At 63.4% G+C, this 57,671-nt stretch carries 48 protein-coding genes (1 of these 48 running past the window's edge); 11 read left to right on the top strand and 37 right to left on the bottom strand.

The window, feature by feature from the left end:
• Positions 1-14: the start of a 1-deoxy-D-xylulose-5-phosphate synthase gene (gene dxs, locus L0G76_RS00630; RefSeq protein ID WP_304355500.1), read on the bottom strand. Its footprint begins 1,927 nt before the window's first position; only the first 14 of its 1,941 coding nucleotides appear in the window; its start codon is at positions 12-14; the stop codon falls past the left edge of the window.
• Between the two features lie 498 nt (positions 15-512).
• Positions 513-3,197, bottom strand: coding sequence for an aconitate hydratase AcnA (acnA, locus tag L0G76_RS00625; protein ID WP_304355499.1), 2,685 nt, complete (start codon positions 3,195-3,197; stop codon positions 513-515).
• Between the two features lie 275 nt (positions 3,198-3,472).
• Here acnA and L0G76_RS00620 point away from each other — a divergent pair, with 275 nt between their 5' ends.
• Positions 3,473-3,664, top strand: coding sequence for a hypothetical protein (locus L0G76_RS00620; protein WP_304355498.1), 192 nt, complete (start codon positions 3,473-3,475; stop codon positions 3,662-3,664).
• Positions 3,665-3,686: 22 nt separating this feature from the next.
• On the opposite strand, the gene L0G76_RS00615 is transcribed toward L0G76_RS00620, so the two are convergent.
• Positions 3,687-5,000 carry a class I SAM-dependent RNA methyltransferase gene (locus L0G76_RS00615; protein WP_304355497.1) on the bottom strand — a complete coding sequence of 438 codons (1,314 nt, stop codon included), beginning with the start codon at positions 4,998-5,000 and terminating at the stop codon, positions 3,687-3,689.
• Between the two features lie 6 nt (positions 5,001-5,006).
• A complete protein-coding gene (locus L0G76_RS00610) occupies positions 5,007-6,917 on the bottom strand; it encodes an APC family permease (protein WP_304355511.1) in 1,911 nt (636 codons plus the stop codon).
• A 136-nt stretch (positions 6,918-7,053) separates the two neighbouring features.
• On the opposite strand from L0G76_RS00610, the gene L0G76_RS00605 reads away from it, so the two are divergent.
• Together L0G76_RS00605 and L0G76_RS00600 are read left to right on the top strand one after the other, a co-directional pair.
• Entirely contained in the window at positions 7,054-7,725 is a 672-nt protein-coding gene (locus tag L0G76_RS00605) for a potassium channel family protein (RefSeq protein WP_304355496.1), read from the top strand.
• Positions 7,722-8,387 (top strand): potassium channel family protein, encoded by a 666-nt coding sequence (locus L0G76_RS00600; RefSeq protein WP_304355495.1) that lies wholly within the window; start codon positions 7,722-7,724, stop codon positions 8,385-8,387. The genes L0G76_RS00605 and L0G76_RS00600 overlap by 4 nt, the downstream gene beginning before the upstream one ends.
• Positions 8,388-8,423: 36 nt before the next feature.
• Here L0G76_RS00600 and L0G76_RS00595 read toward each other — a convergent pair whose 3' ends face one another.
• The 3 genes from L0G76_RS00595 to dut are packed head-to-tail and all read right to left on the bottom strand — an operon-like array spanning position 8,424 to position 10,199.
• Entirely contained in the window at positions 8,424-8,798 is a 375-nt protein-coding gene (locus tag L0G76_RS00595) for an OB-fold nucleic acid binding domain-containing protein (protein WP_304355494.1), read from the bottom strand.
• 6 nt (positions 8,799-8,804) lie between these two features.
• Positions 8,805-9,719, bottom strand: a complete 915-nt coding sequence (locus tag L0G76_RS00590) for a DUF3710 domain-containing protein (RefSeq protein WP_304355493.1) — start codon at positions 9,717-9,719, stop codon at positions 8,805-8,807.
• A 6-nt stretch (positions 9,720-9,725) separates the two neighbouring features.
• Complete coding sequence (gene dut / locus L0G76_RS00585) at positions 9,726-10,199, bottom strand: dUTP diphosphatase (protein ID WP_304355492.1); 474 nt, start codon at positions 10,197-10,199, stop codon at positions 9,726-9,728.
• Positions 10,200-10,263: 64 nt separating this feature from the next.
• Between dut and L0G76_RS00580 the strand changes: the two genes are divergently transcribed.
• Entirely contained in the window at positions 10,264-10,719 is a 456-nt protein-coding gene (locus tag L0G76_RS00580) for a DUF3093 domain-containing protein (RefSeq protein ID WP_304355491.1), read from the top strand.
• Between the two features lie 121 nt (positions 10,720-10,840).
• Here the strand turns inward: L0G76_RS00580 and L0G76_RS00575 are convergent, their stop codons facing one another.
• Positions 10,841-11,140, bottom strand: coding sequence for a DUF4193 domain-containing protein (locus L0G76_RS00575; protein ID WP_092107696.1), 300 nt, complete (start codon positions 11,138-11,140; stop codon positions 10,841-10,843).
• Positions 11,141-11,426: 286 nt separating this feature from the next.
• Between L0G76_RS00575 and L0G76_RS00570 the strand changes: the two genes are divergently transcribed.
• Positions 11,427-11,654 (top strand): hypothetical protein, encoded by a 228-nt coding sequence (locus tag L0G76_RS00570; protein ID WP_304355490.1) that lies wholly within the window; start codon positions 11,427-11,429, stop codon positions 11,652-11,654.
• Positions 11,655-11,746: 92 nt separating this feature from the next.
• Here the strand turns inward: L0G76_RS00570 and L0G76_RS00565 are convergent, their stop codons facing one another.
• On the bottom strand, positions 11,747-12,853 hold the full coding sequence (locus L0G76_RS00565) for a ferrochelatase (RefSeq protein WP_304355489.1): 1,107 nt from the start codon (positions 12,851-12,853) through the stop codon (positions 11,747-11,749).
• A 168-nt stretch (positions 12,854-13,021) separates the two neighbouring features.
• Between L0G76_RS00565 and sepH the strand changes: the two genes are divergently transcribed.
• The gene (sepH, locus tag L0G76_RS00560; protein ID WP_304355488.1) at positions 13,022-14,119 is read left to right on the top strand and encodes a septation protein SepH; all 1,098 of its coding nucleotides are present in this window, start codon (positions 13,022-13,024) and stop codon (positions 14,117-14,119) included.
• Here sepH and cydC read toward each other — a convergent pair.
• From cydC to L0G76_RS00545, 3 genes are read right to left on the bottom strand one after another with little or no spacing between them, the layout of a single operon-like run.
• Positions 14,094-17,567 (bottom strand): thiol reductant ABC exporter subunit CydC, encoded by a 3,474-nt coding sequence (gene cydC, locus L0G76_RS00555; RefSeq protein ID WP_304355487.1) that lies wholly within the window; start codon positions 17,565-17,567, stop codon positions 14,094-14,096. The two genes, sepH and cydC, sit on opposite strands and share 26 nt — an antisense overlap.
• Complete coding sequence (gene cydB, locus L0G76_RS00550; protein WP_304355486.1) at positions 17,564-18,586, bottom strand: cytochrome d ubiquinol oxidase subunit II; 1,023 nt, start codon at positions 18,584-18,586, stop codon at positions 17,564-17,566. Before cydB ends, cydC begins: the two co-directional genes overlap by 4 nt.
• A 12-nt stretch (positions 18,587-18,598) precedes the next feature.
• Positions 18,599-20,164 (bottom strand): cytochrome ubiquinol oxidase subunit I, encoded by a 1,566-nt coding sequence (locus L0G76_RS00545; protein WP_304355510.1) that lies wholly within the window; start codon positions 20,162-20,164, stop codon positions 18,599-18,601.
• Positions 20,165-20,490: 326 nt separating this feature from the next.
• Here L0G76_RS00545 and L0G76_RS00540 point away from each other — a divergent pair, with 326 nt between their 5' ends.
• A complete protein-coding gene (locus L0G76_RS00540; protein WP_304355485.1) occupies positions 20,491-20,853 on the top strand; it encodes a BlaI/MecI/CopY family transcriptional regulator in 363 nt (120 codons plus the stop codon).
• An 18-nt stretch (positions 20,854-20,871) separates the two neighbouring features.
• Positions 20,872-21,765 (top strand): M56 family metallopeptidase, encoded by an 894-nt coding sequence (locus tag L0G76_RS00535; RefSeq protein ID WP_304355484.1) that lies wholly within the window; start codon positions 20,872-20,874, stop codon positions 21,763-21,765.
• Positions 21,766-21,822: 57 nt separating this feature from the next.
• Here the strand turns inward: L0G76_RS00535 and L0G76_RS00530 are convergent, their stop codons facing one another.
• Complete coding sequence (locus L0G76_RS00530) at positions 21,823-23,934, bottom strand: DNA gyrase/topoisomerase IV subunit B (RefSeq protein ID WP_304355483.1); 2,112 nt, start codon at positions 23,932-23,934, stop codon at positions 21,823-21,825.
• A gap of 128 nt (positions 23,935-24,062) precedes the next feature.
• On the opposite strand from L0G76_RS00530, the gene L0G76_RS00525 reads away from it, so the two are divergent.
• Positions 24,063-24,887, top strand: a complete 825-nt coding sequence (locus L0G76_RS00525) for an N-acetylmuramoyl-L-alanine amidase (RefSeq protein ID WP_304355482.1) — start codon at positions 24,063-24,065, stop codon at positions 24,885-24,887.
• Between the two features lie 186 nt (positions 24,888-25,073).
• Here L0G76_RS00525 and L0G76_RS00520 read toward each other — a convergent pair whose 3' ends face one another.
• Both L0G76_RS00520 and L0G76_RS00515 read right to left on the bottom strand, forming a co-directional pair.
• Entirely contained in the window at positions 25,074-26,480 is a 1,407-nt protein-coding gene (locus tag L0G76_RS00520) for an RNA polymerase sigma factor (RefSeq protein WP_304355481.1), read from the bottom strand.
• A gap of 225 nt (positions 26,481-26,705) precedes the next feature.
• The gene (locus L0G76_RS00515) at positions 26,706-27,902 is read right to left on the bottom strand and encodes a DUF4192 family protein (protein ID WP_304355480.1); all 1,197 of its coding nucleotides are present in this window, start codon (positions 27,900-27,902) and stop codon (positions 26,706-26,708) included.
• A gap of 164 nt (positions 27,903-28,066) precedes the next feature.
• Here L0G76_RS00515 and L0G76_RS00510 point away from each other — a divergent pair, with 164 nt between their 5' ends.
• Both L0G76_RS00510 and L0G76_RS00505 read left to right on the top strand, forming a co-directional pair.
• Positions 28,067-28,858, top strand: a complete 792-nt coding sequence (locus L0G76_RS00510; protein WP_304355479.1) for a spermidine synthase — start codon at positions 28,067-28,069, stop codon at positions 28,856-28,858.
• Between the two features lie 86 nt (positions 28,859-28,944).
• Positions 28,945-31,155: a HelD family protein gene (locus L0G76_RS00505; RefSeq protein ID WP_304355478.1), complete on the top strand. Its 2,211-nt coding sequence runs from the start codon at positions 28,945-28,947 to the stop codon at positions 31,153-31,155.
• A 299-nt stretch (positions 31,156-31,454) separates the two neighbouring features.
• Here L0G76_RS00505 and nrdR read toward each other — a convergent pair whose 3' ends face one another.
• The 22 genes from nrdR to mraZ form a co-directional block, all read right to left on the bottom strand.
• Entirely contained in the window at positions 31,455-31,952 is a 498-nt protein-coding gene (gene nrdR, locus L0G76_RS00500) for a transcriptional regulator NrdR (protein ID WP_304355477.1), read from the bottom strand.
• Between the two features lie 2 nt (positions 31,953-31,954).
• Complete coding sequence (hisD, locus tag L0G76_RS00495) at positions 31,955-33,265, bottom strand: histidinol dehydrogenase (RefSeq protein WP_304355476.1); 1,311 nt, start codon at positions 33,263-33,265, stop codon at positions 31,955-31,957.
• A gap of 60 nt (positions 33,266-33,325) precedes the next feature.
• Positions 33,326-36,835: a DNA polymerase III subunit alpha gene (gene dnaE, locus L0G76_RS00490; protein ID WP_487246972.1), complete on the bottom strand. Its 3,510-nt coding sequence runs from the start codon at positions 36,833-36,835 to the stop codon at positions 33,326-33,328.
• 203 nt (positions 36,836-37,038) lie between these two features.
• Positions 37,039-37,962, bottom strand: coding sequence for an RluA family pseudouridine synthase (locus tag L0G76_RS00485; RefSeq protein ID WP_304355475.1), 924 nt, complete (start codon positions 37,960-37,962; stop codon positions 37,039-37,041).
• The gene (locus L0G76_RS00480) at positions 37,955-38,500 is read right to left on the bottom strand and encodes a signal peptidase II (protein ID WP_304355474.1); all 546 of its coding nucleotides are present in this window, start codon (positions 38,498-38,500) and stop codon (positions 37,955-37,957) included. Before L0G76_RS00480 ends, L0G76_RS00485 begins: the two co-directional genes overlap by 8 nt.
• Positions 38,501-38,632: 132 nt before the next feature.
• A complete protein-coding gene (locus L0G76_RS00475) occupies positions 38,633-39,484 on the bottom strand; it encodes a DivIVA domain-containing protein (protein WP_304355473.1) in 852 nt (283 codons plus the stop codon).
• 291 nt (positions 39,485-39,775) lie between these two features.
• On the bottom strand, positions 39,776-40,075 hold the full coding sequence (locus L0G76_RS00470) for a YggT family protein (RefSeq protein ID WP_092107659.1): 300 nt from the start codon (positions 40,073-40,075) through the stop codon (positions 39,776-39,778).
• Positions 40,076-40,177: 102 nt separating this feature from the next.
• The gene (locus L0G76_RS00465; protein ID WP_304355472.1) at positions 40,178-40,669 is read right to left on the bottom strand and encodes a cell division protein SepF; all 492 of its coding nucleotides are present in this window, start codon (positions 40,667-40,669) and stop codon (positions 40,178-40,180) included.
• A gap of 76 nt (positions 40,670-40,745) precedes the next feature.
• Positions 40,746-41,459 carry a peptidoglycan editing factor PgeF gene (gene pgeF / locus L0G76_RS00460; protein WP_304355471.1) on the bottom strand — a complete coding sequence of 238 codons (714 nt, stop codon included), beginning with the start codon at positions 41,457-41,459 and terminating at the stop codon, positions 40,746-40,748.
• 46 nt (positions 41,460-41,505) lie between these two features.
• The gene (ftsZ, locus tag L0G76_RS00455) at positions 41,506-42,675 is read right to left on the bottom strand and encodes a cell division protein FtsZ (protein ID WP_304355470.1); all 1,170 of its coding nucleotides are present in this window, start codon (positions 42,673-42,675) and stop codon (positions 41,506-41,508) included.
• Positions 42,676-42,865: 190 nt separating this feature from the next.
• The gene (locus tag L0G76_RS00450; protein ID WP_304355469.1) at positions 42,866-43,621 is read right to left on the bottom strand and encodes a cell division protein FtsQ/DivIB; all 756 of its coding nucleotides are present in this window, start codon (positions 43,619-43,621) and stop codon (positions 42,866-42,868) included.
• 5 nt (positions 43,622-43,626) lie between these two features.
• Complete coding sequence (murC, locus tag L0G76_RS00445; RefSeq protein WP_304355468.1) at positions 43,627-45,027, bottom strand: UDP-N-acetylmuramate--L-alanine ligase; 1,401 nt, start codon at positions 45,025-45,027, stop codon at positions 43,627-43,629.
• 2 nt (positions 45,028-45,029) lie between these two features.
• Positions 45,030-46,130, bottom strand: coding sequence for a UDP-N-acetylglucosamine--N-acetylmuramyl-(pentapeptide) pyrophosphoryl-undecaprenol N-acetylglucosamine transferase (locus L0G76_RS00440; protein ID WP_304355467.1), 1,101 nt, complete (start codon positions 46,128-46,130; stop codon positions 45,030-45,032).
• Between the two features lies 1 nt (position 46,131).
• Entirely contained in the window at positions 46,132-47,709 is a 1,578-nt protein-coding gene (gene ftsW / locus L0G76_RS00435) for a putative lipid II flippase FtsW (RefSeq protein WP_304355466.1), read from the bottom strand.
• 1 nt (position 47,710) lies between these two features.
• On the bottom strand, positions 47,711-49,246 hold the full coding sequence (murD, locus tag L0G76_RS00430) for a UDP-N-acetylmuramoyl-L-alanine--D-glutamate ligase (protein ID WP_304355465.1): 1,536 nt from the start codon (positions 49,244-49,246) through the stop codon (positions 47,711-47,713).
• Positions 49,239-50,327, bottom strand: coding sequence for a phospho-N-acetylmuramoyl-pentapeptide-transferase (mraY, locus tag L0G76_RS00425; RefSeq protein ID WP_304355464.1), 1,089 nt, complete (start codon positions 50,325-50,327; stop codon positions 49,239-49,241). Before mraY ends, murD begins: the two co-directional genes overlap by 8 nt.
• Positions 50,324-51,790, bottom strand: coding sequence for a UDP-N-acetylmuramoyl-tripeptide--D-alanyl-D-alanine ligase (locus tag L0G76_RS00420; RefSeq protein ID WP_304355463.1), 1,467 nt, complete (start codon positions 51,788-51,790; stop codon positions 50,324-50,326). The genes mraY and L0G76_RS00420 overlap by 4 nt, the downstream gene beginning before the upstream one ends.
• A 1-nt stretch (position 51,791) precedes the next feature.
• Complete coding sequence (locus L0G76_RS00415; protein ID WP_304355462.1) at positions 51,792-53,354, bottom strand: UDP-N-acetylmuramoyl-L-alanyl-D-glutamate--2,6-diaminopimelate ligase; 1,563 nt, start codon at positions 53,352-53,354, stop codon at positions 51,792-51,794.
• Positions 53,354-55,135: a peptidoglycan D,D-transpeptidase FtsI family protein gene (locus L0G76_RS00410; RefSeq protein WP_304355461.1), complete on the bottom strand. Its 1,782-nt coding sequence runs from the start codon at positions 55,133-55,135 to the stop codon at positions 53,354-53,356. The genes L0G76_RS00415 and L0G76_RS00410 overlap by 1 nt, the downstream gene beginning before the upstream one ends.
• Positions 55,136-55,183: 48 nt before the next feature.
• Complete coding sequence (gene ftsL, locus L0G76_RS00405; RefSeq protein WP_304355460.1) at positions 55,184-55,750, bottom strand: cell division protein FtsL; 567 nt, start codon at positions 55,748-55,750, stop codon at positions 55,184-55,186.
• On the bottom strand, positions 55,747-56,709 hold the full coding sequence (gene rsmH / locus L0G76_RS00400; protein ID WP_304355459.1) for a 16S rRNA (cytosine(1402)-N(4))-methyltransferase RsmH: 963 nt from the start codon (positions 56,707-56,709) through the stop codon (positions 55,747-55,749). The genes ftsL and rsmH overlap by 4 nt, the downstream gene beginning before the upstream one ends.
• Positions 56,710-56,877: 168 nt before the next feature.
• Positions 56,878-57,309 (bottom strand): division/cell wall cluster transcriptional repressor MraZ, encoded by a 432-nt coding sequence (gene mraZ, locus L0G76_RS00395; protein WP_009883133.1) that lies wholly within the window; start codon positions 57,307-57,309, stop codon positions 56,878-56,880.
• Between the last annotated feature and the right edge of the window lie 362 nt (positions 57,310-57,671).

Raw genomic sequence — 57,671 nt, 5'->3', positions numbered from 1 at the left:
TCGAGGAATGTCATTCGGCCTCGCTCCTGAATGCAAAATAGATGGTCCTGTACTGCAATTTCCGCTCGCATCATCCTAACGCTTCATGGCGCAGAGTTCGCCCTCCCCCGAGTTCAGCGAACACCGAGTGTGTCTGGATCCACAGGAGTGAGGTGGCTGGCGTCTCTCATCTCCGCCACGAGCACTCCCCGGCGGCACCTGGCACCGTTGCTCGCAACAACAACCCCTGCAGAGGTTGTTTGAGGCACCAACGGCGAACATTGCATAGCCAAAGGTCTGAGTTGGGGGCAATGGTGAACATCAGCCGCGAAGGGAGGACGTGGCGCTTGCCGTATGCCCTGGACGCACACGCACCAAGGCTGAGAACATCCGGGGATGACGAAGGCCGGCGGGACGAACCCACCGGCCTTCGTCGATCAGTGCTGACAGCGATGGATCGGATATCGATCAGACACGCGGTCGATCAGCAAGTCGCCGATCAAAGGCGTCGTCGCTGAGACGACGGATCCGGATCAAGCGGTTGCAAGCTGCCGCAGCACGTACTGCAGGATGCCGCCGTTGCGGTAATAATCGGCTTCACCCGGGGTGTCGATGCGCACAACTGCGTCGAAGTCGACGGTGGTTCCGTCCTCCTTCGCCGCCGAGACCTTGACGGTCTTCGGAGTGGTGCCTTCATTGAGCTCCGTGATTCCGGAGATCGCGAAGGTCTCTGTGCCATCGAGGCCCAGCGACTCAGCAGATTCACCAGCGGGGAACTGCAGCGGCATAACGCCCATGCCGATGAGGTTCGAGCGGTGGATGCGCTCGAAGCTCTCCGTGATGACGGCTTCGACGCCGAGCAGTTTCGTGCCCTTGGCAGCCCAGTCGCGCGAGGATCCCGACCCGTATTCCTTGCCGCCGAGGATGACCAGCGGAGTCTCGGCTTCCGCGTAGTTCACGGAAGCGTCGAAGATCGAGGTCTGCGGACCGCCCTCCTGAGTGAAGTCGCGGGTGAAACCACCCTGGACTCCGTCGAGGAGCTGGTTCTGCAGGCGGATGTTCGCGAACGTGCCGCGGATCATCACCTCGTGGTTGCCGCGACGCGAGCCGAAGGAGTTGAAATCCTTGCGCTCGACGCCGTGCTCGATGAGGTACTTGCCGGCCGGGGTGTCGGCCTTGAAGGAACCAGCAGGCGAGATGTGGTCTGTTGTGACCGAATCGCCGAGCTTCGCGAGCACGCGTGCACCCTTGATGTCGGAAACGGGCTCTGCTTCCAGGCCCATTCCGTCGAAGAAGGTGGGTTTACGCACGTAGGTCGACTGATCGTCCCACTCGAAGATCGCACCTTCCGGTGTCTGCAGCGCCTTCCAGCGGTCGTCACCTTCGAAGATGCGGCCGTATTCCTCGTCGAACATATCGGTCGAGATCGAGGACGAGATGACCGACTCGACCTCTTCCGGCGATGGCCACAGGTCCTTGAGGTAGACATCGACGCCTTCCGAGTCCTGGCCCAGGGGCTGGTTCTCGAAGTCGAAGTCCATGGTTCCCGCCAGAGCATAGGCGATGACCAGCGGAGGCGAGGCGAGGTAGTTCATCTTCACATCGGGGCTGATGCGGCCCTCGAAGTTGCGGTTGCCGGACAGGACTGCGCTGACGGCGAGATCGTTGTCCTGGATGCTCTGAGAGATATCAGAGTCAAGCGGTCCGGAGTTGCCGATGCAGGTGGTGCAGCCGTAGCCGACGACGAAGAAGTTGAGAGCCTCGAGATCCTCGATGAGGTTCGCCTTCTTGTAGTACTCGGTGACGACCTTCGACCCCGGAGCGATGGAGGTCTTGACCCAGGGCTTGGAGTTGAGTCCGCGCTGCCGGGCGTTGCGAGCCAGGAGGCCTGCTGCCAGCATCACCGAGGGGTTCGAGGTGTTGGTGCACGATGTGATCGAGGCGATCGCCACGGCACCGTTGGCCAGTTCGAAATTGGCGCCGTCGCCGGTGGTGACGGAAGCCGACTTGTTCTCTTCGCCGGGCTGAGAGTAGTTGTGGATGTCCTTGGCGAACTGGTTCTTCGCGTCGGAGAGTTCGATGCGGTCCTGCGGGCGCTTCGGTCCTGAGATCGAAGGCACGACGCTGGAGAGATCGAGCTCGAGGTACTCCGAGTACTCGACTTCGTTGCTGGGATCGTGCCACAGACCCTGCGCCTTGGCGTAGTCCTCAACCAACTGGATCTGCTCGGCCGAACGGCCGGTGAGCTTCATATAGTCGATGGTGACCTCGTCGATCGGGAAGATCGCGGCGGTCGAACCGAATTCGGGGCTCATGTTGCCGATCGTGGCGCGGTTGGCCAACGGCACCGAGGCCACGCCCTCGCCGTAGAACTCGACGAACTTTCCGACTGCTCCGTGCTGGCGGAGCATATCGGTGATCGTGAGCACGACGTCGGTCGCGGTCACGCCGGACGGGATCTCGCCGGTCAGCTTGAAGCCGACGACGCGAGGGATGAGCATCGAGACGGGCTGGCCGAGCATGGCTGCCTCGGCCTCGATGCCGCCGACGCCCCACCCGAGCACACCGAGGCCGTTGACCATGGTGGTGTGGGAATCGGTGCCGACCAGAGTGTCCGGGTAGGCGCGGAGCACACCGTCGACCTCACGCGGCATGACGACGCGCGCGAGGTGTTCGATGTTGACCTGGTGGACGATGCCCATGCCTGGAGGAACGACCTTGAAGTCGTCGAAGGCGGTCTGTCCCCAGCGCAGGAACTGGTAGCGCTCACCGTTGCGCTTGTACTCCATGTCCATGTTGAGTTCGATGGCTTCGGCGGTGCCGAAGTTGTCGATCTGGACCGAGTGGTCGATGACCAGCTCCGCCGGAGCCAGCGGGTTGACCTGGTCCGGCGTGCCACCGAGCTCGACGACCTTCTCGCGCATTGTCGCGAGGTCGACGATGCAGGGCACGCCGGTGAAGTCCTGCATGACCACGCGGGCGGGGGTGAACTGAATTTCCGTAGCCGGTTCGGCACTGGGGTCCCAGCTGCCGAGGGCTTCGATATGCTCCGAAGTGATATTCGCACCGTCTTCAGTGCGCAGCAGATTCTCCATCAGCACCTTGAGGCTGAATGGAAGCTTCTGCGACCCTGGGACCTGATCCAGGCGATAGATCTCATAATCCGTTTCGCCTACGGTCAGGGTGCTCTTCGATTTGAACGTATCGACGTTGCTCATCGTGATTCTCCTGTCTCATCCGACACTCATCCAAGAAACCGGGCAAGCCCGTGAGCCGCGCACCGATTTACGCGACACAATTGTTTCCAAAAGTATCTTGACGTCAAGATAAATTCTATCTCATTTGCCTGCCCTTGACCACCTTCGGAGGCTGGCCTGTCGGTGAACGGAGAATCAGGTTTTCCCTACGTGAGAGTCCGGACAACTCCAGCGCGAATCAGCATTCGACGTCCCTAATCTGGAGTCACATCAGCAGCTGCGAACAAGGAGCTTTCATGGACCCGTTCACCCTCGGCGCTGGATTCGGGTTCGGCGCACTCCTCGTCGGCATCATCTTCGCCGTCATCTGTCGCTCCCTGGCAAGCGAGAAGGGCCGCTCCTCAGGATGGTGGGGACTGTGGGGATTCCTCACCACCTTCATCGCCCTTATCGTCCTCATTCTGCTCCCGCAGAGGGTGCGCGCCTGAGGGCCCCGACGTTGCGACCCGATCACCTCCTGAGGACGGTGACCGTTTCCAGGTGAGCGGTGAGCGGGAACAGGTCGAAGCCGGACAGGCTCTCGATCGCGAACCCTCCGCCGACCAGTACCGCGAGGTCCCGTGCCAGGGTTGCGGCGTCGCAGGAGACGTAGACGATCGTCGTCGCGCTCGATTCGAGCAGCGCTCGCGTGACCGCTTTGCCGGCACCGGAACGCGGCGGGTCGAGGATGATGACGTCCGACTTCGGAATCCTCGCGCGATCTGCCCGGGAGGAGTCGAAGTTCGCGTTGAGGCCCTTGGCGTTCACCTTGGCGTTCTCGATCGCTGATTTCGCGCCCTCGACCCCGTAGAGACCCGCGCCGGTGGCGGAAGCGGCGCTGATCCCCAACAGCCCCACACCGCAGTAGAGGTCCGTGATCACCCGTGTCTGATCATCGAGCGCGGAGTTGACCTGCGCGCTCAGCAGCTGTGGAGCCTGTTCATGGACCTGCCAGAACCCATCGGCAGCGACCCGGTAGTTGCGCCCGGAGACCTCTTCGATCAGTTGGTCCTCTCCCCTGACCACGGCCAGCTTCGTGTGTCCGCCCGTGGCTCCAGCGCCCTTGCGGCCGGTGCCGTTTCGCGTATCCGCGAGGACTGACCACTGCGAGGGCAGAGTCTGCGCGAGGTCTGTGAGCGCGGCCGGATCGCATCTGCCGCGCACGATCACGGCTCCGTGATCCCCGGCCCAGGCGAACTCAAGTCGATCGGCACCGGGCAGGCGCAGCGAGGACAGGGCCACCTCGGCGATGGCAGACGTTGCCAGCGGAGCCGAGGCCAGCGGCACGACATCGTGAGAGCGCGGTGCCAGCATGCCCAGTCGACCCGTGCCGTCGACGGCCATCTGCACCCGGGTCCGCCAATTCAGCCCGGTGCTCTCCCCTGGTGCGGCCGCGACGTCGACGCCGCGGTCGATGTGGCCGATGCGTAAGAGCTGATCGCGCAGGACTTCGGCCTTGAGGTCACGACTGTGGGCGAGGTCGACGTGGGCGAACTCCATCCCGCCGAAGAGCTGCCGGTCACCGGCATCGTCGGCGAGGAACCGTGAACGACGGTCGGGAACACGGAACTCTGAGGCCTCAAGCACCTCGGTGACGTCGGCGCGCAGGAATTTTGCCGCCGTCCCCGCTTCGGTGCGGGCGCGGACGGTCTCCCCCGGAATCGCCCCGGTGACGAAGACAACCTGCCCCTCGTGGCGGGCGATGCTGCTGCCGCCGGCGGCCGGGCTCTCGACGTGCAGGGTCAGATCCATGGCCGGGATCTCTTCGGCAGAAGGTGCGCTCATCGGTGTTCAAGCCTGTCTGTACAGTGGATTGTCGTTCTCGGGGCCATCGCCGCCGTACTGCCGGGAGAAGGAACGCAGTCGCCACGGCACTGAGACCACGACGACATTGGGGACCAGCAGCAGACGAGTGCGCAGCTTCAAGGCTACTTGGTTGTGGAGGATGTGTTCCCACCAGCGTCCCACGATGTACTGGGGTATGTAGACGATGACGAGGTCGCGCGGGGATCTGCGGCGGATCGCGAGAACATGAGCCAGCAGGGGCCGGACCAACTCCCGGTAGGGCGAGTCGAGGACCGTCAGCGGCACGGGCAGCGACATATCGTTCCACTGCCGTTGCAGCGCGCTCGCAGAGTCCTCGTCGACGGCCACGGTGATGGCTTCGAGCTGGCTGGAGCGGGTCACCCGGGCATAGGACAGGGCTCGCAGAGTCGGCTTGTTGATCTCATTGACGACGACGATCGCGTGGGTGTTCGACGGGATCGTGCGCGATCCCCCGTCGGCCTCCGGGGCGAGTTCCCGGGCGACGCGGGAGTAGTGGCGATGGATGGCGCCCATCACCAGGTAGAGTCCTGCCATCGCCGCGACCGCGAGCCAGGCGCCGGCAAGGAACTTGGAGACGATGACGACGAGCAGCACGCCCGAGGCGATGATGCAGCCGGCCCCGTTGACGAGGCGATTGATGTGCATCCGCACGCGCGCCTTCGAGTCGATGACCAAGCGCAGGCGCTTGTTCCAGTGCAGGACCATGCCCGCCTGGCCGACGACGAAGCTCGCGAAGACACCGACGAGATAGAGCTGGATCAGGGTCGTCGCAGAGGCCCGCGTCGCTATGACGAGCAGGATCGCTGCAAAGGCCAGGAGCAGGATGCCGTTGGAGAACGTCAGCCGGTCGCCCTTGGTCGCCAGCTGCCTGGGCAGGAATCCGTCGCGTGCCAGCCGAGAGGCGAGGCCGGGGAATCCCTCGACCGCAGTGTTCGCGGCGACGATGAGCACGAGGGCCGCGACAAGCACGACGCAGTAGAACATCACGGGTGCGTTGTCGAAGATCGCGTGCGCCAGCTGCGCGAGCACGGGTTCCTGCTCGTATTCGGCGCTGACCGCGCTGCCATCGGGTCTGACCAGGTAGAGATGCGGGTCGTCGACGTATTTGATGCCGGTCACGGATGCCAGATAGGTCAGGCCCGTGAGCATCAGCGCCGCCAACAGGCCCGACAGCAGGAGGGTGTTGCCGGCATTCTTCCCGCGCGGCTTCTTGAATGCGGGCACTGCAGTGGCCACCGTCTGCACACCGGCCAAAGCCACAGAGCCGGAGGAGAAGGCGCGCAGGACGATCAGGACCGTCGCCAGCCCGAGCGTGGCCTCGTCTTGGATTCCGGTATGGACGACGGTGTAATCGGCGGTCTCCGCCTGTGGGATGTCTCCGGCACCGACCCGCAGCAGACCCACGCACATGGTGAGGAAGACGGCACCCAGGAACAGGTAGGTCGGGATCGCGAGAATCACCGGGGTGGCACGCGAACCGCGCAACCCGGCCAGGGTGATAAGCAGGATCCCGATGATCGCCACCGGAACGCGATACGGGGCCAGCAGCGGAAAGGCCGTCGTGATGTACGCGGCGAAGACTGTCATCGACACGGCCAGGGTCAGCACATAATCGACCAACAGCGCCGCAGCGACGACCAGCCCGGCACGGGGACCGAGGTTCTTCGACGCGACCTCGTAGTCGCCGCCTCCGGACGGGTAGGCCTTGACGTTGATGCGGTAGCAGGCGACGATCACGAGGATCACTGCGCCGACAGCAACACCGATCCAGGGTGCGACGGTGAGGGCGACGAGCGATGTCAATGACAGGGCCAGCAGGATCTCGTCCGGGGCATAGGCTACGGAGGAGAGCATGTCGGAGGCGAAGACGGGCATCGCGATGCGCTTCTTCAGCACCGGCGTACGCCTGTCCTCACTGCGGAAGGGCCGTCCAACGAGTAGTCTTTTGACGGCATCAGAAAAACTGCTGGCCACGTGCACCAATGGTAGATCACTGCGGAGAGGATTACCCATGCACTTCGTGATTATGGGCTGCGGCCGAGTCGGAGCGTCCTTGGGCAAAGCCCTCGATGCCAATGGGCACTCGGTGGCAGTCGTCGACCGCAACCCCGATGCGTTTCTCAAGCTCGGCAGGGATTTCAGCGGATCCACCATCACCGGCATCGGGTTCGACCGTGAGACTCTCTCCCAGGCGAAGACTTCGGACGCCTACGCCTTCGCCGCAGTCTCCAGCGGAGACAATTCCAATATCCTCGCCGCGCGTGTCGCCCGCGAGACCTTCGGCGTAGTCAACGTCGCGGCCCGAATCTACGATCCCAATCGCGCCCAGGTGTTCGAACGGCTGGGCATTCCCACCGTTCCCACGGTGAGGTGGACGGCCGACCAGGTGATGCGCAAACTCGTCCCGCAGGGATCGATCACCGAATTCCGCGAACCCTCGGGCAGGCTCGTGCTCGCCGAGGTCCATCTCGATCCCGGGTGGGTGGCCAGACCGATCAAGGAGATCGAGACCCGAACCAAGGCACGGGTCGCCTACGTCACCCGATTGTCCGAGGGCATCCTCGCTCATGAGGATCTGCTCCTCCAGGACGGAGACCTGGTCCATCTGATGTGCCCGGTGGACCGCCTCGGCGAGATCGAGAAGATTCTGGACCAGCCGGTGCGAACAATGGAGGAAGAATGAGAGTCGTCATCGCCGGGGCCGGATCCGTCGGTCGGTCAGTGGCCCGGGAGCTCATCGACAAGAAGCACACAGCCCTGCTCATCGACCAGAGCAAGGAGGCGCTGGGACATGAGCGCATACCCGGAGCCGAATGGCTGCTCTCGGATGCGTGCGAGTTGGCGGGTCTGGGTGAGGCGAAGCTCGAGGAAGCCGACGTGGTCGTCGCCGCGACCGGAGACGACAAGACCAACCTCGTTCTGTCTCTGCTGGCCAAGACCGAGTTCGGTGTTCCGCGCACAGTGTCACGGGTGAACAATCCGAAGAACGAGTGGCTCTTCGACGAGAACTGGGGCGTCGACGTAGCAGTGTCGACGCCGCGCCTGATGACGGCTCTGGTCGAGGAGGCCGTCGAGGTGGGCGGCCTTGTGCATCTGATGAGCTTCGAACGCGGTCAGGCGGGCCTGATGGAGTTCACGGTCCACGAATCGTCGGCACTCGTCGCCTCACGGATCGGCGACATCGCCTTCCCGCTCGACACGGTGCTCGTCGCGGTCATTCGCAATTCCCGGGCATTCGCGCCCAGCGCCGATAACGTGGTCGAAGCCGGCGACGAGCTGTTCTTCCTCTCCTCGCCGGATCAGGAAGGTGCTCTGCTGAGTCTCCTGCAGACTCCCGCGCAATGAGCACGAACTCTGTTCGCCGATGACGCCGAGATCAGCTCACTCGTGGTCTTCGCGGGTCTGGATCAGCTCGTAGACCGGGTTGTGGCCCTTCAGCACTCCGTCATGGCTGCAGAAGCGGCCCTCGAGGACGATCAGTGCTCCCGGCCTGATTCCGCTGATCTCACGACGGCCCAGGAACTGCGCGTGAACCTCTCCGGTTCCATCGGCAACCGTGATATGCAGACGAGGGCTGTCGCCGCTGCATGACTGCGTCACCGCGCTGACGACGCCGGCGATCCTCGACAGCTGCCGGGGCGTGAGGTCCCGGACGCTGATGACGCCGGGAATCTGGGACAGCAGCCTCAGATCGGCCCGCGCCTCGGCGTCCCTGGACCCGAAATCACGCACGAGGCGTGTGAAGAGTTCCAGCATGGGGACTCAGCGGACCTCGGTGATTTCCGGTCCGCGTTCGAACGGGTTGAGCTCGTCCTTGTCCTTGCCCTCATCGCTGTTCTCGGAATCTGCGTCGACCTGAGGCGCAGTGAGCACGATGAGCTCACGCGGAGCCATCGCCTCCTGCCCTCTGTCGACGACGACTCCGCGGAAGAGTGCGCTGAGTTCGGACCGGATCTCTTCGTCGGTGACGGCCTTGCCGGAGAACACCGCGCGGACGAACCACCGCGGACCGTCGATCCCGGCGAAGCGCATGGCGCGCTTCCCGGGGCGACCGTCCTCTGTCTTGGCAGGGACTTCTACAGCCAGTTCTCTGCCCAGCGACGTGTGGAGCTCCGATGCTTCGCCGCCCTGTGAGGTGACGCTGCCTGTCAGCTGTTTGCGGACGGTGTTCCACAGACCTTCCGACCGTGGTGTTGCGAAGGCCTGCAGCTGGATCCCGCCGCCTTCATGGATGAGAGTCACAGCCAGCACACGTTGGGAGTCGTCATCTGTGTCCAGACGCACTTGCATGCCGTCGACGACGGGTACCTTGAGAGCTCCCAGGTCGAGCCTGTTGAGCTCAGGGAAGTCTTCGCCGGCGTCGAACGGGCCCTTCTCAGAGCGGTCGTATGGAGCGGACTTCTCGAGCAGGGCGTCCTCGTCGAGTTCGTCGACGTCTTCGTCATCGGTCGAATCCTCCGACTCCGTCGAGTCGGCCTCATCCGAATCGCTGCCGGTCCGGTCCGAATCATCGTCGATCAAGTCCGACTCGCGGTCGATCAAGTCCGACTCGCCGTCGGTCGAGTCCTCGGCCTCGGTGTCATTTGTCACGGCGTCGTCGACGTCGTGCTCCTCGTCGACAGTGTCGTCGATCTTCTCAGCGGAGGATTTCTTGGAGAATCGAGAGAACAGTCCCATGGTCGTTCACACCTCTTTTTCGGTCAGACCTGCTTGTACCCCACCAGTGGAGCCGAAGCCCCCTGCGCCACGATCGCTGTCGTCCAGCGACTCGACGAGGGTGAAGTCTGCTTGTTTGATTTCTTGGATGACGAGCTGGGCGATGCGGTCCCCACGCGATATGCGCACAGGGATCCGCGCATCGAGGTTGATCAGCGGCACCTTGATCTCGCCTCGATAGCCGGCGTCGATCGTGCCCGGGGCATTGATCACGGTCACACCGTGTCTGCTCGAAAGGCCCGAGCGTGGGTGGACGAACCCTGCGGTGCCGATCGGCAGCGCGATCGCGATGCCGGTGGGCACGACCTTCCGCTCGAACGGTTCGAGGACGAAGTCGATCGCCGAGCACAGGTCGGCGCCCGCGTCCGACGCATGTGCGTACGAGGGAGGAGTCATGCCTGTGTCGAGGCGTCTGAGGTCAATCTTCAGGATATCTGCCACAAAGAAGCACTCTAACGCCGAAGCCTGAGCGCTTCCAAAAAGTCCGTTATGGGAGAATGGGCCCATGGCAACGACTCAACCCGATACCCGCGTGGTGTACACGGAGAAACTTCGCCCATCCGTCGGCATGTGGATTCTCATCGCGATCGCCGCGGCCTCGACCGCGCTCATGGTCTTCCCAGTGTGGAAGATCGGCGCCGTCATCCTTCCGGTGATCAGCTTCATCCTCTTGGCCTGGTGGCTGCGTTCGCTCGGGATCTCCATCATCGTCACCGAGCGGCAGCTTTTCGTCGGCGATGCACATATCGATCGCCGCTATGTCACCGACGCCACCGGCTACGACGCCGAGGGTGCGCGGACGGCCCGCGGACCGGATCTCGACGCGCGGGCCTTCCTCATGCTCCGGCCCTGGGCCAAATGTGCGGCGCGCATCGACATCCATGACGAGACCGACCCGACCCCTTATTGGCTGGTCTCGAGCAAGCGACCGATGGAATTCGCCGCCGCGCTCACACCCTGAGGCACACACCCTGAACAATCGGCCTGACACGCCGGCACGCTGACACGCAGACGCTCGACTCAGCCGAGACACAGAAACGCGCCCCGACGAGGGCGCGTTCTTGCTTCGTCCGACAGGCGATTCAGCCAGCACAGTCCGTGCAGATGGGGACTCCACCCTCTTCACTCGCCAGCTGCGAGCGATGGCGCACCAGGAAGCATTCCATGCAGGTGAACTCGTCATTCTGCTTGGGCAGCACCCGAACGGAGAGCTCTTCGTTCGACAGGTCCGCACCGGGCAGTTCGAACCCTTCCGCAACCGCGGTCTCATCTTCGTCAATCTTGCTGGCCTGCGCCTGCGAGCGTGAAGCCTTCAGCTGTTCAATCGAATCGCTTTTGATTTCATCGTCTTGCTTACGAGGTGCGTCGTAATCGGTTGCCATATGGCTCATCGCTCTCTGTCGGGGGTGCTGAGGAGGATTTTCTACCCCTCTCGCCAAACGTGTCCCCAGCATTGTGCACTGTATGCTTGCTGTTGGCAAGATCAGATCGTCCATGTTCACGGTGATTCTCGTCACTGACGAATCGCCTCGTGACAGCTCACACATACGACTCTCGAAAAGCTCTGCGAGAATACATAGGTCGAATAACGCCGACAGCATTGTGTCGGTGAATGAAACTGGGATCGTCCCGCGCATGGGTGACGCCCCGAGGAAGGACGGATACACGATGAGTGAATTCGCAAATCAACTCGATACCAGGATCGACGATGTCCGTCATCGCATTCATGAAGCACGGTCAGAAGGGGACGACTACCTCGTCGAGACCCTCATAGATGACCTGCAGAACCTCTTGGAACTTGCCGATCGCAATGATGTGGACACCGGTCCGATCGTTGCGGTCATCGCAGCAGAGACCGGAGCGATACCGGTCGTTCCCGAACCGAAAGAAACCTGACTCTTCGGGAAGACCGAACGAAGAATCCCTCCTCTGCAGATCGTGCAGAGGAGGGATTTCTGTTTCGAGCAGATCGCTCAGCGGCGCGGCACTCAGGCCGGCCAGTTGGGCTCGGTCGTCCGTTCGATGCGTCCGCGGCAGCAGTCGATGCTGCACGCGCCGCTGCCGGGAGTCAGCGCAGTGGAACCGGCAATCACCGGGGCAGACGTCTGCTCGCCGCGAAGCTGTGCTGTCCTCTCCTCGACGAGGTCGACGAGCCCGGACACGAACAGGGGGTGCGTACCGACGGTCCCGACACGGGTGAAGGCGAAGCCGAGTTCGGCGGCGGTCTCCTTCGCCTCGGTATCGAGGTCGAAGGCCACCTCCATGTGATCGGAGATGAATCCGATCGGAACGACGATCACACCGGCGACTCCGTCTTCGGCGAGCTCCGTCATCCGATCGTTGACATCCGGTTCGAGCCACGGCACCTCCGGCGACCCCGAGCGGGAGCAGTAGACCAGCTCTGCCGGAAGGGTCTCGGATGCTGACAATTTATCCAGGAGGTGGGCCATGAGCTCTTCGTGCTGTGCGCGATAGCCACCGGTTGTCACCGCAGAGGCGTCCTGCATGACGTTGGGGATCGAATGCGTGACGAACAGGATGCGATGCTTCGCCGTGTCGAGGGCACCGACCTGCTTCGTGAAGTCGGCGATGCCCTCTCGCAGGAGGAGTGCGCAGGCCTCGGCATAGCCGGGGTGATTGTAGAACTGCCGGATCTTGTCGATCGTGACGGACGTGCCTTCGGCGGACAGCTCCTCAATCGTCTTGGCGAAGTCCTCACGATACTGACGACAGGAGGAATACGACGAATACGCCGAGGTGTCGATGGACAGGAACCGGGTCCGGCCGGCCTGCGCCTCGGCGCGCACCACATCGGTCAGGTACGGCTCCCAATTGCGGTTACCCCAGATCACCGGGGTGTCGATTCCGCGACGCTCGAGCTCGTCGCGCAGAGCCTGCAGAAGCGCCTTGTTCTGATCATTGATGGGCGACTTCCCACCGAAGCCGTAGTAGTGCTCACCGACTTCTTCGAGTCGCTCCTCCGGTATGCCGCGACCGGCGGTGACGTTCTTGAGGAATGGGACGACTTCTTCTGGAGCCTCCGGTCCCCCGAATGACATGAGGACGAGAGTGTCAATGGGTGCAGTGTTATTCACAGTTACCCATTTTACAGCCTGTAGAGGGTCTGCGCCGGTTGTCCGCACAGTGAGTCAGACCCGCTCAGCGATCAGGTCTGCCATTTCGCGACTCGCGCGCAAATCTGCCCTATGGGCGGCTCCGGACGTGACACGATGCAGAGGAGACGCGATAAAGGAGCTTAAGGCATGCGTGAACTGATCTTGAACGGAGTCGACGCCGACGGCACTCATCTGCTGCTGAACGACGAGAACGGGCTGCAGTATCGATTGGCTCTCGACGAAGCTCTCTACGCTGCTGTCCGCAAGGACCGCACCACGGCCAAGCCGGACACCCCCGTTCGTCCCCGTGACATCCAGGCGATGATCCGCGGCGGCATGAGCGCTGAGGAGGTCATCTCCTCGACGGGTGCCGATATCGAGCAGGTCCGCACCTATGAGCGTCCGGCCCTCGCCGAACGAGCGCACACGGCCTACAGGGCCAGTCAGCATCCGATCTATTCCGATCATGACCCCAATGGCGACCCCACTCCTCTGATGGAACTGTGCCAGACTCGTCTGGCCATGCGCGACGTCGACATCGAGACGATGGATTGGGATGCGTGGAAGCAGCAGGACGGCAACTGGTACATCCAGCTCAGCTTCACCGCCGCTGATCGGACCCGCACGGCCGGGTGGAACTACTACCGCCGGTCCCTGACTCCCATCGACGACGAAGCGAAGTGGCTGGCCGATTCGGGACCGACCGACACCGGACCGATCCCGAACTACGGAACCGGTGCCGAACGTCAGAAGATCACCGAGGAGATCGATACGCCCTCAACTCCTCCGACTCCGGCGCAGCCTTCTCCTGCCGCCCGTGATCACCAGGCAGAGACAGGACGGATTCTGGAGAATCTGCGCAAACGACGTCGCCATGACGAGGAAGATGAACCGCGTGGTCGACTCCGTGCGGTCACGGAGGATCCGGAGACTCACCCGCAGGGCGCGCACACAGCGCCCGGACGGCCGACAGATGCCACCGATGACGAGGTCTTCGCCTTCGAAGATCCTTCATCAGGGGTCGATCCGGACGAGCCTCAGGAGCCGACCCAGGAGGTCGGCAGATTCGACGATGACCAGCAGCTTTCCCTGCTCAATGAACCTGGTGTCAGCGAAGAGGAATCTCGTGTCAGCGAGGAATCGACTCAGCTCAAGGACACAGAGTCGAAGTCGAAGGCCAAGAAGAACAGCCGCGCATCGATCCCCAGCTGGGACGAGATCATGTTCGGCTCGAAGCGCGACTGAGCTCACTTCCCAGCTCGACCAGCTGGTCGCCGTCAGCGATCAGACTGCGATCATGAGTGACCATCACAACGGTGTGTGAGTCAAGGCTCCGCCGCAGGTCGGTCACCAACCCGTGCGCCATCTCATCGTCGAGGTGTGCCGTCGGTTCATCGAGTACGATCACGTCCGCTCCGCTCAGGAGGGTCCTGGCCACGGCCAATCGCTGGCGCTGTCCGCCGGAGATGTCTGCTCCGTGGTCGCCGACCCAGATCTCCAGGCCGGCCGGATCGGCCCATTCGCCCAAGCCCGCACTGGTCAGTGCCGCACACATCTCCTCGGTGGTGGGTGTGTCGCTGCGCGCGATCGCCAGATTGCCCCTCACAGTCGACCGGAAGACATGTGCCTCCTGCGGACACCACGCGATTCGTCCGGCAAGCTCCGTCGGCGCCAAGCCGAGCACATCCGTTTCGCGGCCCCCACCGTCTTCGGCTCGGTAGGAGCCTGACCATGGGTCGAGGAAACGCAGCAGCACACTCAGCGTCGTCGACTTGCCCGCGCCGCTGTCACCGTGCAGAACGGTCCACCGGCCTCTCTGAGCACGCAGATCGACATCCTCGACGACGGGTCCGGCGTCCCACCCGACACTCATGCCTTCGAGCTCGAGCGCTGTGAACGCACTCACCTCGAACGCGCCCGCAGCAGAGTCCTCGTGAGTGCGGCGCTCGGCCGCGGTGCCCGACCGGGCGGGTGACAGCTCGGGAAGACGGTCGAGGACGACCCCGAGGCTGGGCAGCGCACGGAATGCCAGCAGCGACTGTGAGAACACGTCGGCCGAGCCCAGCGCCATGAGGACGACGACGGCCAGAATTTCCGTCGGTGCCGAGGAGGTCATCGCGATGAGCACCGCTGTGGCCACCGTGCTCAGCTGCAGCCAGAGTTGAGCGGCCCCGAAGTTGCGTGAGGAACGACGCTGAGCCGACTGCAGTTCCCGCTCTTCGCGGCTGAGGACCGTGAGAACCGCATTGTCTGCACGATTCGCTCGCAGGTCCGTTTTGGCATTCAGTGCGCGTGCCAGGACTGACAGTATCCGGTTGCGGGCGGTTCGGACGCGGGCGGCAAGCCCGCTTTCACTCCTGATGACCAATACCGGCAACAGGACCAGGTTGAGAATGCCGAGGACCAGGAACAACGGCAGCGAGGTCGGGTCGAGCGCCCAGGTGGCGATGAGCACAGCAACGAAGACCAGCGCCGAGGCGATCGGGGGGAACAGGGTCCGCGGAATCAGGTCCCGCACATCATCGGCATCGGAGACCATGGTGCGCAGTGCTGCATCAGAGGTCAGCAGCTTCCGGTCCCCCATGCCGACCGCCTCGAAGTGCTCCCAGAGACGAGAGCGCAGCCTGGCCAACGAGGCGAAGATCGCCGAGTGCAGTTTGAGGCGGCTGAGATAGAGCAGGACCGATCGGCTCAGCCCGAAGAACCGCACACCGACGATGGCGACCATGAGAATCATGATGGGAGGCTGGTAGGAGGCCTCGACGATGAGCCAGGCCGAGACTGCGGTCAGTGCGATCGCGGCCAGGCTCGAGGCGCAGGACGAGAGCAGAGCGATGATCATGTTCGGAGTCAGCAGCGGCATGCTCGAGCGCAGGAGCGTCCACCGACGGCGAAGAGTCGACGCCGTCCGCTTCATTGACGAGCCACGGCCCTCGGCCACCGTGTCCGCGACCTGTGGCCCGCTACCCGCAGCCGAGTGAGTGGGCATGGCGGGGTCGGCGGGCATGGCGGGGTCGGCGGGCATCGCCGAATCGGCGCCCGCTGCCGGACCAAGTTTCTGCGACTCGGTGCCCTGCCCACGTGTCTGCACCGACGCTGCGGCACTCGTGGCGGAATCGGCACCCGTGGGGGAATCGGCACCCGTGGCGGAATCAGCACTCCCGGCACTCACAGAGGAAGTGGACTTCCGTGGGACGATCTCCTCGGCGGCGAGTGCGGCGACGCGGTCATCATGGCTGGCCAGGATGACACGGACGCGTGCTGCCGCCTCGGCGATCAGGCCGATGATGATCTCCGCGTTCTCATCATCGAGATGAGCGGTCGGTTCGTCGAGCACGAGCGCCTCGGCGTCGTCCTCTATCAGGTGCAGCACCCGGACGAAGGCGAGCCGACGAAGCTGGCCAGGACTCAGAGCAGACGTCGACAGCTTCACGTCCTCGGGCAGGCGGGCATTGCTCAGAGCCGCCCCCTGTTGTGAGCGCGGGAGACCGTAGACGTCGAGTTCGGCTCCGATCGTCGCACCGAAGATGTGGGGAGCCTGTGGCACGAATGCGACCCGACGCGGGGTCATTGTGGTTCTGGCTCCGGCGGGGAGATTTCCGGTCAGGGCCGCCAGGATTGTGGATTTGCCTGCGCCCGAGGCGCCGCGGACCGCGGTGATGCCCGGTGTGACCGGGACATCACCGGTCCACTCGATCCTCGTCCGGTTCGGGTAGATCACATGGTGCCCGGCTCCGGCCGCGTCATCGCGGTCGGCCCCGTCCTGCGCCGCAGTGTCCGTGCTGGCGATCAGCGCATGTGCGCGATTCTGTGCCTCGCGACCGTTCTCGCTGGCGTGGTAGCCGGAGCCGAGTTCGCGCAGCGGGATGAAGCACTCCGGTGCCAGCAGCAGGACGAAGAGGCCGGAGCTCAGATCCATGGTCCCGTAGACGAGTCGCAGGCCGATGACAACGGCGACCAGAGCCACAGAGATCGTGGCGATGAGTTCGAGAGCAAGGCTGGAGAGGAATGCGATGCGCAGGGTTGCCAAGTTCGCGCTGTGGTACTTTTCGCCCAGGGCTCGCAGTCGACGCGCGTGATCTCTGGATCGTCCGAGGCCGATGAGCACGGGCAGCCCCTCGGCCAACTCGGCCAGATGATCGGACAGGCGCTCGAGCGCCGTGCTGCTCGCGACCGTCGAGTCCTTCGTGAATCGACCGATGAGGATCATGAAGACCGGAACCAGCGGCAGGCACAGGGCGATGATGACCGCTGAGAGGACATCGGTGAACACGATGCGCACAAGCAGCGTCACGGGGACCACTGCCGCCGCGCTCAGTGCGGGCACCACGGTCGTGAAGTAGTCGTCGAGGTCGTCGATGCCGCGTGTGACGGTCACTGCCGTATTCATGCGCGGCTGTCCGCGCCCGGTGAGCAGGGACCTGAGAATCGAGGATCTCAGCCTCTGCTTGTTCACGGCAGCCAGGGAGGTCCCCAGACTGTGGTCGGCCCACAGACTCGCTCCTCGCAGCGCAGCCCCGAGGAGTCCCAGCACCGCCCAACCTGCAACGGGGCCCGTGCCGACGATCGATCGCACCAGGGCCTCGGCGATGAGCACGATGCCGACGGCGCGCGCCAGGGCGCTGAACAGGGAGAGGAAGAATCCGCGTTGGCCGCCCGGCAGGTCGAACAGGATCTGAAGCGGTGATCTCATGACCGGATCGCCACCGGAACACGATGCGCTTCGGGAATGTGCGTCTCCGCGATCCGGCCCAGGAACATCCGATAGCTGAAGATCTGGTAGCCGATGATGATCGGCAGGCAGATCACAGTCACGACCAACATCACCGTGAGGGTGTAGTCCGATGACGACGCCGAGGCGATGGTCAGCGAGTTCGCCGGATCCAGGGTCGACGGCAGCACGTTGGGGTAGGCACCGGCGAACACGGCGAAGAGCCCGGAGACGAGGTAGATGCCATGCAGGACGAATGCCGCCTTCTCCGCGCCCGCACGCACGGCGAAGTATGCCGCCAGGAGCGCGATCACCGCAACGACGACGACTGCCACGAGCCACGTGCATTCGGTGATGGAGAGGCCGAACCAGACGAGGAAGCCGATCGAGCAGGGCAGCATCAGCCTCCGCGCCCACAGCTGAGCCTTCTCCCGCATATCGCCCTGGGTCTTCAGCCCCAGGAAGATCAGTCCGTGGACGAGAGCGAACCCGATCCCGCCCAGGCCACCGAAGACTGCGGGCCAGCCGAACCACGCGAAAGCTCCGCCGACGAGGTCACCATGCTCGTTGAGAGGCAGTCCGGTCGAGGTGATGGCGAGCAGGGCACCGATGAAGAACGCGATGCCGGTCGAGCCCACGGCCATCGCCCACGTCCAGAAGGACTTCCACGCCGCACTGTGCCCCTTGCCGCGATATTCGATGGCGACGGCCCGGAAGATCAATGCCAACAGGCACAGCGTCAGTGGGATGTAGAGAGCGCTGAGCAGGGAGGCGTACCAGTGCGGGAAGGCGGCGAAGGTCGCACCGGCTGCGGTGATCAGCCACACCTCGTTCCCGTCCCATGTCGGTCCGATCGTGTTGAGCAGCACTCGTTTCTGCCGTTCGGTCCGACTCAGCACCGGCATGAGCATTCCGACTCCGAGGTCGAAGCCGTCGAGGAACAGGTATCCCATCCACAGCACGATGATGAGGACGAACCAGATCGCAGCGAGAGTTTCCATCGTGTCTCCTCCTCAGTACGCGAACGACAGAACGTCGTCTTCGTCGTTCGTGATCCGCGGGGTGTGGTTGATCTTGGTGACCTCAGGCATCGCCGAGGCGACCCCTCCCCTGATGTAGACGATGAGCAGCCGCAGCTCGACGACCATGAGAATGCCGTAGACGAGGCTGAGACTGATCAGTGAGAACAGGAGCATTCCCGGGGTGAGTTCGGGCGAGAGCGCCGCCTGGGTGAACATGTACACTCCGTCCTGTCGTGCGGGATTCGGCGCGACCACGAACGGCTGACGTCCCATCTCCGTGAAGATCCAGCCGGCGGAGTTCGCGATGAATGGTGCCGTGATGGACAGGACCGCCCCGCGCATCAGCCAGGCCGAGGCGGGGACGGTGCCCTTGCGGGTCAGCCACAGCGCCAGAGCGCTGACTCCCGCTGCGATCATGCCGAATCCGATCATGAGCCGAAACCCCCAGTAGGTGACGATCATGATGGGCTGGTAGTCGATCTTCTCGCCGGAGTGCTGGCCGTAGCGTTCGTCCTCGGGCAGATGGGTGCCGTACTTCTCCTGGTAGTCAGGAAGCAGAGTCGTCACTCCGTGGACCGGAGTGTTGAAGTCACCGTTGGCGAGGAAGGAGAGCAGCCCCGGGATCTCGAACACGTTCTCCACCCCGTCGCAGTCGTTGGACGAGGGATCTCCGATCGTGAGCACCGAGAACTCGGTGCCGTCGTGGCAGGCGGCTTCGGCCGAGGCCATCTTCATAGGCTGCTGTTCGAACATGAGCTTGGACTGGACGTCACCGGTGATCGCCACACCGGCGAAGGCGACGATGCCGACGACCGCACCGATGCGCAGGGACCGGATCCAGACCTGATGATCAAGGGCATCCCTGCCGGGCACATCGGGTGCGGACCCGACGACGACCTTCCCATCGGGTCCGATGGTGTCGATACCGTCCTTGCGTCGGCGGTACAGGTGATACCAGGAGATTCCGAGCAGGAAGGCACCGCCGACCGCCAACGCGCCGCACAGCGCGTGAGTGTAGGCAGCGATCGCCGTGTTGTTCGTCAGCACCGCCCAGACATCGGTCATCACCGGCCTGCCGTCGACCATTTCGACACCGACCGGATGCTGCATCCACGAGTTCGCGACAATGATGAAATAGGCGGAGATCCACGACCCGATCACAGCGCACCACAGGCTGCCCAGGTGGACTGCACGCGGGAGTCTGCCCCAGCCGAAGATCCAGAGCCCCAGAAACGTGGATTCGAGGAAGAACGCGAGCAGAGCCTCCAGCGCCAGGGGCGCGCCGAAGACGTCCCCGACGAAGCGGGAGTATTCACTCCAGGCCATACCGAATTGGAATTCCTGGACAAGGCCGGTCGCCACGCCCATGATGAAGTTGATGAGGAAGAGCTTCCCGAAGAACTTGGTGCTGCGCAGGTAGATCTCGTTGCCCGTGCGGTGGTACATCGTCTGCAGGATCGCGACGAGCATCCCGAGGCCAAGGGTGAGCGGGACCATCCAGAAGTGATAGACGGTGGTGATGCCGAATTGCCAGCGCCCGATGAGAACCGGATCCAGGTCCATGGGTACTCCGTTCATGGAAGACCTTATTTCTACGACACGTAGAATTCTACAGCGCGTAGAAGCATATGCCGCATAGTTTCGCCATCCGAGACCCGCCGTCCCAGACCGCGCACCTCTGCCCGTCTGCGCTCACCCGCCTCCGCAGACACGGGCGGACGAGGTGCCTAGCCGAAGTGGACCCACGCGGGGCCGAATCGTGCGCACAGGGGGCAGGTGGTAGCGGCCGAGCCGACTCCGGTCGAGCTCACATGGAATTCGACAGCTTGTAGAGTTAGACTGATGAGGAAAGAAGCACTATTTCGTCGAAGGACAAGGACACCGTGGGAACTCTGGGCGAACTCGAACGCAGCGTCATGGACGCCATCTGGGTACATGATGACGGGTTGAGTGCAGCCGAGCTCCGCGACGTACTGGCGTCACGCGACCTCGCGCTGACCACCATCCACACGGTCCTCACCCGGCTGGAGAAGAAGGGCTTCGTCTCTCGCGATCGCAGCATCCGCCCGCACCGCTACCTCGCGGTCTCAACCCGCGAAGACCACGTCGCAGAGCTGATGACGGAAGTCCTGTCACAAGCTCCGGATCGCCAGGCCGTTCTTGCCCGATTCCTCGGTACCGTGTCGGAAGCCGATACGAAGGCCCTGCGTAATATTCTGGGACGCAATCACTCGACCAACTCCTGAAGCAGGTAATTCCCGAGCATGAGCATCGTGGGATCCGTCCTCGCTGTACTTGCATTCCTCTTAGCCTGGCCGGTTCCTGCCGTGCTCTCCCGGTTTCGGGGAGACCCCATCTCGAACGTCATTCTGTGGCAGGCCGTCGGCCTCTCCGGCGGTCTCTCCCTCATCGGCACAGCGCTGGCATTCGCTGTGGCTCCGGCCGCGAACAGCCTGCCTGAGGGCCTCTGGCGGCTCGCCAGAGGCCAGTCGCACGCTCAGCTGACCGTCTTCGCCTGGATCTTTCTCATCATCGCAGTCGCACTCATCGGACGGCTGCTCGGGTGTCTCGCCCTGACCTTCTATTCCGCTCGCAGAACCCGCATTCGCCATGACGAGATCCTGCATCTGCTCAGCGAACCATCCGCGACCTACACGGATACACGGATCATCACAACCGACGAGGCCGTGGCCTATTGTCTGCCGCAGGGGCCGCGCAAAGGCACTGCGGTCCTCTCAACGGGTCTGCTCGAAGTTCTCAGTGAGGACGAACGCACTGCCGTCATCGCCCATGAGAGAGCCCATCTCGATTTCCGCCACGACGTGCTCGTGATCCCATTCGCTGCGTGGCACCGCGCCCTGCCGTTCTTCTCAGCAACGGCGATCGGCCTCAACTCCGTCAATGGCCAGATTGAACTCATGGCCGACGATCAGACGCGAGAGCAGGTCGACCCGGCGATTCTGGCGCAGGCGGTGCGCGCAGCCGCAGACATCAGCCCTGAGCATCGCAGCGATCTCTCTACCCAGCGGATCGACCGTCTCTCACGGCCCCTGAGTCCTGCACGGGTGCCGGTGCGCGTGACCTCGACCCTCATTGCGCTGGGTCTGCTGCTCGTGCCCAGCCTGCTTCTGTTCGCCCCCGTGGCGTCCGCGTTCTGACCCACCGGAACATACTTGGTTCTGCCCCACGGGAACACACCGTCTGCGGAACCCGACTCAGCTGTCGATGCGCTCGGCGTCGAGAACAGCGGCGCCTGAGACGATGAATTCCTTTCGCGGACCGACAGAAGACCCCATCAGGAGCTCGAAGGTGTTCTCTGCCGCCTCGGCGTCGGCCATCGTGACCCGGCGCAGGGTGCGCATGCTGGGATCCATCGTCGTCTCCGCCAATTGGTCGGCGTCCATCTCGCCGAGCCCCTTGTACCGCTGAATGGGCTCCTTGTACGTCTTCTTCGACTTCTCCAGCTTCTTCAGCAGCGTGTGCAGCTCAGCCTCGGAGTAGGTGTAGACGACGTCGTTCGGCGTTCCCCGCTTCGTGACGACTTCCACACGGTGCAGGGGCGGCACGGCCGCGAACACCCGGCCCTGCTCGACCAACGGCTTCATGTAGCGGAAGAAGAGAGTCAGCAGCAAGGTGCGGATGTGGGCACCGTCAACGTCTGCATCGGTCATGATGATGGCACGCCCGTAACGAGCCGCGTCCATGTCGAAGCTGCGGCCGGAGCCGGCCCCGATGACTTGGATCAGTGCAGCACATTCGACATTGGCCAACATGTCGGACAACGATGCCTTCTGCACGTTGAGGATCTTGCCGCGGATCGGAAACAGCGCCTGATGGTCGGAGTTGCGCGCAGATTTCGCCGTACCCATTGCGGAATCGCCCTCGACGATGAACAGCTCTGTGTCCTCCACCCCGTTGTCACGGCAGTCGTAGAGCTTCGCCGGCAGGGACGATGCCTCAAGAGCCGTTTTGCGACGCTGGTTCTCTTTGTGGGTGCGCGCCGAGATACGTGACTTGAGTTCTGCAACGACCTTCTCCATGAGAACGGCTGCTTGCTGCTTCTCTGCGCGTTTGGTCGAGGACAGGATGTCACCCAGCTGCTTCTCGACCGTTTTCGCCACAATCTGCTTGACTGCGGCCGTACCCAGGACCTCTTTGGTCTGTCCTTCGAACTGGGGCTCGGACAACTGCACCGTCACCACAGCGGTCAGACCGGCCAGCACGTCGTCCTTCTCGAGCTTGTCCTTGCCCAACTTGAGTTTGCGGGCATTGGCTTCGACGGCCTTGCGCATCGCTTTCAGGCTGGCCTGTTCGAAGCCGGCCAGGTGGGTTCCGCCGTGCGGTGTGGACACGACGTTGACGAAGGACTTGACCTTCGTGTCGTAGCCGGTCCCCCAGCGCAGGGCGATGTCAACGCCGACCTCGCGCTCGACCTCTTTCGAGACCAGATGACCCGAGGAGTCGAGTACCGGGACGGTCTCACTGAACTTCCCTGAGTTCTGCAGACGCCACGTATCCGTCATCGGCGGATCGATCGACAGATGGTCGACGAACTCGGTGATGCCGCCGTCGAAGCGGAAGACCTCGACGCGCTCGGCGATGACCTCTCCGGTCTCGTCACGGGCCACTCCGCGGCGGTCTTCGATCCGCAGCTCAAGTCCGGGAACCAGGAACGCGGTCTGCCGTGCGCGCTCGACGAGATGCTGATAGTCGAACTGGGCCTTGGACAGGAAGATCTGAGGGTCGGCCCAGTACTGGACACGGGTGCCAGTGACTCCCCTCTTCGCCTTGCGGACGATGTCGAGTCCCGTCGGCTCGTGGAATTCCTCGAACGGGTTGTCGGGGCCGGGCTTGCCGGAGGAATCGTCGAAGCGCCCCGGCACGCCTCGGCGGAAGGACATCTTGTGGACTTTCGACCCACGTGTGACTTCGACATCGAGCCGAGCGGAGAGCGCGTTGACGACCGAGGCGCCGACTCCGTGCAGACCGCCGGACGCGGCATAGGAGCTGCCGCCGAACTTGCCGCCGGCATGAAGCTTGGTCAGGACCACCTCGACGCCGGTCAGCCCCGTCTTCGGCTCAATGTCCACGGGGATGCCTCGGCCACTGTCGGAGACGGCCACCGAGCCGTCGGGTTCGAGTTCGATGAGGATGGACGTGCCGAAGCCGCCCAGAGCCTCGTCGACGGCATTGTCGATGATCTCCCAGAGACAGTGCATCAGCCCTCGGGAATCAGTGGTCCCGATGTACATGCCCGGACGTTTGCGAACCGCTTCGAGCCCCGACAGCACGGACAGATGCCTGGCGCCGTAACTTTCCTCTTCCACACGTTTCCTCTCGTTCGATTAAATTCTAATCCCTCGGCCGGCTCTGTCTCTGCCATTGGGTGCCGTGTCTCGTTTCGATTCGGCCGAAACGTCCCGGTTCACGGCATTATTGCTGGAACAATGGCAGTATGTCTCCTCGTCACAGCGTCCTGGCCCCTCTTCTCTGCGCGACTCTCGCTCTTCCGGGTCTCGCCGGGTGCGGTGCGAGCTCCCCGTCGACACCCGACACGTCCACACCTATGGCGCCCGAGGCGATGTCGAGTCCGACCAGCCCTGACACGCCGGACACCGCGACGACGGAGCCCGGCATCGACCTCAGCGGTCGGACCGTGGCCATCGACCCCGGCCACAATGGAGGCAACGCCTCGCACCCGAAGGAGATCAACCGCCAGGTGCCGGATGGGCGCGGTGGCACCAAAGCGTGCAACACCACGGGAACGTCAACGAACTCCGACTATCCCGAGACGGATTTCAACTGGGGCGTCGCCCAAAAGTTGGAGCAGGAGCTCGACGACGCCGGCGCCGAGGTGGTCATGAGTCGCGATGACAACACAGGGGTGGGCCCCTGTGTCGATGAACGCGGCACCTTTGCCGACGACGCCGATCTCATGGTCAGCATTCACGCCAACGGCAGCGAATCGGCTCAGGCCGAGGGATTTCATGTCATCGTGGCTGAGCCGGGCAGTTCGGACGCGGTCGAAGACGACTCGAACCGTCTCGCCGATGAGATGAGCCGGTCCATGGCTGATTCCTTCACGTCCAATACAGCTTATGGGAAGAATGCGATCAGTCGCCGTCCCGATCTGGCCGGACTCAACAATGCTTCGGTGCCTGCCGTCATCGTCGAATGCGGTGAGATGCGCAATCCCGGTGAGGCCAAGACCATGGAATCGGAAGCCGGTCAGCAGAAGTATGCCGACGCCTTGATGCAGGGCATCGTCGACTGGTACTGAGCCGACTGCCCAAGGCGGGCTGTCCCAGAGCCTGCTGTCCCGGGGCCGAGCGGCTGCGAATCGGCTCAACCGGCAGAGATGCCGCAATGACCATGGTCGCCTGCAGTCGCGAGAGTTCGCGGCTGCAGGCGATCATGGTCACCGGGCTCATGCCGCAGCAGGGATCAGCCTCAACCGGCAGATTCCTCAGTCCAGATAGTCCCGCAGAACCTGTGAACGCGAAGGGTGGCGCAGCTTCGCCATGGTCTTCGACTCTATCTGACGGATGCGCTCACGTGTGACTCCATAGACCTTGCCGATCTCATCCAGGGTCTTCGGCTGGCCGTCGTTGAGTCCGAAGCGCATCGACACGACACCGGCTTCGCGTTCCGACAGAGTGTCGAGGACCGAGTGCAGCTGTTCCTGCAGCAGAGTGAAGCTGACGGAGTCCGATGGCACGACTGCTTCGGAATCTTCGATGAGGTCACCGAATTCCGAGTCGCCGTCTTCGCCGAGCGGCGTGTGCAGCGAGATGGGTTCGCGCCCGTACTTCTGGACTTCGACGACACGCTCCGGAGTCATGTCGAGTTCCTTGGCGAGCTCTTCCGGAGCGGGCTCGCGTCCGAGGTCCTGCAGCATCTGGCGCTGGACTCGAGCAAGCTTGTTGATGACCTCGACCATGTGCACCGGAATCCGGATGGTGCGAGCCTGATCGGCCATGGCACGGGTGATGGCCTGGCGGATCCACCAGGTGGCATAGGTCGAGAATTTGAAGCCCTTCGTGTAGTCGAACTTCTCGACTGCACGGATGAGACCCAGGTTGCCTTCCTGGATGAGGTCGAGGAAGAGCATGCCGCGACCGGTATAGCGCTTGGCCAGCGAGACGACGAGGCGCAGGTTCGCCTCGAGGAGGTGGTTCTTCGCGATTCGACCGTCGTGGACGATCCACTTGTAGTCCATGGACTCACGCGGTTCGGGGATGTCACCGGCGTCGAGCAGATGCTCGGCGTACATTCCGGCCTCGATGCGTTTGGCCAGATCGACCTCTTCGGCCGCATTCAGCAGTGCGACCTTGCCGATCTGCTTGAGGTAGTCCTTGACGGGGTCAGCGGTGGCTCCCGCGGAGATGACCTGCTGTGCAGGAGCATCTTCCTCGTCGGCATCGGAGACGATGAAGCCGCCTGCCTCCGTGACGGCCGCGTTCTTCTCCTTCTCCTCGGAGTTCTTCGTCTCGGTCGCCTCGGCCGGACTCTGCTCAGTGCCGAGGGCGTCTGTTGCGGGCTCGACCGGTTCGCTCGTCTCGAGCACGTCGTCGGACTTCTTCTTCGTCCCTGTGGCCTCGGTCGAATTCGCCGTCGTCTTCTTCGCCCCGGTGGTCTTGGCCACCTTGGCGGCCGTCGACTTCGTCGGAGCGGCCTTTTCGGCCGTCGTCTTATTGGCCGCAGCAGTCTTCTTGGCCCCGGTCTCCGCAGCGGTCGCTGAAGCCGATGTCTTCGTCGTCTTCTTGGCTCCCTTCGTCGCCGCAGTGGTCTTGGATCCTGCGGTGGAGGTCTTGGCGGCCGTTCCCTCCGACTTCTCCGTCACCGTCGTGGATTCCTTATCGACTCTCGGCACGTGTTCACCTTTCGCGAGCGTTGAAACTTCTCGAATGCACCAGGACATTACTAAGACCCATGTCAAGAGGTCCAAGGTTCGGGCCCGAGGGGAACACATAGTTCGCCCATGATGCTATGACAGGGTCAACACCCAATTTTCGCACGATATTCCCGGCTTGGCGAATTGGGCCTCGGACGGCGACGCGGGACTGCGCCGATCACTTCGTTGAGAGGCGCCACACCATCATAGACCTCCCCCGGGACCGCGACGCGCCGACATCAGCCACCGGGGAAGATACCCCTGTTCCACCGCGTCCAGGATCAGAGTCGCCATCGAATTGTCAGCGTCGAGATCAAGCCCCGCCTGCGCATAATGCTCTGCCATCGTCGATCCTCCCAACGACCATTCGAACCATGCGACCACAGCATATGCGGTGGAGCGGACATCGGGGTGCCCCAATGGTATGTAGGTCTTGAGGAACTCGATGCCCAACTGAACATCGCGGGGGCGAGGCGCAGTGGGAGAGAGTCCCACCATGTGCTGCGCGGCCCGCGGTGACTTCGCAAACTTCCGTGCGCGCAGGAAGAGCTGACCGGGGCGGCACCTTTCGATGTCGGTGGGCGCGAAATTCGGATGGTCGAAGCTGAGAATCATCTCGAGTGCGTCTCGGGACCACTTCTCGCACAAGACGGCGTCGATCGCCATGACCGTCTGCAGTGTCATCAGCTCCGAGATGGCGGCCCGGTCAAGGTCGTCCTCCCCCTCCCGCAGTCGAACGAGCCGCGGGTAGCAGTCGGCAAGGATGTCGAAGGCCTCGGCGATGGTCAGCCAGGAATCGCTGTGGCCATTGCGGCTGGTCGTGAATTCGGCTGCCGATACGGGCCTGACCACGAGCTCCTGCGGTGACGCGGCCGGAGAGGAACCTGCTGCGACCAGTTCGGTTGCACAGGCTGAGGTCGAGGCGGCTTCGATCACGGTGCTGATCTGTGCATCCTCGTCGATGCGGCCGAATCGCTCCTCACTGACCCACCACGCACTCAGCGTGTCGATGCCTCGGTCTGCCAGCGACAGTGCGATCTCGTCGATCGCTGCTCGGATGAGTTCTCTGTGGACTCGCGGGTATTCGTCGTCGAGTTCACCGACCGCAGGCAGGGGTGCATCCGAGATGCCGCGCTGGTATTCCGAGTCGTAGAGGACGAGGAACACTCCCGTCGCCGCGCACGCTCCGACGATGAGGTCGCTGTACCATCGACCGCCCTCGGCCACGATGTGGGCCGCGGTGTCCAGGTCGAAGTCGACGCGCAGCGTCGTGGCGCATGTCTGGGCGCCGTGCTCGTCCGTTCCCACGATGATGGCCACCAGACTCTCACGTGGAATGTAGCCGAGAGTGTGGGGCACGATGCCGATGATGTCTTCTGCTGTCTTCGCTGTGGTCTGCATGGCATCACTTCAGCTCCTCCCCCGCCGGATTGACCAGAGCGAAGATTGCGCATGTGGAAACGACGACAGTGTCCACAGCCCGAATGCACACGAGTGCGGGCCGATATCCCCACGCCAAGTCGCGCAGAATTGCCACCGCGGCGCATCTGGCATACAAGTGAGGGGTGGCGAAACGACGGATTTACACAGCACCCGGCTCACAAGTCGTCGAGATCTCGACCGGAACCGCGCGTCTGGAGAAGGTCGACGGTGAGGCCGACAGTTACGTCCTCCATGTCAATGGAGTGCCGTCCTCGTCGATCACTCTGAGCGAGCCGATGCGTCTGGACTTCGAGTATCTGGATTGGATGTCGCGGATCATCGACGTCCAGTTCGCACCCGGTCCGCTGCGAGCGGTCCATATCGGGGCCGCCGGATGCGCACTCGCCCGGGCCCTCCATGCTGGGCGCCCGGGTTCGAAGCAGACGGCGATCGACATCGACCCGGTTCTTCTCGACTACTCGCGCACCTGGTTCGATCTGCCCCGCTCCCCCGGGCTGGCCCTGCGTCCCGGAGACGGCGCTGTCGAAGCCGAGAAGTTCCGTCCCGACACCCTCGACGTTCTCGTCCGTGACGCCTTCGATCACGACTCTGTGCCTCCGGGTCTGCAGACGTCGGAATTCTTCACCACCTGTGCACGCATCCTCAAAGACTCGGGTGTCTACATCGCCAACGTCCCCGATGCCGGCGATCACCGCGTCCTCAGGGCCGAGCTTGAACTGCTGGGCTCCGCCTTCGACCATGTCGCTGCGGCAGCCGAGCCGGGAATCCTCAAGGGTCGCAGACGCGGAAACGTGGTCGTCATCGCCGCGAATTCCCCACTGCGCATTCCCGAACTCGACAGGAGCCTGCGCACTGCGGCGACGATGGCGACCTTCCTCACAGGGCAGGATCTGAAATCGCGATTGGGCCTGTGACGGAACACACCAGGCATGAATCATTGCTTCCAACTACTCCCGGTGGGAAAAGTTCGGCATAATGGAATGCCGATTGGGAAGGTGAGATGACCGAGACTTCAGAAATACGCGTCGAGCAGGACAAGCTTGACGAGCTCTATGCACGACTCGACGAATTGCGGGATGAGGCGACGGCCCGACTGAGCACGGTGAGGATCTCCGAAGTCGGCGGCAATCACCAGCACCGCAGTGAGCGGGATGCGTTCGCGACTCTGTATGAGGACCAGCTGATACGGCTCAACAGTGCCGAAGACGGCCTGTGCTTCGGCCGGCTCGACTTCAAATCAGACGCGGAGCCCAGCTACATCGGACGGATCGGACTCACCGATGCCGACCGTCAGCAGATCCTCATCGACTGGCGGGCACCGGCCTCGGAACGGTTCTATCAGTCGACTGCTGCCAGTCCGGCGGGAGTCGTGCGGCGTCGCCATCTGGTGACGAAGAACCGCGCTGTCACAGACCTCGAGGACGATGTGCTCGACATCGAAGCTCTCGACGATGCGCAGCGGTCGAATCTGCAGGGCGAGGGGGCGCTGATCGCGGCCCTGACCAACCACCGCACCGGGCGGATGGGCGATATCGTCGCGACCATCCAGGCCGAGCAGGATGCCATCATCCGCCAGCCGCTCCAGGGTGTGCTCGTGGTCCAAGGCGGACCGGGTACAGGAAAGACGGCGGTGGCGCTCCACCGCGCGGCCTTCCTCCTCTATCGCCACCGGGAGCGCATCGCCAAATCGGGTGTGCTGCTCGTCGGGCCCTCCCCCGTGTTCCTCAAGTACATCGAGAAGGTTCTGCCCAGCCTCGGCGAGACCGGTGCGCTTCTGCTCACGCCCGGACAGCTCTACCCCGGGCTCGACACCGAGGTCAGTGATGACACGAACGTGGCGGTGATCAAGGGTCGGACAGAGATGGCGGCGGTGCTGAAGAATCACATCGCCAACTACGAGCGGGTCCCGGACCAGGACGTAGAGCTGCGTGTCGGCTCGCACACCATCTGGCTGCGCCGCCGCGACGTGCGTGGAGCGCGCGATCGAGCACGCCGCACCGGAGATGCTCACAACGCTGCCCGGAACGGGTTCGTCTCCGGACTGCTCAAGACCCTCGCGGAGGATCTGGCACGGGAGATGGGCCTCGACGGTGCTGGGGAAAGACTGCCGGAGCTGATGGAGGAGCTGCGCTCGAGCGTGGATGTGCGTCGCGCTCTCAACCTCGCCTGGTTCCCGATCAGTCCTGCTGCGGCGCTGCGTGCGCTGCTGACCAAACCCCACAAACTGCAGGCCGCTGCCGGACACCTGCTCTCACCCGCGGATCAGGAGATGCTGCTCCGCCCGGCCGATGCCGAGCTCACCATTTCCGACGTTCCCCTCCTCGACGAGCTCGCGGAGCTGCTCGGCAGCAGTCCGCAGCAGTCCGCTGCGCGCGACGAGTCCGCTCGGGAGTACGCCGAAGCGGTCCTCGAGATGACGGACACTTCGTCCCTCATCGACGCGGAGACCCTGGCCGCCAGGTGGGAGGAGGAAGGTCCGACGATCACGCTGGCGGAGAGGGCGCTTGACGACCGCGAGTGGACCTACGGCCATCTCGTCGTCGACGAGGCTCAGGAGCTCTCCCCCATGCAGTGGCGCGTGCTCTTCCGCCGGGTTCCCTCGAAGTCCGCCACGGTGGTGGGAGACCTGGCCCAGTCCTCGCATGTGGACAACACCCGGACCTGGCATTCCATTCTGTCCGAATTCGTGGGAGATCGCTACGCCCTCCAGGAGCTCACAGTCTCCTACCGAACGCCGCAGTCGGTGATGGATCTGGCCAACCGTTACCTGCATCGTCATTTCCCGCAGCTCGAACTCGTCGAATCCGTCCGGCAGGGCGGCCCCGATCCGCGGATGGAATCGTTCACCTCGGCGCAGGAGGCGATCAGTGCTCTTGTTCCCACTGTGAAGGACGAGGTCGAATCCGTGGGCGGCGGCAAGATCGCCGTGATCGCGCCCCTCGGCCTCATCGATTCCGTCGCCGAGGTGCTCGCCGACTTCGACATCGGCCGTTCGGTCACCGGCCTCGACCATCAGATCGCAGTCATCACTCCGCAGCAGGCGAAGGGACTCGAATTCGATTCAGTCGTCATCGTCGAACCCGGACTGATCGCACCCGAGAATCACGAGGATGGGGTCGGCGCGCTCTACGTGTCGCTGACGCGAACGACGGATCGGCTGCGGATCCTGGCCGCCGCGCCGACCGAACTGGCAGAGCTCATCGCCGGCTGAATCAGCGCGGCCTCCCGCGCGTTCAGCACATCTGAACGGACGCAGAGCACAGGGCGCATCGGAGTCATCTCCGATGCGCCCTGTGTTTGACTCTGCGCGGACTCGTCTGCGAAGTCCGCCGGATCTGCTGCCCAGGAGTGCATACTCATCTGCCCGAGCGATGACAGTAAAGGGCCGCTTGACGGTTCGGCTTCCCCTCCGAACCGCAAGCGGCCGCGCGCCGAAGCGCGCACTGTCAATGTTACACAAGAATCGGTGTGCTGGACTACTCCGCTCACAGATTTCTGGGGGTGATTTTCTCAGGCTTGGAAATCTTCGGGCATCGCCTGCCTGGCATCTCCCGATTTCAGAGCCGCATCGGCACGCAGTGAGTCGATCGCCGCTTCGAAGTCTTCGAGTGAGTCGAATCCCTGGTAGACGCTGGCGAACCGCAGGTAGGCGACCTGGTCGAGTTCGCGCAGGGGATCAAGGATGCTCAGTCCCACCTCGTCGGCGTCGATCTCGGCGATCCCTTTGGAGCGAATGTCCTCTTCGACCTTCTGCGCCAGCTTCGCCAGATCGTCGTCATTGACCGGTCGCCCCTGACACGCCTTGCGCACACCGGACATGATCTTCTGACGTGAGAACTCCTCCGTCACGCCCGAGCGCTTGATCACGGAGAGGCTGGTCGCCTCCATGGTCGTGAAGCGGCGTCCGCAATGTCGGCACTGACGCCTGCGACGGATCGCGGCACCATCTTCGCTGGTCCGTGAATCGACGACTCGGGAATCTGATTCACGACAGAATGGACAACGCATCTCTACTCCTCGAACCGGATGCTCACGGCCCGACCGTGAGCGGGCAGCGCTTCGCTGTCGGCCAGCACCTCGATGTGGTCGGCAACCTCGGCCAGCGCCGAACGGTCATAATCGATGACCTGGCTGACCTTGATGAATGAGTGCACTCCGAGGCCGGAGCCGTGGGCGGCAGTTCCCATCGTGGGCAGGACGTGGTTCGATCCTGCGCAGTAGTCGCCCAGCGACACCGGTGCCCAGTCACCGACGAACACCGCTCCCCCGTTGGTGATCCGTGCGGCAACCGCATGAGCCTCGGCGGTGTGGACCTCGACATGTTCTCCGGCGTACCCGTTGACGACGTCGATGCCCGAGGCCAGATCGTCGACGAGGACGATGGCCGACTGCTGACCCGACAGTGCGGTGTCGATCCGCTCGTGGTGGACTGCGGCAGGAACCTGGGCGAGAAGCTCCTCCCGCACACGTGCGGACAGATCGGTCGAGTCTGTGACGAGAACGGAGGCTGCGAGTTCGTCGTGTTCTGCTTGGCTGATGAGATCGGCGGCGACGAACGCCGGATCCGCCGTCGAATCGGCCAGAATGATGATTTCAGTGGGTCCGGCGACGGCGTCGATGCCCACCTGGGTTCGCATGAGCGATTTCGCGGCAGCGACGTAGGCGTTGCCCGGACCTGTGATCAGGTCGACAGGTGCCAGCTCCTCGTCATCGTCGAGGCCGTAGGCAAGAGCACCGATGGCCTGAGCACCGCCCATGGCCCAGACCTCATCGACGCCGAGGATGTGAGCAGTGGCGAGGACCGTGGGGTGGGGCAGCCCGTTGCTCTGGGGCGGACTGGCGATCGCCAACGAGGCAGAGCCCGCGGCCTGTGCCGGCACGACATTCATCACCACGGTCGAGGGATAGACGGCCAGCCCGCCGGGCACATAGAGACCGACGCGTTCGATCGGCAGGTGACGTGTCGTCACATGAGCCCCGGAGGACAGTTCGGTGCGGACATCGTCGGGGCGCTGATCGTGGGCGACCTTCCTGGCGCGGGAGATCGATTCGACCAGTGCCGCTTTGACGGCAGGGTCCAGCTCGGCCTCGGCGCGCTTCAGCTCGGAGACCGGAACCCGCAGCGTCTCGAGCTCCACGGAGTCGAATCTCGCTGTGAACTCCTTCACGGCACGAGTGCCCCCGGACTGCACCTCGCTCAGCAGCCCAGCCACTCGTCGTTCGATATCGGCATGCGTCTCGGCGGCACGGGGCAGTCTCTGCTTGAGGAATCTCTTGGTCAGTCGCTCGCCGCGGAAGTCCAGAATGTTCACTCGCACCATTCTAGTCCCCGTCCCTTCACCGATTCGCCCTGCCTCCGGATCAGGCAGTCGGACAGTGCCTCAGGCGGTCAGACAGCGAGAGCCCAACAGTGCTTTGAGGTCACCGTAGAGACTCGGATTCGGGTCGACTCGGATGGCACGATCCAGCCGCATCACCGTCTGCCTGCCCGGCTGTGAGAGGACCAGGTGCACATCGGTCTGCCCCTTGTGCGATTCGAGGACCCGCAGCAGCTTCGACGCCATCTCCTCCGTCGCCTTCTCCATCGGGAGCAGGAGATTGAGGGGCCGGTCCTTCGGATCCGTGACATCGGGGATCGTCATCGACATCGCCATCATCGACGTCGGTCTGTCGTCGGAATGACGGATCCGACCGGTCAGCGAGATGACGAGGTCGGTGGCCAGCAGGCTCGCCACGGGTTCGTAGGTGTCACCGAAGAACATGACCTCCACTTCGGCATTGAGGTCCTCAACGTTCACGATCGCGTAGGGTTTGCCCGAGTTCTTCGAGACCTTGCGGGTGACCTGAGTGATCATTCCGCAGATCTTGACCTGCGATCCGTCGTGCCGGTGGGATTCCGGATCCACCACCTCGGCGATGGAGGCCTCCGACTCGGCCGCCAGGACGCCTTCGAGACCGTTGAGGGGATGGTCGGAGACGTAGAGACCGATCATGTCGCGCTCGAAGGACAGCTTCTCCTTCTTCTCCCATTCGGGCCGTTCGGGGATCGCCACGGAGAAGCTCGGCTCGTCATCGTCTCCGCCGAGACCTGCGAACAGGTCGAATTGGCCGTTGGCCTCCTGACGTTTGACTCCGATGACCGAATCCACGGCCTCCTCATGCACTTCGACGAGTGATCTGCGGGTCTGGCCCAAAGAATCGAAGCCGCCGGCCTTGATGAGTGATTCGATCGTGCGCTTGTTGCATACGTGGCTGGGCACCTTGTCGAGGAAGTCCGTGAAGGAGGTGTAGCTGCCCTTCTCATTCCGGGCCTCGACGATTCCGTCGACGACATTGGCACCGACGTTGCGGACCGCGCCCATGCCGAAGCGGATGTCCTCACCGACCGGGGTGAAGTGCAGAGCGGAGTCGTTGACATCGGGCGGCTGCACCGTGATGCCCAATCGTCGGCACTCGTTGAGGTAGATGGCCAGTTTGTCCTTGTTGTCGCCCACCGAGGTGAGCAGGGCGGCCATGTACTCCGCCGTGTAGTGGGCCTTGAGGAACGCCGTCCAGTAGGACACGAGGCCGTAGGCGGCCGAGTGCGCCTTGTTGAATGCGTAGTCGGAGAAGGGCAGCAGGATGTCCCAGAGCGCCTGAGCGGCGGCCTCGGAGAACCCGCGCTCCTTCATTCCTCCGAAGAAGCCCACCTGCTGCTTGTCCAGCTCGGACTTCTTCTTCTTGCCCATGGCACGGCGCAGAATATCTGCTTGGCCCAGCGAATAGCCGGCGACCTTTTGCGCGATCGCCATCACCTGCTCCTGATAGATGATGAGACCGTAGGTCGTGCCGAGGATGTCCTCGAGCGGCTCCTCGAGCTCCGGATGGATCGGAGTGACCTCCTGCTGACCATTCTTGCGCAGGGCGAAGTTCGTATGGGAGTCGGCGCCCATCGGCCCCGGACGGTAGAGGGCGATCGTCGCCGAGATGTCTTCGAAGTTGTCCGGCTTCATCAGCCGCAGCAGAGCACGCAGGCCACCACCATCGAGCTGGAACACGCCCAGTGTGTCGCCACGGGAGAGCAGCTCATAGGCGCCCCGGTCCTCCAGGTCGAGGTGCTCGAGGTCGAGGTCATAGTCGCGGTTGGACTTGATGTTCTCCACTGCGTCGGAGATGATCGTGAGGTTTCGCAGCCCCAGGAAGTCCATCTTGATCAGTCCCAGGCCCTCCGACGTGGGATAGTCGAACTGGGTGATGACCTGCCCGTCCTGGAAGCGGCGCATGATCGGGATGACGTCGATGATCGGGTCGGAGGACATGATCACCCCGGCTGCGTGGACGCCCCACTGCCGTTTCAGTCCCTCGATGCCCTTTGCGGTCTCAAAGGTCTCGCGCGCCTCAGTGTCCGAGTCGACGAAGGATCTGAACTCCCCCGCCTCGTTGTACCTCTTCGATTCGGGGTCTTCGATCTCGGCCAGCGGAATGTCCTTGGCCATCTCGGCCGGCGGCAGGGCTTTGGTCAGACGCTCGCCCATGGAGAAGGGCTTGCCGAGGACTCGTGCGGAGTCCTTGAGCGCCATCTTCGTCTTGATCGTGCCGTAGGTGACGATCATCGCCACACGTTCGTCACCGTATTTCCGTGTCACATAGTCGATGACCTCGCCGCGGCGACGATCATCGAAGTCGACGTCGAAGTCGGGCATGGAGACGCGGTCGGGGTTGAGGAACCGCTCGAAGAAGAGCCCGTGTTTGAGCGGATCGAGGTCGGTGATGCGCATCGCGTAGGCGACCATTGAACCGGCACCCGAGCCACGCCCGGGGCCCACCCGGATGCCGTTGTCCTTGGACCAGTTGATGAAGTCGGCGACGACGAGGAAGTAACCGGGAAAGCCCATCGAGATGATGATGTCGAGCTCGTAGTCGGCCTGTTTTCGCACATCGTCGGGGATTCCTCCCGGATACCGATATTCGAGCCCCGTCTGGACCTCTTTGACCAGCCAGGAGGTTTCGTCCTCGCCAGGAGGACACGGGAACTTCGGCATGTAGTTCGCGGAGGTGTCGAAGGAGACTTCGCACTTCTCGGCGATCTCAAGCGTGTTGTCGCAGGCTTCGGGGAACTCGGAGAACAGCGCACGCATCTCCGCTGCCGACTTGAGATAGTAACCGGACCCGGAGAAGGCGAAGCGCGAGCCTCCCTGGTCATAGGTAGGTTCGATGAGCTTCGAGCCCGACTGGATGGCCAGCAGTGCTTCGTGCGCCTTCGCATCGGATTCGTGGGTGTAGTGCAGGTCGTTGGTCGCGACCAACGGGATGTCCATTTCCTTGGACAGACGGATCAGGTCCTTGGTCACTCGCTTCTCGATGGAGAGACCATGATCCATGAGTTCGACGTAGTAGTTGTCTTTGCCGAAGATCTCTCGATATTTGCCCGCGGCGGCCTTGGCCTCTTCGTACTGTCCCAGACGCAGCCGAACCTGGACCTCGCCCGACGGGCAGCCTGTGGTGGCGAGCAGACCGTCGGAGTAGGTCTCAAGCAGTTCCTGGTCGATGCGCGGCCATTTTGCGGTGACGGAGTCGAGGGAGGCGTGCGAGGAGGCCTTGAATAGATTGCGCATGCCGGTGTTGTTCCGCGACAGCAGCGTCATATGGGTATAGAGGCCACCACCTGAGAGGTCGTCGCGCTTCTGCGACTCGTCCGTGCGCCACTTCACCCTTGTCTTGTCACGCCGATCCGTGCCCGGAGTGACATAGGCTTCGACGCCGATGATGGGTTTGATGCCGGCAGCGGTCGCCTGGGACCAGAAGTCGAAGGCCCCGAAGAGATACCCGTGGTCTGTGGTTGCGATGGCCGACATCCCGGAGGCATTGGTCGCAGCCATCAGGTCCGTGAGCCGGGCTGCTCCGTCCAACATCGAGTATTCGGTATGGACGTGAAGATGGACGAAATCGTCTTTCGGCACTGACAGCCTTCCCTGAGATATGACCTGTGTTGCGACCCCAGCTTAGACCATTGGGCACTCGACAAGCAGGGGCTTCGCTGCCATCTCGGCGTCCGAGGGGCGGTCGCTCGCCGATGTCCTGCTGATGCGTTCGGGCGCGCTCATACCGGCAGAGATCAGGGGGTGCGGACGCGATCGATCGCGTACTGCAGGTCCTCGGGGTACCCGCTCTCAAATTCGACCCATCTGTTCGAGTCGGGATGATGGAATCCGAGTTTGACAGCGTGCAGCCACTGACGTTCCAGGCGGAGATCCTTGGCCAGCGCTGGATCGGCTCCGTAGGGAAGATCCCCGACGCAGGGGCGCTTCAGCGCAGAGAAATGGACTCGGATCTGGTGGGTTCGCCCGGTTTCGAGGTGGACTTCCACCAGCGATGCTCGCCTGTGCGCTTCGAGGACCTCGTAATGGGTGATCGCGTTCTTGCCCCCACTGTGGACGGCATAGAGTCCGTCATGACGCGGGTTTCGAGCGATGGGGGCGTCGATGGTGCCGAGCACTGGATCGGGCAGCCCCTGGACGAGAGCGTGATAGGTCTTCTCCACGGTGCGTTCCCTGAAGGCACGTTTGAGCACGCTGTAGGCGTACTCGCTCTTCGCGATGACCATCAGTCCAGAGGTTCCCACGTCGAGACGCTGAACGATCCCCTGCCGCTCAGGCGCACCGGAAGTGGCGATTCTGAAACCAGCGGCGGCGAGGCCGCCGACGACGGTCTGTCCCTTCCACCCGAGTGCCGGGTGTGCTGCGACGCCGACGGGTTTGTCGACGACGACGAAGGCCTCCTCGTCATGGACGATCGTCATCCCGGGGACCGGGTCCGGCACGACCTCCAGGGGGCGCTGTGGCTCGGGCATCATGATGTCGAGGCGTTGCCCGGATTCGACACGGTCCGATTTTGCGACGACCTGTCCCGACAGCTGCACGCCCCCTTCTGCGCAGATGTCAGCGGCTGCTGTGCGAGAGAGCCCCAGCAGCTTCGACAGCGCAAAATCCACCCGCTGACCTTCAAGGCCCTCAGGTACCAGGATCGAGCGTTCAGCCATGTGTGTCCTCTCCGACCGTGCTCGCGTGCTTCGAGTCCGATCCGTCCAGTTCGATGCCTTTGAGGCTTGCCACCACGAGGGTGACAGCCGCTGCGGAGATCGCAATGTCGGCGACATTGCAGATGAATAATGACAGGTCGATGAAATCGACGACGGCCCCGTGCAGAAATCCGGGCTGCCGGAACAGCCGATCCACGAGGTTGCCGAACAGTCCGCCCAACAGCAGACCGAGCCCGATCGCCCAAGCTACGGAGCCCAGTTTCCTCGACAGGATGATGATCGCGGCGAAGACAGCGATTGCGATGAGGGGGAAGATCCAGGTCATGCTGGAACCGAGCCCCAGTGCCGCCCCGGGGTTCCGGTAGAAGTCGAATCCCGCCAGAGTGCCGATGACAGGCACCGGTTCCTGCCCTTCGAGGAATCTGACCGCGAGGAGTTTGGTGAACTGATCCACCACGAGGACGATCACTGCTATGCCGAACAGCATCCCGAGCATTCTGCGCCGACGGGGTTTCGTCTCGGTGGCATCATCGTTCATTTGGCTCATTCTAGCTCACTGCTTGACGACTCGATGGCACCGAAGCCCGCGCTATGCCACACCTCACGGGGACACTGACAAGGTCCGGGATCTCCATGGAGTTCCCGGACCTTGAGCGTCTGTTGCGAGGAATCAGAGTTTGTGATTCGACGAAGAACCGAAGGAGTTCCCGTCCAGGGTCTCCGGTGCCAGACTTGTGGAATTCTCGAGATCGCGCAACTGGTCGTTGAGGTAGCTCTTGAGACGCGTCCGGTACTGACGCTCGAAATTCGACAGCTGGTCGATCGAACGCTCGAGGGTCGACTTCTGCGTTTCCAGGGTCGACAGTGTCTCGTCGCGTTTCGTCTCAGCCTTGCCGACGATGTCCTTGGCTTCGGTCTCCGCATTCTTGATGAGCTCGTCGCGGCGACGTTCACCCTCTGTGACGTGTTCGTCGTGAACACGCTGTGCCAGAGCGATGAGTCCGTGGGCGTCGCCGTCCCCGCCGATGCTCGAGCCGAGGCCCATGCCTGCAGCGGTGCCTGCAGCAGTGCCGGCAGCAGCTGGTGCTGCACCATTGGCTGCGGGTGCGGATTGGTTGGGGGCGTTGGTCTGCGGAGCAGGAGCTGCTTCCTTGACCGCCGGTGCCGATGGCTGCTCGGTCGATTCCGGAGCAGCCGGAGCCTCTGGGGCCTGCGCCTTCTCCGGCTTCGACGCATCCGCGTCCTTTTGGGAGGAGGGAGACGGCACCGCGGCAGGCATGGCCTGAGTGGCGTCGATGTCCTGCGCGGGTGCGGCAGCAGATGCGCCGCCGGCGTCAAGTTCCTTGACTCGCTGCTCGGCGGTGGAGAGCTTCTGACGAAGTTCGTCGTTCTCCTGGTAGAGACGGCGGATCTCTACGACTACCTCATCGAGGAAATCGTCGACTTCATCCTGGTCGTACCCGTCGCGGAACTTCACATGCTGGAACCGCTTGTTTACTACGTCTTCAGGCGTGAGCGCCATGAGGTCACCTTTGGTCGATCTACATTCATTACGCTGCCGCCATAAAGACGGCTTCAACGTCACATTAGCGTAACACCTGCAGTTTTGTCCTGCAGAAATGCCGTGTAACGGACTCATATGACGAAGTTGTAATAATCGACCCTAGCAATACTCAGAACAGTTCTGCGAACTGAGGGTCCAGATCACGGGGCCGCTGTGACGTTCGCAACAGGCTCAGAGCCAGATGGCATCTCTGCACAGCGGACGACCCGAGCACCTTGATTCAGACAATTCGGAAGGCACCTTCTTGATTCAGGCGACTCCGTAGGCGAGGCTCCTGAGGAACGATGCGAGGATCTGAATTCCGATCAGCAACACGATGAAACCCAGATCCAGCGAGATCTGCCCCAGACGCAGTGGTGGGATCACCTTGCGCAGAAGACGGAGCGGCGGATCGGTCAGAGTGTAGACGATCTCGGCGAGGACAAGCAGGAAGCCGGACGGTTTCCATTCGCGTGAGAACACCTGCACGAGGTCGAGAACGACTCGTGCCAGGAGCACATAGACATAAAGACTGAGTGCGAGGGCGAGGATGTAGAAGATGGTGGCCACGTGGTTCCTCGTGCCTTTCTTTGGTGCTTACCTGTCGGAGCCCAGCCTATACGCTTGAGCTGAGGATGCGATCAGAATGACCTCGATGTGAGGTCAGACTCCTCAGCTCTGATTGAAGAAGCTGGCCTGGGTGTCCGGATCCGACTCGTTCTCGCCGCTGACTTCGATGTTCTCAGGCGTGAGGAGAAACACCTTGTTGGTCACTCGTTCGATGGATCCGTGCAGGCCGAAGATCAGGCCCGCTGAGAAGTCGACCAGGCGCTTGGAGTTGTTCTCGTCCATTTCGGAGAGATTCATGATCACGGGCGTTCCCTCGCGGAACGCTGCGCCGATCACCATGGCGTCGTTGTAGCTGCGGGGGTGGATTGTCTTGATGCGGTTCATGGAGATTCCTGGCGCGGGAGAGTCAACTGGACGAATCGGTGACGGGTGGATCGGCGTGACCTGAGCAGGGGGCCGTTCCTCGTCTTCGACATGGTCGTCGACGGGCTCTTCGTAGGTATCGATGACCTCGCGGTCACGACGGTCGATGGGCTGCTCGTCCTCTTCTTCGACGAAACCCAGGTATTCCAGCGTCTTCTTGATTGCTGACATTTCTCCACTCCTCGGCCTTCGGCACTTCCTCGCCTGCCGCCAAACTATCTCAACAGACCAGCCCGGCGGGTGAGTCTCATGGGTGTGTCGTGGGGTTTTCTTCCTGCAGCCAGACCACGCCCGCGAATCTGCCTGTGCTGGACTGCCTCCGGAAAGAGAACAGATCCTCGGACTCCCGTGTGCATGTGCGGGAGAAATGGTCGATGCTCACCCCTGCCCGGCGCAGCTGTTCCGCCACGGCTCCGGCAACATCGATCGCCGGCGTCCCGGTCACCGACACCGAGGCGGCCACCGGCTCAACGGCGGCGACTTCGTCTCTCAGCGTCGCAGGCACTTCATAGCAGCGCGGGCACACCGATGGACCGATGATCGCGTGGATGTCCGCGGCACCCTGATCCTGCATGGAGGCGATGGTGGCCGGCACGACGCCTGCTGCCATTCCGGGGCGTCCGGCATGGATCGCGCCGATGACTCCCGCCTCGGAGTCGGCGAGCATGATCGGGGTGCAGTCCGCCACCATGATCGCCAGTCCGATGCCACCGCGCGATGTGACCTGTGCGTCTGCTGTCACAGGCTCCTCGCGCAGCTGCTCCGGTGACTCGATGATGCGCACGTTCGTCCCGTGGACCTGGGACACGAAGCTCAGTCGTTCCCCACTCAGCCCGAGAACCTGAGCCAGAGCGGCCCGGTTCGCCGCGACCAGCTCGTCGTCATCTCCGACATGCCGGGCCAAGTTGAACGACGACAGGTCTCCCCTCGAGTAGCCGCCGTGCCGGTCGGTGAACGCCACGTGTGCGTTCGACCTTCCGGGGACGACGAATCTCGAGTGCAGCATCTTACTTCAGGAAATCCGGGATATCGAGATCGTTGTCGAGGCTCGAGGTGCTGCGCTCGTTGGGCAGGGAGGCCGGGATCTGATGCTCGTCGCTGCGAGTTTCGGGCTCGACGTCGGCTGCGGGCTCGGCTTCTTCGGCCGGAGCCGGCTCGACCTCTGCCGGAGCCGTGGCCATCGGAATCGAGGCAGGGGCGGCTTCACCAGCGGTGGATTCCTGACCCGGAACGGAGTTGTCGAATCCTGCGGCGATCACGGTGACGCGGCATTCGTCACCGATATTGTCGTCGATGACAGCGCCGAAGATGATGTTGGCTTCGGGGTGTGCGGCTTCCTGCACCAGACGGGCTGCCTCGTTGACCTCGAACAGTCCCAGGTCTGCCCCACCCTGGATGCAGAAGAGTACGCCATGGGCGCCGTCGATGCTGGCCTCGAGCAGCGGCGAGGCGATGGCGGATTCCGCAGCCTGGACGGCGCGATCATCGCCGGTAGCTGCGCCGATGCCCATGAGCGCGGTACCGGCATCCTGCATCACGGATTTGACGTCGGCGAAGTCGAGGTTGATCAGGCCCGGCACGGAGATGAGATCCGTGATGCCCTGGACACCCGAGCGGAGGACCTCATCGGCCGAGCGGAACGCGTCGACGACGGACACGCTGCGGTCGGAGATGGAGAGCAGACGGTCGTTGGGAATGACGATGAGGGTGTCGACCTCTTCGCGCAGTGCGGCGATGCCGGCTTCGGCCTGCGCGGAACGACGGCGTCCCTCGAAGGTGAAGGGGCGGGTGACGACGCCGATGGTGAGTGCCCCCAGGGAGCGGGCGACACGGGCGACGACCGGGGCCGCACCTGTGCCTGTTCCTCCACCTTCGCCAGCGGTGACGAAGACCATATCGGCACCTTCGAGCGCGTCGCGGATGGCTTCCTCGCTGGAGTCCGCGGCCTTGCGGCCGATCTCCGGATCAGCGCCGGCACCGAGTCCGCGAGTCTGGTCACGTCCGATCTCCAGCTTCACATCGGCGTCCGAAAGCACGAGTGCCTGGGCATCCGTGTTGATCGCGATGAACTCCACGCCGCGCAGCCCGACGTCGATCATCCTCTGAACAGCGTTGACACCGCCGCCGCCGGTACCGGCAACTTTGATATCCGCTCCGGATTGTGGGAATTCAGCCAAGTCGGTTCCTCTTTCGGCGCATCGTCCACGCATCATCTGCGTGCAAATTCGAAAAGTCTTCTTTGCCCTGAGGCTATTGTCCGGGGCAACACCACTGCAACCATTCTCGTCGGAGTGTCGGACATCGGCCAAACTTCAGGCCCGGTGTGTCGGCGGCAATCACGGGCAACCCGTCCGGTTCGGCGGGTTTTCAGTTCGTCACGGGCACCGACGGGACGGACACGTCGATCTCGGTCCGCCCGTCGGCCGCCAGCTGCATCGCAGTGCGCATCTTCAGGTTTGCGCTTGTGCTGTCACCGAAGACCACATTCGCCTTCGTCTCTTTCTTGTCGATGACCCCTGCGAGGCTGTTCTCGTCCTTCGCCTGGATCGAGGCCAGATCGGAGCGCAGCTCTGGTCGAAGTCCGGCCATGAATCGGATCACGGCCGCGACTGTCTCCTGGTCCGGAGCACCGCCGGACTCTTCGAGCACGGTCACGCCCTTGGGCGCATCGTCAACGGTGCCCAAGCTGACGGCTTCATCGTCGAAGAGCGTGAACCCATCGGTCGTCGTGATCGCCAGGACGGGACGTCGATCGGTGATTTCGATGCTCAGACTGCGAGGTCCCGAATAGTGCACTGAAGCCTGCTTCGCCCGTGGAAACTCCCCCAGGACCTTCTCCTCCACCGATCCCGGTCGCACCCGCGGCAGCGGTGTTCCGCCGTAAGCGTCGAGCACCGATTCCGTGACCTGCTCGTGGTCGATCAGCTGACTGCCCTCGACGCTGACCTTGTCCAACGCCAGCAGCGGGGTGAACCAGAGCAGGCCGGCAATGACGAGGACCGTCGCGACAGCGCCGATGAGCAGGAGGCGACGACGCCAGACCTGTTTCCGCCGTGCGCGGATGACCCCGGTGAGGTCCGCGGTGGAGTTGTCGTCGGTGCGCGGTTCGGGAAGGGGCACCACAGCGGTCAGGCCTCCAGAGCGGTGAGCAGCTCGGGTCCCAGGATCGTCACATCCCCCGCACCGAGGGTGAGCACGAGGTCGCCGGGACGCACACGCGCCGCGACATAGGGCACCGCTTCGTTGAACGCTTCGATGAAGGTCACGTTCTCGTGTGGGACACGATCGGAGATCAGCGCACCGGTGACACCGGGCACCGGATCCTCCCTGGCAGGGAACACATCAAGGACGACCACCTCGTCGGCCAGGCCGAGCGCTTCGCCGAATTCGGCTCGGAACTCCATCGTGCGCGAGTACAGATGCGGTTGGAAGATCGCCCACACCCGGCCATCGTCGGTGACGACGCCGCGTGCCGCACTCAGCACCGCCCGCAGCTCCGTCGGGTGATGCGCGTAGTCGTCGATGACCCGCACCCCGGCGGCGATTCCCCGTTCTTCGAACCGGCGCCGCGTGCCTCCGTAGTTTCCGAGACCACTCGCCGCCTTGGCCACATCGGCACCGAGGCTGTGTGCAACAGCGATCGCCGCCGTCGCATTGAGCGCATTGTGGGTGCCGGGTTGCCGCAGCGTCACCGGCAGTCCTTCCGTCTGTCCCGGCACGTCGAGGACGAACTCCGAGACCAGGCCCGAACGCAGGTCGCGCAGCCGCACGTCGGCGGATTCGGAGGTTCCGTAGAGGATGACGGAGGTCCCCTGCGCCCGGGCGTGCTCGGCGACGTCGAGCGAACCCGCGTCATCGGCGCAGGCGATGACTGTGCCGTCGTCGGCACCGATGCCGGCGCAGAATTCGACGAACGCCTCTCTCACCTTCTCCGGACTGCCGTAATAGTCCAGGTGATCTGCCTCGACGTTGGTGAGGATGCCGATCGTCGGTTCGTAGAGCAGGAACGATCCGTCCGATTCGTCCGCCTCTGCGACGAAGACGTCACCGGTTCCCAGGTGGGCGTTGGTACCGGTCGTCGACAGCACTCCCCCGATGACGAACGACGGATCGAGCCCGCAGGCCTGCAGCGCCACGGTCGTCATGGAGGTCGTGGTGGTCTTGCCGTGGGTGCCGGCTACGGCAACAGCTCGCCTGTCGGCCATCAGCGAGGCCAGCGCACCCGACCGGTGCAGGATCCGCAGGCCCTTCCGCTCGGCTTCCAAGAGCTCGGGGTTGTCCTTGCGGATGGCTGAAGAGATGACCAGGGTGTCGGCCTCGCCGAGGTTGTCCGCCGTGTGCCCGATCTCGACCCGGGCGCCCAGTGTCCGCAGCACGTCGACAACTGCGGATTCCTTCGCATCTGACCCGGACACTGTGACGCCGTTCATGACCATGATCCGCGCGATCCCGGACATGCCCGATCCGCCGATTCCGATGAAGTGGACGGCGCCCAGCTCTGTGGCCGGGACGATTTCAGCTGTGCTCATGTTCAACCTCTCAGCGCGTGCGTGACGATTGCGGCCATGGTGGTGGCGGCTTCGGTCGGATAGTGCAGATCAAGAGCTGCTCGGCTCATTGCGTCCAGGCGAGTGTGGTCGGTCACGAGAGGCAGGATCTGATCCGTCACGGTCGAGGGAGCGAAGTCCGCATTGTCGACGAGCAGTGAGGCGCCGGCGCTGACGCTGCCGGCGGCATTGAGACGCTGTTCGCCGTTGCCGATGGCCAGTGGAACGTAGAGTGCCGGGACCCCGACGACAGTGGCTTCGGAAACGGTCGCGGCTCCGGACCGTGCTACGAGCAGGTCAGCGACGCCGTAGGCTCGGTGCATTCCGTCGACGTAGTCGACGACGTGGTAGTCGGGCAACTGGGCCGCCGCTGCCCGCAGGGTCTCATCCTTGCCGGCGCCGGTGATGTGCAGGACCTGCACTCCGCTTTCCTGGCACTGTGCTGCGGCGGCGAGGAATGCATCATTGATGCGCTGTGCCCCGGAGGAACCGCCGGTCACAACCAGGACGGGCCTGTCATCGCTGAGGCCGAGGTCGGCTCGCCACGCCTGTCGCTGGGCGGAATCGCTGCGGTCGAGTTCCGAGATCTCGGTCGGCATCGGCATGCCGACCAACTCCGAGTTGCGCAGCTTCGTATCGGGGAAGGTTACCCCGACCATTCCCTGCTTCGTCAGGGCAGCGCCGAGGCGGTTCGCCATTCCGGGCTTCGCATTGGCTTCGTGGACGATCAGGGGGATCTTCGCCTGTTTGGCCGCGATGAAGGCGGGCGGGCAGACATAGCCGCCGACTCCGACAACGGCCCTGACATCGCGTTCGGCGATGATCTGCTTGACGTGTGAGACGTTGGCGGCGAATCGTTTCGGGAACTTCAATGCGGCCGGGCCGATCGAACGCGGCATGGGGACCTTGTCGATGGTCAGAAGTTCGAAGCCGGCCTTCGGAACGATGTCGGCCTCGAGCCCGTCTGCGGTTCCGAGCGCGAAGACCTCCCAATCGGGATGGGTCTCCCGCAGCTCACGACCGATCGCCAACATGGGCGAAATATGGCCGGTGGTGCCTCCACCGGCAAGGAGAATGCTCGTCATCTCACTTCTTTCTCTTTCTGGCCAGTACGGCGAACGACGATTTCACTCGATCTTTGTGCACCTTGATCGCAGCCGAGGCTCCGTCCTCGGTTCTGGCGAAGGACAGAATCACCCCGACCGCCAGCAGAGAGGCGACGATGGAGGACCCTCCGTAGGACACGAACGGCAGTGGAAGCCCGATGACCGGCAGAATTCCGGTCACGACGCAGATGTTGATTGCGGCCTGTCCGATCAGCCATGCGAAGAGTCCGGCCGTGGCGATCTGGATGAACCTGGACTTCGAACGCAGAATCACCCGGACCAGTCCGCAGGCCAGAGCTGCGAACATGAGGATGACAGCCAGCGACCCGAGCAGGCCGAGCTCTTCACCGATGATCGCGAAGATGAAGTCGTTGTGGGCTTCGGGCAGCCAGGACCATTTCTCTCGGCTGGCGCCGAGCCCGACGCCCAGCCAGCCTCCGGAGGCCAGCGAGAACAGGCCGTGGTTGGACTGCCAGGCCTGACCTGTGACGTCGGAGGCAGTCTGCTCTGCGTGACCGGTGAGTGCTGCGGTGATGCGTCGGAGCCGGTTCTCCGAGCTGAAGACGAAGAACGTGGCCACGGCAGCCAGCGACCCGAAGAGCAGGAGGAAGTACTTCCAGGGGAAGAAGCCGATGAACAGACAGGTGAGGGCCATAGCCATGAGCACCAGTCCAGTGCCGAGGTCATTGCCGCCGACGACGAGACCGAGGGCGATGACGATGCCCGGGACGACGGGGATCATGGCGTGGGCGAAGGTCGTCATCTTTCCGTATTTTCTGGCCAGAACGTACCCCAGCCACACGGCCAGGGCGATCTTGAGAAACTCCGAGGGCTGCAGCTGGAAGCCGCCGAACTGGATCCAGTTGGCATTGCCCTTCGTCGACTTGCCGACCCCGGGGAGGAAGACAAGCGCCTGCAGGAAGATGCCGAGGCCCAGCGCGGGCCAAGCCAGCCTGCGCCACCAGTCCAGCGGGACGACTGTCGCGACCGTCATGAGGACGATGCCCAAGGCAACGAACCCTGCCTGTTTGTTGAAGTAGGCGAAGGATGATCCTTCTCCTCCATCGTATGAGGTGATCGACGAGGCGGAGAGGACCATGACGAGCCCGAGACATGTCAGTGCAACGACCGAGACCAGGATCAGGTAGTAGGTCGTGAGCGGGTAGGCAGAGACTCGCGCGTACTCCCGGCGCACCGTTGACAGCATCGCCCGGCCGGCTCCTGCCCGCGGCTGATTCGACGTGTCGGTCGCTCGGGTGCTGTGGGCGCTCGTCGACTGTTTCCTGCTGCGTGGCGTGCTCGCGCCAGCGGTCTTCTTCGGCACGCGCTTCTTCGCAGCCGACTTCTGCTGAGTCTGCGGCTTCCGCCTGGCCTGCGGCTTTCCGGGCGCAGTCTTCTTCGCATTCGACCTCGAACTCGACGAACTCGAGGTGGGCTTCTCTGCGGTCTTCTTCGCCGCGGCTTTCGAGTCTCCCGCGCGGCTTACGGCGGGTTCTGCCGACTTGCTCGAGCCCGGACGGCGGCGTGATTGTGACTTCGCGGTTGCCTGCCGTCCCATGTCAGCTCCCCAGGTGAGCGTGGACAGCCTGGGTGAAGAGTTCACCCCGAGTGTTGTAGTTGAGGAACTGGTCCATGCTGGCTGCCGCAGGAGCCAGCAGGACGGCGTCGCCGGAGTGGGCGATGCCTGCGGCTGCTTCCACGGCGGCAGCGACCACGGCTTCACCGCGGCGTTGGGGTACGCCCGAGTCCACTGCGAGTGCAGGTTCGATCCGGATCACCTCGAGATCGGGGACAGTCGCCGCTATGGCCTCGCGGAAGGCGGAGTCGTCGGTTCCGATGAGCACGAGTGCCCTGAGCCTGTGTCCGTGTTCGGCGAACAGTGACGTGAAGTCGGCCCCCTTGGGCAGTCCCCCTGCGATCCATACGATCGAGTCGAAGCTGCCGAGTGAGGCATTGGCCGCATGGGTGTTCGTCGCCTTCGAATCGTCGATCCAGCGAACACCGTTGCTGTCAGCGACGCTCACCATGCGGTGCGCTCCCAGCGAGTGGTTCTTCAGCCCTTCGGAGATGGCCTGGCCGGGGACTCCGATGCTGCGAGCCAGAGCGGCGGCGGCGAGGGCGTTCGAAACCTGGTGGGCTGCCGGATCCCGGCCGGGGGCTCCGGTCGCCGTGGCCACATCGTCCAAGGATGCGAGTTCGGCGGCAGAGGAGTAGCGCTGGGGGATGAATGCTCGGTCGACCAGCATGTCCTCCACCACGCCCAACTCCCCCGGTCGCGGGATGCCCGTGGTGAAGCCGATGGCCTTGGCCCCGGCGATGACGTCGGCATCCTCGACCATGTGCAGGGTGACCTCGTCGGCGACGTTGTAGATGCACGCGGTCTTGGCTTGGTGGTAGATCGCGGCTTTGTCCGCTTCATAGGCATCGGCGCTGCCGTGCCAGTCCAAATGGTCCGGGGCGATGTTGAGCACAGCGGCAGAATCGGCACTCAGCGAATACTGCCAGTGGAGTTGGAAGCTCGAGAGTTCGATCGCCAGGACCTCGAGCCCGGGTTCGAGCACGGCTTCGAGCAGCGGTGCTCCGATGTTTCCGCAGGCCTTCGCCTTCAGGCCGTGGGCCAGAAGCATGGATTCGAGCATCGTCGTGGTCGTGGTCTTGCCGTTGGTGCCGGTGATGGCCAGCCATTTGGCATCGTTGGTGCCGCGGATCCGCCATGCCAACTCGACTTCGCCGATGACGGGGACGCCCGCCTCGGTGGCGGCCCGGAGCAACGGGTGGTCCGGCCTCCAGCCGGGTGATGTCACAACCAGATCGAGCGGTTCGTCGGGCAGCGTCGTCACGTGCTCGTCTCCGCGTCGGATGTCGACATCGAAGACTTCGAGGATCTGTGCCTTCTCGCTGACGTCCGCCTGGTCATCGCCGTCGACGACGATCACGTCAGCCCCGCGTTCACCGAGGTGGACGGCAGCGGGGAACCCTGTCACGCCGAGACCGGTGACGAGGATCCGCAGGCCGTCCAGCGACGAGCTGGGTCCCACGAGTGCGGCCGGGACCGCCTCGGCGTTCGGGTAGTCGATCTGGGGGTTCTCAGCCAATGCGAGACACCCATTCGGCGTAGAAGAGGCAGATTCCGGCGATGACGAACAGCGCGGCGATGATCCAGAAGCGAACCACGATCGTGACTTCTGCCCATCCCTTGAGTTCGAAGTGATGCTGGAGCGGAGCCATGCGGAAGACGCGTTTGCCTGTGGTCTTGAACGAGATGACCTGGATGATCACCGAGAGTGTGATGATGACGAAGAGTCCGCCGAGGACGAGGAGCAGAAGTTCGGTCCGGGTCATGATCGCCAGACCGGCGATCGCGCCGCCGATGGCCAGAGAGCCGGTGTCGCCCATGAAGATCTTCGCGGGCGAGGTGTTGAACCACAGGAAGCCGAAGCAGGCCGCTGCCATGGCGCCGGCGACCATGGCCAGGTCGCGCGGGTCGCGCATGTAGTAGCAGGCGCTGGTGGCTTCCGACATCAGGTTGCAGTTCTGTGTCGACTGCCAGGTGCCGATCACCACGTAGGCCGCGAACACGACCACCGAGGCGCCTGCCGCCAAACCGTCGAGGCCATCGGTGAGGTTCACGGCGTTGGACACCGCGGTGACGATGAGGTTGGCCCAGATGACGAAGAGAATGAGACCGAGCACAGCGGATCCGAAGGCCAAGTCGAGGTTGGTGTCGCGGACGAACGAGATCTTGGTCGAGGCAGGGGTCTCTCCGAATGAGTTCGGGAATTGCAGCCCCAGGACCGCGAAGGAGATGCCGACGAAGGCCTGGCCGATGAGTTTGGGCACTGGTCGCAGACCGAGGGAACGCTGCTTCTTGATCTTGATGAAGTCGTCGAGGAAGCCGACGACGCCGAGTCCTGCGGCCAGCCACAGGACGAGGAGTCCGGACGCGGTGGGCACGGACCCTGTGAACAGGTGTCCGAGCAGGTAGGCCAGGATGGCAGCGCCGATGATGACGACACCGCCCATGGTCGGGGTGCCGCGCTTCGTGGCATGCGAGGTCGGGCCGTCGTCACGGACGAACTGGCCGTAGCCCTGTTTGACGAGAACACGGATGAACAGCGGTGTGCCGACCAGCGCCAGGATCAGTGCCAGGCAGGCGGCTAACAGTACGGCGATCATTGGCCCCCCGATACACCGGCGATTTCATCTCCGAGATAGCGCAGACCCGCGTCTCGGGAGGATTTGAACAGAACGATGTCGCTGGGCGCCAGCTCTGCATTCAGCAGATCCTTCGCCTCGACTGCGGTCGCGACCCAGGCCGCTTCGTTGCCCCATGAGCCTTCGAGGTTCGCCGCGTTGAAGATCGGCTTCGCTCCCTCGCCGACGACGATGGTGCGAGTGATGTTCAGCCTCACGACGAGTTCGCCGATGTCGGAGTGGGCGGAGATCGATTCGTCTCCGAGCTCCAGCATCTCGCCCAGGACGGCGAAGGTCCGACGTGGCCGGCTGTCTTCGTCGCCGCGGCCCATCGACGCCAGCGTCTTCAGGGAGGCCCGCATCGATTCCGGGTTCGCGTTGTAGGCGTCGTTGAGCACGGTCACGCCGGATGGAGAGTCGATGAGCTCCATCCGCCACCGGCTCGCAGCCGAGGAGGTCGAGAGAGTGGTCACGATGGATTTCGTTCCCACCCCACAGGCGTGAGCGATGGCCGCCGCGGCAAGTGCGTTGCCCACGTGGTGTTCGCCGATCAGCGCCAGGCGCACGTCCTGTGCCTCTTCGCCCGGCAGGTTCAAGGTGAATGTGGCGTGCCCGGAGGAGTCGGTGGTGACTCCCGTTCCCTGGACCGTTGTGTCCTCGTCGCCGATCCATTCGGGCAGCGATTCCCGTTGTGAGAACCAGAGCGTGTCGACCTCGGGAGACAGCACCTCGCGCATCCCGGCGACTCGTGAGTCATCGGCGTTGAGAATCGCGACGGATCCCGCGGTCAGGGACTCGACGAGTTCTGCCTTGGCGCGGGCGGTGTTCTCGATCGAGCCGAACACGCCGGAATGGGCGGTGCCCACGGCAAGTTCAACGGCGATGTCCGGACGGACAAGGCTGGTGAGGTAGGCCAGGTTGCCGATGGAACGGGCGCCCATCTCCAGCACCAAGAACCGTGTGCTCTCACCCGCCCGCAGTGCGGTCAGTGGTACGCCCACCTCGTTGTTGTAGGAGTTGGGCGGCCACACCGTCTCCGCCTCGCCTGCCAGCAGATCGGCGGCCAGATCCTTCACAGTGGTTTTGCCGACCGAGCCGGTGATCGCGATGACCGTGATCTCGCCGACCTCACGCAATCCTTCGACGCTGGACTTGGCCAATTGTCCCAGTGCTTCCGTGGCATCGGAGACGAGGACCGTCGGCAGCGTCGCATCGTCGAGGGTGGGAACGGATTCGCCGATGATCAGCGCCGCGCCGGCTTCCACTGCTGCTGCTGCGAATTCGATGCCGTCGAAGGACTCACCTCGGCGGGCAACATAGATATCGCCGGGTCCGATTTCTCTCGAATCGGTCACCACTCCGGCGGACAATATGGTCTCGGGGTCAACGCCGTACAACTCGCCGGAGACGGCGGTTGCGATTTCGGCTGCAGTCAGTCGCTTCATATCAACTGTGAACTTTACCTGTTTGTACGCCGTCGAGTCGCGCGCTCAACGCTGAGCGTGTCTTCGACCGGTCGTCGAAGTCGGTCACGACGCCCGCAGCGGACTGTCCGGTTTCGTGTCCCTTCCCAGCAATGAGCACGGTTGTGGAGGCCTCGGCAGTGGCGATCGCCTCGTCGATGGCGGCTCCCCGTTCTGCCACTTCAATGACTTTCTTCACACGTGCGCGTCCGGTCTCAATCTCCGCGTCTATGCCCTCCCTGATGGCGGCCCGGATCGAGTTCGGGTCCTCGGTGCGCGGATTGTCGTCGGTGAGGACGATCACATCCGCTCCCCGAGCCGCGGCCTGGCCCATTCCGAATCGCTTTCCCCTGTCACGGTCGCCGCCGGCACCGAAGACGATGACCAATTCGTCACTGTCTGCGCGCAGAGACTCCAGGGCCTTCTCGATCGCATCCGGGGTGTGCGAGTAGTCGACGATCGCACGGGGCAGGTGCTGCGGATGCGATTGCCGCTCGGCGCGCGGGCCGCTGACATCGATGATCTCCATCCGTCCGGGAACCGAAGCGCTGAATGTCCGACCGATTGCTCTGAGCTCAGAGGCGGGGATTCCGGCTTCGAGCAGCATGGCTGCGGCCAGTGCGGTATTGGTGACGTTGAAGTCCCCGGGCAGCGGTGAACGCAAGGCGATGCCTTCGTCTTCGAGCCCGTCGAGATGGAGGATGAAGTCGGAGGCTCCCGGAGTGTGTTCGATCCGAAGTTCGCTGCGATCGTCACGACCGAGAGTGCGCACCGGCACCTGCGCGGCCTCGACCATCTTCTCGCCCCATCTGTCCTCGACGACGATGACTGCGGTGTCGGAGAAGGCGCGGGTGAACAGTTCGGCCTTGACGCCGAAGTATTCGTCCATCGAATGGTGGAAGTCAAGATGATCCTGGGAGAGGTTCGTGAATCCGGAGACCGCGAAGTGCGCCCCGTCGACACGGTGCTGGCTCAGGGCATGCGAGGAGACTTCCATGGCGCAGGTGTCGACGTCGGCGGCACGCATCTTCGCAAACAAGGCATGCAGTTCGGGAGCCTCGGGGGTCGTGCGCACGCTCGGCTCGGTCACACCGGCAATGAGTGTCGCAACGGTCCCGATGACACCGGTGCGATGTCCGAGAGCCTCCAGCATCCCGTCGACGAGATAAGTCGTCGTCGTCTTCCCATTGGTCCCGGTCACGCCGATCAGCTGCGGCCGCCCCGAGGTGCCGTACACGGCGGCCGAGACGAACCCCAGGACCGACCGCGGGTGCTCCACGATCAGCCCGGTCACCTCGGCGAGGGCCTGCGGATCGACTCTCTCCGTGATCATGTCCCAGCCGCCTGCATCGGTGAGAATCGCCGTGACTCCGCGTCCGATGAGGTCCGGTGCGAACTTCGCCCCATGGACGTTCGCGCCGGGCAGCGCGGCATAGAGCTGGCCAGGCGATACCGTGCGCGAATCATGAGAGACTCCGCCGACCTCACGGTCGGGATCTCCATGGATGGTTCCAGGGGCTGCCGGCAGCAGCTGTGAGATACGCATTATTTCCATTCTCGAGCAGGTAGCTGGGGATCCGCAGTCGACGGAGGGATCTTGAGGTGCCGCATGGCGAAGCCGGCGACGTCGGAGAACACTGGAGCGGCGGCGCTTCCACCGTAATAGCCGTTTCGAGGCCGCTGCAATGTCACGGAGATCGCAAGCTGCGGGTCCTCGGCGGGCAGAACACCGACGAATGAGGCCGTGTATCCGTCGTAGCCGCCGCCTTCTGCTGCCGGGGCCTGCGCCGTTCCCGTCTTGCCCGCGACCCGGTACCCGGAGACCGCAGCCGATTTACCGGTGCCTTCGGCGACGACGCCTTCGAGCAAGGTCAGGGTTTGGTCAGCGGCCTTCTTGCTGATGACCCTCTCCGGTTCGCTTTCCGGCTTCGGGATCGTCTTCCCGGACGGGGAGACCATACCGTCGACGAGGGTCGAGGGAACGTGGACTCCGCCATTGGCGATGGTCGCAATGACGTCGGTGGTCTGGAGTGCGTTGGCTGCCACACCCTGCCCGAACATCACCGTGTACTTGGTGCGGCCGTCCCAATCCTTGTAGGGGTGGAGGATGCCGGCGGTCTGGGCTGGGAAGTCGATACCCGACATCGACCCGAACCCGAACTTCTTCAGGTAGCCGTAGCGCTGTTCCACCGAGAGCGCGTTCCCCGCCAAGAGGGTTCCGGTATTCGAGGATTCGGCGAGAATTCCCGCGAACGTCAGCTTCTCGTCGGGGTGTGGTGACGAGTCACGGAACTCCTCACCGTTGGGTGCCTTCCATGTGTCTGGGACGGTGAATTCCTGTTCGGGAGTCACGAGTCCCTGGTCGAGCAGAGCCGCGGCAGTGACCATCTTGGCCGTCGACCCCGGCTCGAAGACGTCGGTGAAGATGCGGGATCCACGGTCCGTCCCATCCACCTTGCCCGGCGAATTGGGGTCGACGCTGGGGGCATCGGCAGCGGTGAGGATCTTGCCGGTTTTGATGTCTTTGATGACGATCGATGCGGATTCCGCCTCATGTTCCTTCCGCTGTTCCTCGATCGCCTGCTGCGCATAGTACTGCAGCGCCGGGTCGATCGTCGTCTGCAGGCCCTTCCCATCGACCGCCTCGCGAATGTTGTTGTCGCCGAGGGGGATGATTTCGCCTCGTGCGCCGCGCTCGTACTGCTGCTGGCCGTCGCGGCCGCGCAGCTGTTCGTCGTAGGCCTTCTCCAAGCCTGCCTGGGGCCGGCCGTCGGAGCTGACGAATCCCACAAGGTTCCCGGCCACTGCGCCAGAGGGGTAGGACCGGACAACGTATTCCTCCGCGGAGATGCCGAGGATGTTGAGATCCTTCACCGCACGCCAGGTCTCGGAGGTCAGTCCCTTGGCAACGGGGTTCCAGCGTTTGTCGCCGACCAGCTTGGGATACAGCAGCCCGGGGTCGGTGTCGAGAGGTTTGGCGAGGGCTTCGGCAGCGCCCCACGCGCCGACCAGTTCTCCGTCGACCTCATACTGGGCCACGTTCTGCTGGTCAACGACAACCCGGTACCGGGAGACGGTGTCGGCGAGGACCGTGCCGTCGTCGGCCAGGATCTGTCCCCGCGCGGCGGGCAGGGTTTTGGTGACGAGCCTGTTGGACAGAGCCTTCTCGGCGAGTTTCATCGAATCCATACCCTGGATCGAGATCAGGCGTCCGGAGGTGACGAGGAGAACGAGAATGGACAGACCTGCGATCAGTGCCATTCGCAGACGCAGGTTGGGCTTGCCTCGTCCGCCTTTTTTCTTCACCCGGGTAGCTCGTGGTCCCATTGCACTGTCCTTGGTCCTTGCTTGTCGGCGAATACTGTCGGACTCGCCTTATTTCGGAGCTTCCTGAGCCGGTGCGGCGATGTCCTTGCTGGGACTGCCTCCGACTACCGGCAGCTTCTCATCCGATCGTAGATTGGGACGGAGGTCTTCACGGGTATCGGCACGCGGGCCGGGGATAACTGCCGGCTCCTTTTCTCCGCTGACGTCGATCGGAGGAGCATCGATGATCTTTCCGGTCTCCGCATCGAGGAACTCGGGCGAGGAATCACGGACCAGGCCGAGATCCTCCGCCGCGATCGAGATGTTCTGCGGGGACTCACGGTAGGAGTTGTCCTCGATGAGCCGATCCTTTTGTTCCGCCAGCTGCTCCTTCTCAGAATTCAGCTGGTCGATCTGGTACGAGGTGTGGGAGATGAAGATGTTGAGCAGCAGCACCGCGACGAGGGTGGCGACGAGAATCGCCACGCAGAGCATGGAGAAGGGAACTCTGGCCTTCGGCAGCTCGAATTTCAGGAGTTTGAGCCTCGGCGGAGCCAGACGACCTGCGGACTCTTCGAGGCTCCGCGCCCGTTCCGTGACGCGGGGTTGACGGACAGCCGTTTGAGCGTTCCTCACGATTGTGCCTCCCTGATCTTCTGTACTGCACGCAGCCGCACGCTCTTGGCGCGAGGATTCCTGTCTGCTTCGTCGCTGTCGGCCTGTTCCGCACCGCGGATGATTTCGGCCAACCATGGTTGGAGCTCCTCGGGAACGACCGGCATATCCGGCGGCGCCGAGGTGGTGGTCGCCGTACGGAAGATCTTCTTCACGATCGTGTCCTCGAGCGACTGGTACGACTCGATGACCGCCACTCCCCCGAGGTGCAGGGCCTTCAATGCTTCGGGCAGCGCGGTCCGCAGCACACCGAGTTCGTCGTTGACCTCGATGCGCAGGGCTTGGAACGTCCGCTTCGCAGGGTGGGACTTCTTCTTCGTCGGGGGCAGCACTCGTCCCAGCATCGCGGCCAGCTGCTCGGAGGTCTCCCACGGCGTCTGGTCGCGGTCAGCGACGATGATCTTCGCGATCCGGCCCGCCATCTTCTCTTCGCCGTACTCACGGAGGATGCGGCGAAGTTCGGTTTCGGAGTAGGTGGCCAGCACCTCGGCGGCGGTCAGGGCCTGGGTTCGATCCATCCTCATGTCCAAAGGAGCAGGACGAGAGTAGGAGAACCCTCGCTCTTCCTCGTCGAGCTGCAGGGACGATACCCCGAGGTCGAGGAGGATCGCGCTGATCCGATCCACACCGAGGTCGTCGAGGATCTCGGGGATCTCGTCATCGACTGCGTGGACGATGTCGGTACGGCCAGAGAAGGGCGCCAGTCGTTTCGTGGCGATGTCGATGGCTTGGGTGTCGCGGTCGACTCCGATGAGATGGACGTCGGGGAAGGCTGTGAGGACGGCTTCCGAGTGCCCTCCCATTCCCAAGGTGCCGTCCACGACGATCGGGGTGCAACCTTCTTCTCTGGCTGCTTGGACTCCGACCCCGATGAGCTCGACCACGCGCTCCAGGAGCACCGGTACGTGCTGATCATTCATGGGTGAGTCCTTTGTGGGGTGGTGGGTAGTGGGGGTGAACTGCTGGAGCCAGAACCTTGTCCGCCGCTGCCCTGGCACCGGGGAAGTGTGTCAGGACTGCCGAGCTTCGGAAACGGGGAAGTTCCCCGAAACTCGAACACGGCGGGCAAGGATCAAACCCGAGCAGAATCAGATCACTCCGGGAATCACCTCGTTCTCACGTTCAGCGAATGCCTGCTGCGCGCCGACCAGGTAGTTGTCCCATGTCGGTGAATCCCAGATCTCGACTCGGTTGCCCATGCCGATCACTGCGACTTCCCGATCAAGTGATGCGTACTGCCGCAATATGTTCGGGACCGTGATGCGTCCCTGTTTGTCCGGCTGATCCGCAAAGGCCGCCGACAGGAACACACGCTGGTAATCGCGAGCTTCCTTATTCGTCTTCGGTGCGTTCTGGATTCGCTCGTGCTCGGCTTCGAACTCCGTGGTGGGGAACAGGGTGAGGCAGTTCTCCTGTCCACGGGTCAATACGAGACCGGGCGAAAGCTCCTCCCGGAACTTTGCGGGCAGGATGAGCCGACCTTTGTCGTCGAGCTTCTGCAAATGAGTGCCCAAGAACATGTCGTCTCACCCCTTTCGAAACCCAATTGGCTCCGATAGCAACCACAGTACTCCACTCCCCTCCACCTATTCTAGTATTTCTTTCACTCGAGCTCCTGTGGACCCATAAAACCCCAGGTCAGACAGGTGGAGGAAAGTGGGGAAAATTTGCGACCGGCGAGTCGGAAACGGTGCTCAATGCCTCAATTCAGCTGCTCCCCGCGCCTCGACGGCCGCTCTGCGGGAAGGCGTTCAAGAGTCTGGAACCCCGACTTTCCGCGGAAGACCGAGGATCGGGAACCGCGTGGGGAGGAAAGTGGGGGACTCGGGTGGAGCGAAGTGGGGAGCGATGTGGGGAGAAAAGTGGGGAGGAAAGTGGGGAG

It is taken from the genome of Brevibacterium picturae, assembly GCF_030453725.1.
Taxonomy (GTDB): Bacteria; Actinomycetota; Actinomycetes; order Actinomycetales; family Brevibacteriaceae; genus Brevibacterium; species Brevibacterium sandarakinum_A.
The sequence above is the reverse complement of the archived record's forward strand: the minus strand, read 5'-3'. Positions and strand labels throughout refer to the sequence as shown.

Bases quoted from the DNA above. Each gene is read 5' to 3' on its own strand.
- acnA (WP_304355499.1), bottom strand. From the start codon at position 3,197: ATGAGCAACGTCGATACGTTCAAATCGAAGAGCACCCTGACCGTAGGC.
- L0G76_RS00620 (WP_304355498.1), top strand. From the start codon at position 3,473: ATGGACCCGTTCACCCTCGGCGCTGGATTCGGGTTCGGCGCACTCCTC.
- L0G76_RS00615 (WP_304355497.1), bottom strand. From the start codon at position 5,000: ATGAGCGCACCTTCTGCCGAAGAGATCCCGGCCATGGATCTGACCCTG.
- L0G76_RS00610 (WP_304355511.1), bottom strand. From the start codon at position 6,917: ATGCCCGTCTTCGCCTCCGACATGCTCTCCTCCGTAGCCTATGCCCCG.
- L0G76_RS00605 (WP_304355496.1), top strand. From the start codon at position 7,054: ATGCACTTCGTGATTATGGGCTGCGGCCGAGTCGGAGCGTCCTTGGGC.
- L0G76_RS00600 (WP_304355495.1), top strand. From the start codon at position 7,722: ATGAGAGTCGTCATCGCCGGGGCCGGATCCGTCGGTCGGTCAGTGGCC.
- L0G76_RS00595 (WP_304355494.1), bottom strand. From the start codon at position 8,798: ATGCTGGAACTCTTCACACGCCTCGTGCGTGATTTCGGGTCCAGGGAC.
- L0G76_RS00590 (WP_304355493.1), bottom strand. From the start codon at position 9,719: ATGGGACTGTTCTCTCGATTCTCCAAGAAATCCTCCGCTGAGAAGATC.
- L0G76_RS00580 (WP_304355491.1), top strand. From the start codon at position 10,264: ATGGCAACGACTCAACCCGATACCCGCGTGGTGTACACGGAGAAACTT.
- L0G76_RS00575 (WP_092107696.1), bottom strand. From the start codon at position 11,140: ATGGCAACCGATTACGACGCACCTCGTAAGCAAGACGATGAAATCAAA.
- L0G76_RS00570 (WP_304355490.1), top strand. From the start codon at position 11,427: ATGAGTGAATTCGCAAATCAACTCGATACCAGGATCGACGATGTCCGT.
- sepH (WP_304355488.1), top strand. From the start codon at position 13,022: ATGCGTGAACTGATCTTGAACGGAGTCGACGCCGACGGCACTCATCTG.
- cydC (WP_304355487.1), bottom strand. From the start codon at position 17,567: ATGAGATCACCGCTTCAGATCCTGTTCGACCTGCCGGGCGGCCAACGC.
- cydB (WP_304355486.1), bottom strand. From the start codon at position 18,586: ATGGAAACTCTCGCTGCGATCTGGTTCGTCCTCATCATCGTGCTGTGG.
- L0G76_RS00535 (WP_304355484.1), top strand. From the start codon at position 20,872: ATGAGCATCGTGGGATCCGTCCTCGCTGTACTTGCATTCCTCTTAGCC.
- L0G76_RS00525 (WP_304355482.1), top strand. From the start codon at position 24,063: ATGTCTCCTCGTCACAGCGTCCTGGCCCCTCTTCTCTGCGCGACTCTC.
- L0G76_RS00515 (WP_304355480.1), bottom strand. From the start codon at position 27,902: ATGCAGACCACAGCGAAGACAGCAGAAGACATCATCGGCATCGTGCCC.
- L0G76_RS00505 (WP_304355478.1), top strand. From the start codon at position 28,945: ATGACCGAGACTTCAGAAATACGCGTCGAGCAGGACAAGCTTGACGAG.
- nrdR (WP_304355477.1), bottom strand. From the start codon at position 31,952: ATGCGTTGTCCATTCTGTCGTGAATCAGATTCCCGAGTCGTCGATTCA.
- hisD (WP_304355476.1), bottom strand. From the start codon at position 33,265: ATGGTGCGAGTGAACATTCTGGACTTCCGCGGCGAGCGACTGACCAAG.
- dnaE (WP_487246972.1), bottom strand. From the start codon at position 36,835: ATGTTGGACGGAGCAGCCCGGCTCACGGACCTGATGGCTGCGACCAAT.
- L0G76_RS00485 (WP_304355475.1), bottom strand. From the start codon at position 37,962: ATGGCTGAACGCTCGATCCTGGTACCTGAGGGCCTTGAAGGTCAGCGG.
- L0G76_RS00480 (WP_304355474.1), bottom strand. From the start codon at position 38,500: ATGAACGATGATGCCACCGAGACGAAACCCCGTCGGCGCAGAATGCTC.
- L0G76_RS00475 (WP_304355473.1), bottom strand. From the start codon at position 39,484: ATGGCGCTCACGCCTGAAGACGTAGTAAACAAGCGGTTCCAGCATGTG.
- L0G76_RS00465 (WP_304355472.1), bottom strand. From the start codon at position 40,669: ATGTCAGCAATCAAGAAGACGCTGGAATACCTGGGTTTCGTCGAAGAA.
- murC (WP_304355468.1), bottom strand. From the start codon at position 45,027: ATGAGCACAGCTGAAATCGTCCCGGCCACAGAGCTGGGCGCCGTCCAC.
- L0G76_RS00440 (WP_304355467.1), bottom strand. From the start codon at position 46,130: ATGACGAGCATTCTCCTTGCCGGTGGAGGCACCACCGGCCATATTTCG.
- ftsW (WP_304355466.1), bottom strand. From the start codon at position 47,709: ATGGGACGGCAGGCAACCGCGAAGTCACAATCACGCCGCCGTCCGGGC.
- mraY (WP_304355464.1), bottom strand. From the start codon at position 50,327: ATGATCGCCGTACTGTTAGCCGCCTGCCTGGCACTGATCCTGGCGCTG.
- L0G76_RS00420 (WP_304355463.1), bottom strand. From the start codon at position 51,790: ATGAAGCGACTGACTGCAGCCGAAATCGCAACCGCCGTCTCCGGCGAG.
- L0G76_RS00415 (WP_304355462.1), bottom strand. From the start codon at position 53,354: ATGCGTATCTCACAGCTGCTGCCGGCAGCCCCTGGAACCATCCATGGA.
- L0G76_RS00410 (WP_304355461.1), bottom strand. From the start codon at position 55,135: ATGGGACCACGAGCTACCCGGGTGAAGAAAAAAGGCGGACGAGGCAAG.
- rsmH (WP_304355459.1), bottom strand. From the start codon at position 56,709: ATGAATGATCAGCACGTACCGGTGCTCCTGGAGCGCGTGGTCGAGCTC.
- mraZ (WP_009883133.1), bottom strand. From the start codon at position 57,309: ATGTTCTTGGGCACTCATTTGCAGAAGCTCGACGACAAAGGTCGGCTC.